The sequence below is a fragment of the Mumia quercus genome, assembly GCF_025506335.1.
GTDB lineage: Bacteria > Actinomycetota > Actinomycetes > Propionibacteriales > Nocardioidaceae > Mumia > Mumia quercus.
Genome location: NZ_JANZYO010000005.1, coordinates 170,124 through 225,530, shown reverse-complemented (window position 1 = coordinate 225,530; position 55,407 = coordinate 170,124). Strand labels below are relative to the sequence as shown.

The following is a 55,407-nucleotide window of genomic DNA, read 5'->3' as shown; positions in this document are numbered from 1 at the left end:
GTTGCGCAGGAAGAAGTCGTACACGTGCTCGCCCAGCGTCTCGGCGATCAGCTCGCTGCTCTCCATCTCGCGGATGGCTTCGTCGAGGTTGCGCGGGAGCGGCGAGATGCCGAGCGCACGACGCTCGGTCTCCGTCAGGGCCCAGACGTCGTCCTCGGCCTCGGGCGGAAGCTCGTACCCCTCCTCGATGCCCTTCAGGCCGGCGGCGAGGACGGCGGCGAAGGCCAGGTACGGGTTGCACCCGGAGTCGATCGCGCGGTGCTCGATGCGCGCCGACCCGCGCTTCTGCGGCTTGTACATCGGCACGCGCACGAGCGCGGAGCGGTTGTTGTGGCCCCAGCACACGTACGACGGCGCCTCGCCGCCGAAGATCAGCCGCTTGTACGAGTTGACCCACTGGTTCGTGATCGCGGTGATCTCCGGGGTGTGCTGGAGGATGCCGGCGATGAACGAGCGGCCGGTGCGCGACAGCTGGTACTCCGCGCCCGCCTCGTAGAAGGCGTTCTCGTCGCCCTCGAACAGGCTCATGTGGGTGTGCATGCCGGACCCGGGGTGGTCGGTGAACGGCTTCGGCATGAAGCTCGCCCACAGGCCCTGGCTCAGCGCGACCTCACGGACGACCGTACGGAACGTCATGATGTTGTCCGCCGTCGTCAGCGCGTCGGCGTAGCGCAGGTCGATCTCCTGCTGGCCCGGCGCGCCCTCGTGATGGCTGTACTCGACGGAGATGCCCATCGCCTCCAGCATCGTGATGACCTCGCGACGGAAGTCCTGGCCGCCGCCCTGCGCGGTGTGGTCGAAGTAGCCGGAGTCGTCGACCGGCACCGGCACGCCACCGGGCTCGGGCTTGCCCTTGAACAGGAAGAACTCGACCTCGGGGTGGGTGTAGAAGGTGAAGCCCATCTCCGCGGCCTTCGCGAGCGTCCGCTTCAGGACGAAGCGCGGGTCGGCGTACGAGGGGCTGCCGTCGGGGAGCTGGATGTCGCAGAACATGCGTGCGGTCGCGGGGGTCTCGCCGCGCCACGGCAGGATCTGGAACGTCGACGGGTCCGGCTTCGCGAGCATGTCGGCCTCGTGGACGCGGGCGAAGCCCTCGATCGCCGATCCGTCGAACCCGATGCCCTCGTCGAAGGCACCCTCGAGCTCCGCGGGCGCGACCGCCACGGACTTCAGATGCCCGAGGACGTCGGTGAACCACAGCCGTACGAAGCGGACGTCACGCTCCTCGAGCGCACGCAGCACGAAGTCTTCCTGCTTACCCATGGGGCCAGTGTGCCGGGGATTCATGACGCGCGGGTGAACTGGGTCCCGCGTCGACGAACGCTAGGCTCGCCACGTGCCTCAGCTTCGTGTCGCTCTCGCCCAGGTCAATGCCCGCGTCGGAGATCTCGACGGCAACGCCGAGCTCGTCCTGAGCCGCTGCCGAGAGGCGCACGAGGCGGGCGCGCACCTCGTCGTCTTCCCCGAGATGGTGCTCACCGGATACCCCCTCGAGGACCTCTCGATGCGCGCCTCGGTCGTCGCCGCCTCGCGTGCGAAGGCCGCCGAGCTCGCCCGTACGCTCGCCGCCGAGGGCCTCGGAGACCTGGTCGCGATCGTCGGTTTCCTCGACCAGGCCGAGGGCGTCGTCGAGGGTCCCGGCGTCCCCAAGAACGCCCCGCAGAACGCCCTCGCCGTGATGCACGGCGGCGAGATCGTGGCGCGGCAGGCCAAGGTGCACCTCTGGAACTACGGCGTCGGCGACGAGATCCGCAACTTCGTCCCTGGCGACGTCCTCCACGTCCTCGAGGTGCGGGGCACCGACGTCGCGATGGTGATCTGCGAGGACCTGTGGCGCGACGGCATCGCGTCGGCGGTGCGCGCCTCCGGGGCGGGCCTGCTCGTCGTGCCGAACGGCTCCCCGTACGAGGCCGCGAAGGACGACGTGCGCCTCGACCTCTGCCGCCGCCGTGCCGTCGAGGGCGACTGCGCGCTGGCGTACGTCAACCTCGTCGGCGGCCAGGACGAGCTCGTCTTCGACGGCGACTCGTTGGTCGTCGACGCCGACGGCACGCTGCTCGGTCGTACGGCGCAGTTCGTCGAGGAGCTCCTCGTCGTCGACCTCGAGCTCCCCGCGGCCCGTCGTCTGATGCCGCCGACCGACACCCGCTTCGCCGGGCTCCGTGTCGTCCGCACGGTCATCTCCACCGACCCGGTCGAGCCGTACGAGCCCGTCACTCCCCCTGTCCTGCCACGGCTCGACGACCTGGAGGAGATCTACCGCGCCCTCGTCACCGGGCTGCGCGACTACGTCGAGAAGAACGGCTTCCGCTCAGTGCTGCTGGGCCTGTCCGGAGGCATCGACTCCACGCTGTGCGGCGCGATCGCCGTCGACGCGCTCGGTGCCGACCGGGTGTTCGGCGTGTCCAACCCCAGCGCGTACTCGACCGAGCACTCGCGCTCCGACGCCGCCGAGCTGGCCCGCCGTACGGGGCTCGACCTGCGGACGGTCCCGATCGCGCCGATGGTCGACGCGTTCCAGGAGGCGCTCGGCCTGACGGGCCTGGCCGAGGAGAACCTCCAGGCACGCGTCCGCGCCGTCGTCTGGATGGGGCTGTCCAACCAGGAGGGGCACCTCGTGCTCGCCTGCGGCAACAAGTCCGAGGTCGCGACCGGCTACTCGACGATCTACGGGGACGCCGTCGGCGGCTACGCCCCGATCAAGGACGTCCGCAAGACGCTGGTCTGGGAGCTCGCCCGGTGGCGCAACGCGTACGCCGAGGCGCGCGGCGAGACCCCGCCGATCCCGGAGAACGCCATCAGCAAGCCCCCGTCCGCAGAGCTTCGCCCCGGCCAGCTCGACACCGACTCCCTCCCCCCGTACGAGATCCTCGACGGCATCCTCGACGCATACGTCGAGCGGGACCTGCCGGCGGCGGCCGTCGTCGCGGAGGGGTACGACCCGGCGCTCGTCGAACGCGTCGTGACGCTGGTCGACCGCGCCGAGTACAAGCGTCGCCAGTACCCGCCGGGCCCCAAGGTCACCCGCCGCAACTTCGGCCGCGACCGCCGCGTGCCGATGACCCACGGCTGGCGCGAGCACCTCGTCGAGGAGTGAGCGCGACGACCTCCGGCCCGCGCGGCGTCGCGCCCGCGGACCGGAGGTCGCCTCCGCACCTCAGCAGCTGGGCGGCAGCGCGGAGCGGTCGAGCGTCACCTCCTGCCCGCGGGTGACGCGGATCTGGCCGGCGTCCTTCCACGCACCGTTTCCGCGGCGGCACGCGAGGCTCCAGGTCTCCTTGACGTTCGCCGTCGCCGCCTGGCTCGGGCGGTCCGACGGGTTGACGTGCCACGAGAACCGTCCAGCGGACGGCACGGTCATGGTCGTCTCCACGCGGTCGTCGACGGGCAGCACCAGCGGCGTCGGCTCACCGGGCAGCGTGACCGGGGACGTGATCAGCGAGACGTCCTTGCTCAGCGACAGCTGGGTGCCCGGCTTGGCCGTGCCCGACACCACCGCGTGGTAGGTCGGGTCGCTCGCCTGCCCGAAGGCGGTAAGGAAGGCCTCGCGCGCGGTCGACCCCTCGTACTCGCCCGTGCCGAGGTACTGGTCGATCACCGACGGGTACGGCGGGTGGAAGCGGTCGTTGTTGCGGTGCCCCGGGGTGTTCTCGAACGTGAACGCGAAGGTGCCGCTGGTGTAGAAGGACGTCTGCTCCGCCGTCCCGCTCGCGTCGTAGTAGATCTCCGGCCACGGCCCGGCGGGCCAGCCCATGATCTGGCCGAGGATCTCGGCGAGCTGCTGGTAGATCGCCTCCTCGGCAGGCGTCGGCTCGTTGGGGGCGCTCGGCGCGCGCAGCACCCGCTCGTCGGGCGTGTGGTTGCTGATCGCGAGAGTCACCTGGTGCGCGTTGACGAGGTCGATCATGTTGGCGATCTCGGGCTCCGACGCCGGCGCAGCACCGCGGTAGTTGCTGTCGACCGTCCGCGCACCCGAACCCGGACCGCCCCAGAAGGCGGTGTAGTTGCGGTTCAGGTCGACGCCGACGTTCGCGGCCTCGGGGGCTGCGCACTGCGCCCGCGTCGGGACCTGGCCGTCGACCACGCGGCAGTTCTTGCGCTTCTGCTCGTGGATGAGCCCGCGCGACATCTCGTACCCGTCGGGGTTGACGACCGGGACCGCGACGAGACGTCCGCGCTCGAGCAGCGACGTGATGCGCGCGTCCGAGCGGTCGTTCTGGACGAGGTCCCAGAGGAACTCCATCGTCAGCTCGGTCGTGGGCCACTCGCGCGAGTGGGTGAGGCCGGTGAGCAGGAAGGCCGGCTTGCCGCTGTCCTTGTCGACGTCGTGGGTGACCTCGACTCCGTAGACCGGGGTGCCCAGCAGCGACGGACGCGGCAGCCGGAAGAGCTTCACCGTGTCGGGGTAGCGCTCTGCGAGCGTCTTCAGCTCGGCGTTGACCTCGGTGAGCGTCCGGTACGAGACGCGCCCTGTCGGCAGGTCCGAGCGTGCCGCCGGGTCGGCGGCAGCAGCGGCGGCGGCCGCCGCCTCCTGCGCGCGCGCCTTGCGGTTGACCGCGTCGACGTCCTCGACCACGACGTCCCACGAGAACCCCGCCTTGCGCAGCGTGCGCGCGTCCGACTCGTCGTGCAGCATCACCTCGACGTCGCCACCGTCGTGCGCGGCGCCGCCGTGGTGGCTGACCTCGTCCAGCCCGAGCGCCGTCAGCCGCTCGTAGTCCTTGCGCCCGTCCAGCGTCACCTCGACGACCGTCGTCAGCCCCGGCTCGTACGGGCTCGGCTGGTCCGCCACCGCCGATCCCGGTGCCAGCGCGGCGCACGCGAGAGCGAGAACGCCGAGCGGCGCCACCACCCGTCCGCGTCGCCTGCGGCGTCGGCTCCCCTGCGCCGTCTGTGGTTCGGTCATCGACTCCACCCTTCGCTCGATGCTCTTCACACGATGCTCTTCGCACGATGAAAATGCGTGCGGACCCAATCTGGCGGCGCCGCGTTACTTCCGCGCGGCGAGCGGTGGTCCGTCGTGTAACGCAAAACACACTCCAGGTGCTTCGCCGCGGGTACGACGACCCCCGGATCCCGTGGCAGTCTGAAGGCGTCCGTGGACTCCATCCGGGAGCTGCGAGAACGAAGGATCACGATGTCCGAGAACACGTCTGCCGCCACGGGCGGCACCCCGCAGGAAGAGCCCGCGCCGTACGGCACCGGCGCCGCTCCGTCTACCACGTCCGCTTCGTCCGCCTCGTCCGCGACCGCACCGCCGGCGCGCAAGCGGGTCCGGACGTTCACGCTCCAGCAGATGAAGGAGCGTGGCGAGAAGTGGACGATGCTCACCTCGTACGACCAGTACACCGCGCAGATCTTCGACGAGGCGGGCGTGCACGTCCTGCTCGTCGGCGACTCCGCGGCCAACAACGTCTACGGGTACGAGTCGTCGCTGCCCGTCAGCGTCGACGAGCTCGTCCCCCTCGTGCGCGCCGTGTCACGGTCGGCGAAGCACGCGTTCGTGCTCGCTGACCTGCCCTTCGGGTCGTACCAGGGCTCGCCGGAGCAGGCGTACGACACGGCGGTGCGGTTCATGAAGGAAGGGCACGCCCACGGCGTGAAGCTGGAGGGCGGTGCGGAGATGGCGCCGCAGATCCGGCGTCTCGTCGACGGGGGCGTCCCCGTGTGCGCGCACATCGGCTTCACGCCGCAGTCCGAGCACGCGCTCGGCGGCTACCGGGTCCAGGGTCGCGGCGGTGCCGCGCAGAAGACCATCGACGACGCGTTGGCCGTCCAGGAGGCCGGGGCGTTCGCGGTGGTCATGGAGATGGTGCCGGGCGACGTGGCGGCCGAGATCACCGCGAAGCTCCACATCCCCACCATCGGGATCGGCGCCGGTGCCGGCACGGACGCCCAGGTGCTGGTCTGGCAGGACATGATGGGCCTCAACGCCGGACGCCTGCCGCGGTTCGTGAAGAAGTACGCCGACCTGCGGACGACCATGCTCGACGCGGCGAAGGCGTACGTCGCCGACGTCGAAGGCGGAGCGTTCCCCAGCGAGGAGCACACCTTCTGACGGCCCGCCCCTAAGGGTTTGCCACGCCGGCGCGGGAACCCTCTGCGGCTTGCCACGCCGGCGCGGCAAACCGCGGTTGGCGCGGCAAGCATGCCGCGCCAACCAGAGGCTGCCACGCTGGCGTGGCAAACCACCACCGCCGCGGACTCAGCCGAGGCGGATCGCGGCGAGCTGCGTGGCCTGGGCGACCAGCCGGCCGGCGCTGTCCCAGACGAACGTGGCCTCGTCGACGCGCTGCGCCTCGACGACCTGCGCACGGTGCAGGATCGTGACCGGCCCGGGCACCGGCAGCGCCCGTACGTACGCGGTCAGCTCCAGCGTCGGCACCCACCCCGTCGGGGCCACCTCGAACGTGGCCGGCGGCAGTGCGTCGACCGCGAAGAGCAGCGAGAGCGGGTCGAACGGCGCGTCGTCGAGCAGCGCCAGCCAGCCGCGCAGCTCACCGGACCCGCTCGGCCTCCCCGCGCCGAAGCCCATCGTCGCCGGGTCGAGCCGCAGGTCGACCTGCTCCATGATCGGCACCGGCGTCCCGGTGGGGCTGATGCCCGGCACCCGGACGCCCTCTGCGCGATCGCCCGACGGGCGAGCAGGCGCTCCAGCGGCCCAGTACGGGGTGGTCCCCTCCTCCAGGGTGCCGACCATGAACGTCGCCTCGACGCACGCACGACCGTCCTGCAGCAGCGTCGCCCGGACGTGGTCGGCGCTACGGCCTTTGCGCAGCACCGTCGTCTCGATCTCCACCCGACCGGCGTCTGGTGAGTGGAGGAAGTGGACCGACGCGGCGACCACGTGCTCGTGACCCGCGCGGGTCACCGCCGCGCGGGCGAGCATCGCGAGCAGGTACCCGCCGTTCGGCTTGCCGCCGATCCCCCACTGCGGGTCGACGACGGCCTCGAAACCGTCGCCCACGGCGCGCACGGCGGTGACGTCGGCGAACGCACGCGTGCCCTCAGGCATCGAGAGACTCATGCCCTCCCCTTCACGCGGAGCGGTCGTCGTCGTTGTCGTTCCACGCCGGATCGTCGTCCCAGCGCTCGTTGCGCTCCTGCGCGATCTCGAGCGCGCGCTCGGCCTCCTCACGGGTGTCGTACGGGCCGAGGCGGTCGATCGCCCGACACCCGTCCGCACCCTCGACCGCGTGGTGCTTGATGCAGTAGTAGAACTTCTCGTCCGTCATCTCGACCTCCTTCCCACATCCTGCCCGACGTCCCCGACACGCGCGTCGGCACGTGGGGCTCGCATCTAAACTCGGGGGCGTGACCGTGCTGACCCCCCACGCCCAGTCCCCGCGCCGTACGGTGCCCGCCTCCATCGCCGTCCCGGAGTACGTCGGCAAGGCCCGGCCGGCCGCATACGACGGGCCCGAGGTGCGCTCGGCCGAGACCATCGACGCGATGCGGGTCGCCAGCCGGATCGCGGCGCAGGCGCTCGACGCCGTCGAGGCGGCGATCGCCCCCGGCGTGACGACCGACGAGCTCGACGCGATCGGCCACGAGTTCCTCGTGCGCCACGGCGCGTACCCCTCGACGCTGGGCTACCGCGGCTACCCCAAGTCGCTGTGCGCGAGCGTCAACGAGGTCATCTGTCACGGCATCCCTGACGCGCGTCCGCTCGAGGACGGCGACATCGTCAACATCGACATCACCGCCTACATCGGGGGCGTGCACGGCGACACCAACAAGACCTACCTCGTCGGCGACGTCGACGAGGAGTCGCGCCTGCTCGTCGAGCGCACCCACGAGGCGCTGATGCGCGCGATCCGCGCGGTCCGACCGGGGCGCCAGATCAATGTCATCGGCCGCGTCATCGAGTCGTACGCGAAGAGGTTCGGCTACGGCGTGGTGCGCGACTTCACCGGCCACGGGGTCGGTCCCGCGTTCCACGACGGGCTGATCATCCCGCACTACGACGATCCTGCGGCCGACACCGTGATCAAGCCGGGCATGACGTTCACGATCGAGCCGATGCTCACCCTCGGCACCACCGACTGGGACATGTGGGACGACGGCTGGACGGCGACCACCCGCGACAAGTCCCGCACGGCGCAGTTCGAGCACACGCTCCTCGTGACCGACTCGGGCGCGGAGATCCTCACGCTCCCGTGATCTACGACGCACTGTCGTAGCCGATGCCGGATCCCGCCGGTGCACCCGGTACGGTCGGTGCCGTGACCGCAACCGCCACGCCCCCGCAGACCCATGCCCGCACCCGCCTCGCGTTCCGTGTCGTGGCGTTCGCCGAAGCCGTCTCCTGGGCCGGCCTCCTGATCGGCATGTTCTTCAAGTGGGTCCTCGAGACGACCGAGCTCGGCGTCAAGATCTTCGGACCGATCCACGGTGGCATCTTCGTGGCCTACGTCGTGATGTGCCTCGTCGCCTGGCGCACGTTCGGCTGGTCGTTCAAGGTCGCGATCGCGGCACTCGCGTCGGCCGTGCCGCCGTTCCTCACCGTCGCCTTCGAGGTCTGGGCCGACCGCCGCGGGCTCCTCGGCGCCGCCGCGCGCCGCTGAGGCGCGCTGCTCTGAGTGGCGGATGAGCCGGCCTGTAGGCCGGATTCTGTCAGGACGTCTCCCCGCCCCGGCGACCATCTCTCTCGGCGCCGCGTCACCGCGACGCTCCAGCGACCTACCCGCAGGCTCGGCGAGCAGCGTCAGCGCCTGCGCGGGCCCGGAGGCCCTTCTTGGTCTTGCTCCCAGTGGGGTTTACCGAGCCGCCTCGGTCACCCGAAGCGCTGGTGGTCTCTTACACCACCGTTTCACCCTTACCCGCACCTCACGCACGAGGCGTGAGGCCGCTGGCGGTCTGTTTTCTGTGGCACTGTCCCGCACGTCACCGTGGGTGGGCGTTACCCACCACCGTTGCTCTGTGGAGTCCGGACCTTCCTCGGCGTCCTTGGTGCGCACCAAGGACGACGCGGCCGCCCGGCCGACTCATCCGCGCCTGTCAGAGTAGCCCACGTCACCTCCGGTTTGGTCGCCGCACCGGCCGGGCGTACGATGGAGGGAGCGAAAGGGAGTAGTCCCCAACATCCGTGTCGACACACTGACCCTCCGGGGTCCGGTACGGAAGGCGTCACCTCGGTGACGCGGACGAGACTTTCGGCCAGCGACACGACCCTATGGACGTGCCTGGTCGAAGGGGCCGTCCAGGCAGTCTCCTCGTCCAGGTGACGAGGAGATTTTTTCATGCTGTACGCCCTGCTCCTGAGCACCGCCGTGATCTTCGTGGCGGAGCTCGGTGACAAGAGCCAGCTCATCGCGATGACGTTCGCGACCCGTTACCGCCCGCGCGACGTGCTCGTCGGCATCACCGTCGCCACCGCGGTCGTGCACCTCGCCTCGGTGGGGATCGGCTTCTGGATCGGCGAGGCGTTCGCCGACGCCCAGCACTGGATCACGCTGGTGGCCGGCATCGCCTTCCTCGTCTTCGCCGCCTGGACGCTGCGCGGTGACCAGCTCACCGTCGAGGAGCGTCAGAAGGCGCAGCGCAGCAAGGGTGCGGCGATCTGGGCGGTCGGTGGCGCCTTCTTCCTCGCCGAGCTCGGCGACAAGACGATGCTCGCCACGATCACCCTGGCGACGCAGGAGAACTGGTTCGGAACGTGGATCGGGAGCACCATCGGCATGGTGCTCGCCGACGCGCTCGCAATCCTGGTCGGCGCCTGGCTCGGCAAGCAGCTGCCGGAGAAGGCGATCAAGTACGGCGCTGCGGCGCTCTTCGCGGTCTTCGGGATCTGGCTCCTGGTCGAGGGCGTCGTCGCGTTCTGACGCCGCCGGTCAACCGGCGAGGCGGAAGCGGACCGTGCGCGTGTCGACGTCCGCCTCGTCCAGCACCACCTGGACCGGTTCGCCCAGCGGCAGCGGCGCCGTGCCCACGACCCGCGCCTCGACCGCCGGCTCGTCGAGAAGGACGACTCCCTTGTTCGGGTCCTTGTCGTCGGCGTCGATGACGACCCCGTCGAACGTGCCGCCCACCGAGTCCGCGAGGACCACGGCCTCGACCAGGTCGAGCACCGCACGGTCGAACGCCGACGCGCGGCGCCCCGTGCCCGCCATCACCTTCGGCAGCTCCGGGAGGTCGCGGCGCACCCAGTCCGGCACGGGCTCGCCGGCGCTCAGCGCCAGGCACACCTCCCCCACGTACCGGTCGGCGAGCCGTCGCAGCGGTGCCGTCGCGTGGGCGTACGGCGCCGCGATCGCCGCGTGCTCGACGAGCTCGGGCAGAGCGCCGTCGAACGCCGCGTACCCTGCGCCGCGCAGCAGCCCGGTGCACGCCTCGAGCATCGCCACGTGGCGCGGCTGCGCCGGGTCGAGGGTGCGCACGAAGTCCGGGTACGGCATCTCGGCCGGCCACGCGATCGCGAGTCCGCGGGCCGCCCGGCGCAGGCGTCGCAGCCCGCGCTCGTCCGCGGGCGGGAGCGTCCGTACGAGGCCGACCCGCGCCTCGACCATCATCGCGGCGGCGGCCATGCCCGTCAGCAGCGAGATCTGCTCGTTCCAGCCCTCGGAGGGGACGGGACGGCGGTACGACAGCCGCCACGCGCCGTCCTCGGCCGGCTGGATCTCCTGGGACGGCAGCGGCAGGCTGACGCCGCCGCGCTCGGCCTCGAGGCGCTGGCGCAGCTCGCCGACCTCCTTCAGCAGCAGAAGGGTCTCGGGCGCCGTCCCCGCGTCGACCTGCTGCTGCACGCCCTCGTAGTCCAGCTGGGCCGTGCTGCGCACCTGCGCACGGACGACGGCCGCCCCGACCTGCGCCCCCTGCGCGTCGAGGTCGATGCTCCACAGCAGGGCCGGTCGTACGACTCCGGGCAGCAGGCTCGCCGCGTCCTCGGACAGCGTCGGCGGGTGGAGCGGGATGCGGCGCGTCGGGGCGTACAGGGTCTCCCCCCGCTCGCGCACCTCGCGGTCGATCGCGCCGCCCGGCACGACGAACGAGGCGACGTCGGCGATCGCGTAGTGGACCGTGTAGCCGTCGCCTCGCCGCTCGAGGAACATCGCCTGGTCGAGGTCGCGCGCGCCCGGCGGGTCGATGGTCACCATCGCCAGGTCCGTACGGTCGAGCGCGGGAAGGACGACGCCGCGCGCCGCGGCCTCGGCCTCGGCCGTCACCTCGTCGGGGAACGCCGCGTCGATCCCGAGCTCGTCGGCGAGCGCGTCGATGCGCCCTTCGAGTGCGGGCACAGCCTCGGGAGCGACCTCGTAGTACGCGTGAGCCATGGCCATACCCTAGGAGCGCCCGCTCGCCCCCGCGGGGCGAGGCCGGAGCAGCCCGTGCCGCTCCGTAGGATCTTCGGGTGCTCGTCCTGCTCCCTCCGTCCGAAGGCAAGTCCGTCCCACGCCGCGGACGCCCGCTCGACCTGGACGCGTTGTCGTTCCCGGAGCTGACCGACACCCGTCGCCGGATCGCCGACGTGCTCGTGACCTTGTGCGCCGAGGATCCTGTTCGGGCCGCCGAGGTGCTCGGCCTCGGACCGACGCAGGCCGATGCCGTCGCCCGCGACGCGGCGCTCTGGTCGCAGCCGACCGCGCGCGCCGACGCCGTGTACGACGGCGTGCTGTACGCCGCGCTCGACCTCGCCTCGCTGGACGCCGCTGCACGTCGCCGGGCGAGCCGGTCGCTGGCGTTCGCGAGCGCGTTGTTCGGCCTGCTGCGACCTGCCGACCGCATCCCCGCGTACCGGCTCTCGGGCAACGTGACGCTGCCAGGCCTCGGGACGATGGCGAGTCAGTGGCGCAACGCGCTGGGACCCGCCGTCGAGGAGGCGCTCGGCTCCGGGCTCCTCATCGACCTGCGCTCCTCGACCTACACCGCGCTCTGGAAGCCGTCACCCGACGTGCTCGCTCGGACCGCGACCGTACGAGTCCTCCACGAGTCGGGCGGCAAGCGGACGGTCGTGAGCCATTTCAACAAGGCCACGAAGGGCCGGCTGGTCCGTGAGCTCCTCGTCGAGGGCGCGGCTCCTCGTACGGTCGGTGCGCTCGCCGACGCGTGGCGCGACCTGGGGTGGACCGTCGAGGAGCACGGCCACCGCCTCGACGTCGTCGTCACCGAGATCTGACCCGGCGCGGACCGGGCGGGTCAGAGGGGGACGACGTCGTACGCGCGCAGGGTCGCGATTCCGTCGGGCCAGATGCGCACCGTGCTCACCGACGCGGGCTGCAGCTCGAGCCGGTGGATCACCGGCATCGGGGCGTCGAGGGCCAGCCGGACGAACATCTTGATCGGCGTCACGTGGCTCACGACCACGACGTGCCTGCCGGCGTACGAGGCGACGAGCTGCTCCTGCGCCTGCTGCACCCTCGCGAAGACGGCGTCGTACGACTCGCCTCCCGGCGGCGCGACGGCGGTCGACGACAGCCAGGCGTCGAGCGCGGCAGGGTCCTTCTCCCGGACCTCGGCGAAGGACATGCCGTCCCACGCGCCGAACGACGCCTCGACGACAGCCTGCTCCACGACGACCTCGACGCCGAGGTCGTTCGCGAGGATCTCGGCGGTCTCGCGGCAGCGGCGCAGCGGCGAGCTCACGACCACGTCGGCGCCGTCGCGCGCGACGTACGCGGCGGCGCGGTGAGCCTGCGCCCTGCCTTCGTCGTTCAGCCCGGGGTCGGCGCCGCCGTTCCCGCAGAACACCTTGGCGAGCGTGTTGTCGGTGGCCCCGTGCCGGACGAGGGTCAGTGTCGTCGGCGGCGCGGCCGACGGGTCGCGCCAGCCGACCATCGGGTTGCGTGGCTGCGGCGTCGCCGACGCACCGTCGAGCGCCTCGTTCAGGAGCGCGTCGGCCGCCTTGTTGCGCTCGCGCGGCACCCACGTCCACTGCACGCCTGACGGCGCGAGCTCTCGCGCGCGAGCCGCCAGCGGGACCATGTCGGGGTGCTTGACCTTCCAGCGGCCCGCCATCTGCTCGACGACGAGCTTGGAGTCCATCCGCACCTCGACCTGCGCGTCAGGCGCGTGCTCGGCGACGAGCTCGAGCCCGGCGATGAGCCCGGAGTACTCGGCGACGTTGTTGGTCGCGATCCCGATCGTCTCGGCGCGCTGCGCGACCACGTCGCCTGTGTCGGCGTCGCGCAGCACCGCCCCGTACGCGGCGGGTCCGGGGTTGCCCCGCGAACCCCCGTCCGCCTCGACGACGACCCGGCGTGGAGCGGTCACAGGCCCGCGTCGTGGGTCCGGACGAGGATGCGGTCGCACTCGGGGCACCGCAGCACCTCGTCGCTCGGCTTCCCGGCGATCTCACGCAGGTCGGCACCGTTGATCTCCAGCCGGCACCCCTCGCACCGCTTGTGGCGCAGCGCGGCGGCACCGACGCCGCCGTGGGTCTTGCGAACCTTCTCGTAGAGCGTGAGCAGCGCGTCGGCCACGCGCTCGGTGGCGCCGCCGCGCTCCGCGAGGAGCGCCTCGGCGCTCGCGTCGATCTCGCGGGTCGACTCCTCGAGAGCGGAGAACTCGTCGGCGATCCGCGCGTCGAGGGAGGCGAGCGCGTCGGTCGCGAGCGCCAGCTCGGACTGCGCGGCCTCCAGCTCCTCCATGACCTCCAGCTCGGCGTCCTCGAGAGAGCCGATCCTGCGGTCCAGCGCGACGATCTCGTTCTGGATGCTCTGGAGGTCCTTGGGATTGGTGATCTGCCCCGAGTCGAGCCGGGTCTGGTCCCGGTCGCGGCGGGCGCGTACGGCGGCGACCTCGGCGTCGGCCTTGGTCTGGTCGGCCGTCAGGTCGGAGACCTTGGTCTGAGCCTGCACGCTGCGCGCGTGGACGGTCTCGCGCTCGCGACGCAGCTCGTCCAGTGCCGCGACCTGCGGGAGGTTCTTGCGGCGGTGCGCGAGCTGCGCGAGCGACGAGTCGATGGTCTGCAGGTCGAGCAGGGCGAGCTGGTCGAACGGGTCAGCTTTCAGCGTGGGCTCCTCTGACGGGCACGGGAGAGGTCCGTGCCGCTGGACATGACCAAGAGCTCCACCGTATTACCTCGCTCAGACGCGGTCGACAGGGTCTGAGCGTCGCTGCGACCAGGCGAGGTGCGACGTCCACGGATCCGTGACGACGGTGGAGACCTGGACCTGCACCGTACTCCCCTGCTGCGCGAGCCACGCGCGCAGCCGCTCGGCGAGGGCCGGCAGCCAGGTCCACTCCGCCGCCCAGTGCGGCACGTCGACGATCGCCGGGGCGTGCTCCTGCTCGCGCAGCTCCGAGACCGGGTGGTGGCGGAGGTCGGAGGTGACGTAGACGTCCGCACCGGCCGCGCGGGCGCGCTCGAGGAGGAAGTCGCCCGAGCCTCCGCACACCGCGACCCGTCGGACGAGGGCGTCGGGATCGCCTGCGATCCGTGCGACGCCGTGGTTCGCCGGGAGCGCCTCCACGACCCGCGCGGCGAAGTCGGCGAGCGGCACGGGCTCCTCGAGCGTCCCGATCCGTCCGCTCCCCCGACCGGCGTCGGGCACGTCGGCGATCTCGCTGACGGTGTAGGCGACCTCCTCGTACGGGTGCGCGGAGCGCATCGCCGCCAGCACCGCCGTACGCAGCCGTCGAGCGGCGACGACCTCGACGCGGCGCTCGGCCACGTGCTCGACGTCACCGGGGGTGCCGATCGCCGGGTCGGCGTCGGGTCCCGGACGGAAGGAGCCGGTGCCGTCGCTGACGAACTGGCACCGGTCGTACGCCCCGACCGCGCCTGCGCCCGCGTCGTGCATCGCCGCGGCCACGGCGTCCGCGGCGTCGCGTGGGACGTAGACGATCCACGCGTCGAGCGGGTCGATCGGATCGGGGTCGAGCGGGGCGAGGTCGGTGACGCCGAGCGCGAGCGCGAGCGACTCCGAGACCCCGTACGCCGGGGAGTCGGCGTTCGTGTGGCAGGTGTGCAGGGTGATGCCGTGGCGGACGAGCGTGTGCACCACGCGCCCCTTGGGCGTCGTCGCCGCCACGCTGTGGACCCCCTTGAGGAGCAGCGGGTGGTGCGTGACGACGAGGTCGGCCTCGGTGGCGACCGCCTCGTCCACGACCGCCTGGACGGGGTCGACGGCGAGCAGCACCCGGCGCAGCGGGGTGTCAGGGTCGCCGACCGAGGTGCCGACGGCGTCCCACGAGTCGGCGTGGGACGGGGGGTACCACGAGTCGAGGAGGTCGATCAGGTCGCGCACGCGCAGCTCGTTCACGTCGGCCACCCTACGACGGAGACGTCGTCCGTCCGTACAGGTCAGGACACCAGGTCGCCGGTCCCAGGTCGCGTTCGACGCCCTTGCGCAGGTAGACGCGGTGCCCGCACACGTCGGCGACCTGCCGGTAGTGGCCGGCGACCGCGGCGTCGAACTCGTCGGTCGCGATGCCCCACCACGTGAACGACCCCATCTCGATGAGCCACTCGGGGCCGTCCGGGTCGTCGAGCAGCGCGGTCAGCTCGTCCAGGTCGGGGTCCCGGACGCGCAGCGGGAGGCTCCACGAGTACGGGTACAGAGCCTGCAGGCCCGCCACGCGCAGCACCTGCGGCGACCCGTACGCGACGAAGCCCGCGTCACCGGGCTCGGCGGCCGCCCCGACCCACTCCCCGACCGCGGTCCCGCTCGACGGGCGCTGGGCGACCGCAGCGGGTCCTTGCCAGAGCACGCTCACGAGGGTCGACGCGAGCGCGAGCGCGACGGCGACACGCACCGTCCGCAGCAGGCCGGCGCGGACGGCGAGGGCGGCACCCAGCGCCAGCGGCATCGCCAGCTGGAGGGCGTAGTGCCGCCACCACGAGCCGCCGCCGGCCATCCCGACGAACGAGTACGCGAGCGCCGCCGCGGTCGCGAGCGCGACGGGGCTGCGACGCCGTCTCCACACCGCCCAGACGGCGACCGCGATGAGCAGCGCGGCCCCGCTCACGACGAGCGCACCCGCGAACACCCGCATGCGCCGCTCCGGCGCCACGGTGCTCGACTCCAGGATCACGGCGACCGCCTCCTCGCGGAAGCCGTACAGCGCCTCCCAGAGCACCCCGATCCCGGGACCGTCCGTCGCCGCCCAAACGGCGGTGAGGAGGAACGGCCCTGCGGCGCCGAGGAGCAGCCAGCCCACCAGCCGCCACGCGCGACGACCGCCCAGCAGCCACAGGACGACCGCGAAGACGAAGCCGTCGACGTAGTTCTGCTTCATGAGCACGGCGCACGCGGCCGCGACCCCCGCTGCTGCGGCGACCGCTCCTGCCCGACGGCGCGTCGCGCGTCGCGCGACCAGCGTGGTCGCGACGAGGGCGAGCGCCGCACTGACCATCACGAAGGTCACGGCGGGGAACGCCGTCGCGAGCCGCGGGCCGCTGAACACCGGCGTCGAGGTGAGAGCCGCCATCACGGCCGCGGCGACGACGGCTCCACGCGCGCCCGACACGGCGCGCCCGGCGTACCAGGCGGCGGCGACCCCGACGAGGGCGAGAGCGAGGGCGACGAGGCGCAGGGCCACCCGGTCGCCGAGCACGCCGGACATCGCGTCGGCCAGCCGGAACACGAGGAGCAGCCCGGGAGGTCGGTCGACCCACTGGTTGCCGTACAGCTCGCCCGACGTGTCGCCCCACTGGTGGGCGACCAGGAGGAACCCGCCCTCGTCCGACGACAGCGGAGCCCACAGGAACGGCAGCCGCAGGGCGGTCGTCAGCGCCAGGACCGCCAGCAGGACCCGCGACGACCCCGACTCGCACCAGCGCACGACACGACGCACCGTCGACCACGTCGCCGGTGCGTCCGTCTGCAGGGCCTGGGAGGTCAGTACCGGATCACCATCCGGCCGTCGATCTGCCCATGCTCCGTGTCCGTGTGGCACACGCCGCCGGTCCGCAGGCGTACGAGGACCTCTCCCAGTCCCGGCTCAGGGATCTCCCACTCCGTGATCGAGAGCGGAGCGCTGAAGTCGGTGACGGTCGCGGCACGCATCGCATCGGCCATGAGTTCCCCCCGGAACAGCTGTCGTGGCTGTTCGTCGACTCTAACCTCGCGACCGGTCACCTGCAGTCAGACGAGGCGCAGGGTGGTGACGCAGGTGAGGTCGGCGGAGGTGGTCGACAACGGCGCGCTGGTCGTACGACCGTCGACCTCGACGGACAGCGTCGCGTCGACGTCGCGAGGAAGCCACAGGCCGACGAAGCCGTTGTCGTGCGTCGTCAGCGTCTCGTCGACGAGCGTGGTGCCGGCGGCACGGTCCTCGACCCGTACGCGCACCGCCGGTGTTGCGCATCTCGCCCTGGCACGTCGTGAGGCTGTGGAACGTGCAGTCGTGCGTCTGCGCGACGTACGGCGCGACATGCCGGTGAGCCTAGCCACCCGGGCCTAGGAGGTCTGGTGGGCGCAGAGGGGATCGAACCCCCGACCGCCTCGTTGTAAGCGAGGTGCTCTACCGCTGAGCTATGCGCCCGTCTCGCGCGCTTCTGGCCGCGCGGCGCCTCACCCTACCCGATCACCTCGCCCGGAGTGGGAGGCGGACACAGGCAGGTGGACAGAGGCGTGGCCGCTGGCGTCTCGGGTCACCAGCGGCCACGCGGATCAAGTCTTGCACAGAATGCGGTCTGTGCGGGAGGTCATGCAGAGATTTCCTCGAGGGCCCCGACGTAGCTCTTGAGGTCGCGCGCGTCGGGCAGACCGTTCTCGACCTTCCAGCGCACGACGCCCTCCTCGTCGACGAGGAAGCTGCCCCGCAGGGCGCATCCGCGCTCCTCGTCGAACACCCCGTACGCCGACGCGACCTGGCCGTGCGGCCAGAAGTCGCTGAGCAGCGAGAACGAGAGCCCGTCCTTCTCCGCGAAGGCCCGCAGCGCGAACATCGGGTCGCAGGAGATCGCGAGCACCTCGGCCCCGAGGTCGTTGAAGGCAGCCAGGTTGTCGCGAAGCTCGCACAGCTCACCCGTGCAGATGCCGCTGAAGGCGAACGGGTAGAACACGAGGAGCGCCTTCTTGCCTCGCAGGGCCGACAGCGACACCTCCTCGCCGTGCTGGTTCTTCAAGGTGAAGTCGGGGGCCTCGGTACCGATCTCGATCGTCATAGGCGGGTCACTCGCTCTCGTCAGTCGGTGTCAGGTGGCGCTTGAGCACCTTGCCGGTCGCGTTGCGCGGCAGCTCGTCAACGAAGCGTACTTCCCGTGGAACCTTGTACCGCGCGAGGTGCTCGCGCACGTGCGCCTTCAGCTCGCTCTCGCTCACCTGGACGTCCTGGTGCAGCGCCACCCATGCGACGAGGCGGTGCCCGAACTCGGCGTCCACCACCCCGACCGCGGCCGCCTCCAGCACCGCCGGATGGCGCGCCAGCGTGTCCTCGACCTCCTGCGGATAGACGTTCTCGCCGCCCGAGACGATCATGTCGTCGCCGCGCCCGTCGACGAACAGCAGGCCGTCGCGCACGGTCCCGACGTCTCCGGTCGCCATCGCGCCGTCGATGACCTCCTTCGTGTCACCGTTGGTGTAGCCCTCGAACGGCAGGCCGTTCTGGACGAAGACCCTGCCGCGCCCGGACGACGGACGGCCGTGCTCGTCGTACAGCGCCACCGTGGTGCCGATCGGCGGCGCCCCCGCCGTCCCCGGGTGGGCGCGCATCTCCGCAGGCGTCGCGATGGTGGCCCACGCGCACTCCGTGGAGCCGTACGTGTTGTAGAGCGTGTCGCCGTACTGGTCCATCCACGCGGTCGCCAGGTCGCCGGGCAGCGCCGACCCGCTGGCGGCGACGACGCGCAGCGCGCTCAGGTCGTGGGCGTCCAGCTCGGCCTTCGGGAGCGTGAGCGTGCGCTGCAGCATGACGGGGATGACGACGGCCGCGTCGCAGCGGTGCTCGGCGAGCGTACGGAGGAAGTCGCGTGGCTCGAAGCGCCGGCGCAGCACCAGCGTGGACCCGAGCAGCATGCCGAGGTTCAGGTGCCCCCAGCCCCACGTGTGGAACAGCGGGGCCGCGATGTGCACCGTCATTCCGGCCCGCAGCGGGATGCGCGAGAGCAGCGCGGCGCCGGCGGCCAGCGAGCCCGAGCCACGGTTCGCGCCCTTCGGCGTCCCGGTGGTCCCGGACGTGAGGATCACCGAGCGACCCTCGCGACCGGGCGGCTCGAGGTCCGCACGGTCGTGGGTGGCGGCGAGGGCGGCGACGGTGCCGGCGACCGGCTCGTCGGACCAGGCCAGCAGCCGGTGGACGTCGGACGGGGCTCCCGCCACGGCCTCGGCGAACTCGTCGTCGTGCACGACCGCGACCGGCTTCTCGCGCTCCAGCAGCTCGACGGTCTGGCGGCCGGAGAACGCGGTGTTGAGATAGAGGACGTCGGCGCCGAGCCGGCCCACGGCCACGGCCGTGATGAGGAACCACCGGTGGTTGCGCGCCATCAGGGCGACGGCGGAGCCCTCTCCGACGCCGAGCTCGGACAAACCGCGGGCCAGCGCGTTGGCCTGCCCGTGCAGCTCCCGGAAGGTGAGCGCGCCGAGCTCGTCGTGGACCGCGATGCCGTGCGGGTCGCGGGCTGCCAGCGTGGCGTAGCCCCCGGCGAGCCCGGTGCCCCAGCGTGTCAGCGCGAGCCCCAGCCGGGCGAGGGTCCGCGGGCCGTAGGGACGTACGACGCCCGTGCGCGCGAGGGTCGTGATGCTGCGGACGGCGACGTCGGCCCGGTTGCGGCCGGGCCCGCGGAGCACATGGGTCATGGGATACCTCACGGGGGTGGGCGACACGTGTGGCCGAAAGTGTAACCGCCAGTTACAGAATTCGGGAAACAGTCACCTTCAGAGCCCGTCCGCGCCGGGCCCTGCCCCCTGCACCGCTCAGCGGCGGTGGGTCGAGAGCTTGGTCGCTGCCCAGTCGGGACCTGCGGGGTTGGTCGTCGTCGTCGACAGACCCGCGATCGGCGCCGCCTCGGCGATGTCGGCGCCGTCGACGTAGCCCGGTCGTCCGACCTTGGGCGTGAGCAGCCACACCGTGCCACCCTCGGCCAGGTCCTGCAGCGAGTCCATCAAGGCGTCCGCCAGGTCACCGTCGTCGGCGCGCCACCACAGCACCACACCGTCGACGACCTCCCCGTAGTCACCGTCCACCATCTCGCTGCCGATGCGATCCTCGATCGACTCTCGGAGGGCGTCGTCGACGTCCTCGTCCCATCCGAGCTCCTGGACGACCATGTCCGGCTTGAAGCCGAGACGGTCTCCGTGCCCCGGACGATCCGCGTCCTGCGCGGTGGCGCTCACCCGTGCCTCCTTGTTGCGTGTCTCTCCAGGCCGACTCGTGCCTAGGCGCCACACACTAGCGGCTCAACCGCCTACGGGGGCAGGGAGCGGGCGCGGACGCCCTGGCACGGCCGCGGCGAGAGGGCTACTCGCGGGTACTGGAGTGCGGTGGAAGGATGGAGGTCGGACGGTCAGCGCCCTACCGGACGCGACCGAACGCCGCCGCTGCGCACACCCGTTGCAGCCGCGATCTGTGCGAGAGAAGGAAACGAAGTGGCCCCATCACCAGAGCGGCCCCCCGTCATCCACGAGGGCCTGCCGTCCCAGCTTCCCGACATCGACCCGGACGAGACCACCGAGTGGCTCGACTCGTTCGACGAGATGGTCGATGAACGCGGCCGCGGGCGGGCTCGATACGTGATGCTCCGCCTGCTCGAGCGCGCCCGCGAGAAGCAGGTCGGCGTGCCCGCGCTGACGAGCACCGACTACATCAACACGATCCCGCCCGAGCGCGAGCCGTGGTTCCCCGGTGACGAGGACGTCGAGCGTCGGATCCGCGCGTACATCCGGTGGAACGCCGCGGTCATGGTGTCGCGGGCGAACCGCCCCGGCCTCGGCGTCGGCGGCCACATCGCCACGTACCAGTCGGCGGCGAGCCTGTACGAAGTCGGCTTCAACCACTTCTTCCGCGGGAAGGACCACCCCGGCGGCGGCGACCAGGTCTTCATCCAGGGCCACGCCTCCCCCGGCATCTACGCCCGCGCCTACCTCGAGGGTCGGCTCTCCGCCGAGCAGCTCGACCACTTCCGCCAGGAAGTCAGCCACGGTCCGCACAAGGGTCTGTCGTCGTACCCGCACCCGCGGCTCATGCCGGACTTCTGGGAGTTCCCGACCGTCTCCATGGGGCTGGCCGCGCTCAACTCGATCTACCAGGCGCGCTTCAACCGCTACCTGGCGAACCGCGGGATCAAGGACACCAGCGAGCAGCGCGTGTGGGCCTTCCTCGGCGACGGCGAGATGGGCGAGCCCGAGTCGCTGGGCGCGATCGGCCTGGCCGCGCGCGAGGAGCTGGACAACCTCACCTTCGTCATCAACTGCAACCTGCAGCAGCTCGACGGCCCGGTGCGAGGCAACGGCAAGATCATCCAGGAGCTGGAGTCGACCTTCCGTGGCGCCGGCTGGAACGTGATCAAGGTGATCTGGGGCCGCGAGTGGGACGAGCTTCTCGCCCGCGACGTCGACGGCGTCCTCGTCAACCAGATGAACCGCACGCCCGACGGCCAGTTCCAGACGTACTCGATCGAGGACGGCTCGTACACCCGTGACCACTTCTTCGGGGCCGACCCGCGCCTGCTGAAGATGGTCGAGCACCTGTCGGACGAGCAGATCTCCAAGCTGCCCCGCGGTGGCCACGACTACCGGAAGGTGTACTCGGCGTTCGAGGCCGCGATGAACCACACCGGGCAGCCGACGGTGATCCTCGCCCAGACGATCAAGGGCTGGACGATCGACGCGCTGGAGGGCCGCAACGCGACCCACCAGATGAAGAAGCTCACCAAGGCCGACCTCAAGCGGTTCCGCGACCGGCTCTACCTCCCGATCTCCGACGCCGAGATCGACGAGTCCGAGATCGCGCCCTTCTACCACCCGGGCGAGGACTCCGACGAGATCCAGTACATGCGTGAGCGCCGCCGCCAGCTCGGCGGCTCGCTGCCCAAGCGCGTGGTGCGTGCGACGCCGCTGGAGCTGCCCGGGGACGACACGTACGCCGAGCTGCGCGGCGGCTCGGGCAACCAGCCGATCGCGACGACGATGGCGTTCGTCCGCCTCCTGCGCAACCTCATGCGTGACAAGAAGATCGGGTCGCGGATCGTCCCCATCGCGCCGGACGAGTTCCGGACGTTCGGCATGGACTCGATGTTCCCGACCGCGAAGGTCTACAACCCGCACGGCCAGTCGTACGAGTCGGTCGACCGCAAGATCCTCCTCGCCTACAAGGAGTCGACCGCCGGTCAGCTCCTCCACGAGGGAATCTCCGAGGCCGGCGCCGTCGCGTCGATGACCGCCGCGGGCTCGGCGTACGCCACGCACGGCGAGCCGATGATCCCGGTGTACATCTTCTACTCGATGTTCGGCTTCCAGCGCACCGGCGACTCGCTGTGGGCGATGGCCGACCAGCTGTCCAAGGGCTTCCTCGTGGGCGCGACCGCGGGTCGTACGACCCTGACCGGCGAGGGGCTCCAGCACGCCGACGGGCACTCGCCGCTGCTGGCGCGCACGAACCCGGCCGCCGTCCACTACGACCCTGCGTTCGGCTTCGAGATCAGCCACATCGTCCGCGACGGCATGCGGCGGATGTACGGGAGCACCGAGGAGCACCCGCACGGCGAGGACATCTTCTACTACCTCACCGTGTACAACGAGCCGGTCGTCCAGCCGGCCGAGCCCGAGGACCTCGACGTCGAGGCGCTGCTCAAGGGCATGTACCGCTACCGCGAGGCGCCGCAGCGCGAGGGCGACGGGCCACGGGCGCAGATCCTCGCCTCGGGCGTCGCCGTCCCGTGGGCGCTGGAGGCTCAGCAGATCCTCGCCGACGAGTACGACGTCAGGGCGGACGTCTGGTCGGTGACGTCCTGGAACGAGCTCGCGCGCGAGGCCGAGGCTGCGGAGCGCGCCGCGCTCAACGCGCCCGGCGAGGAGCCGCGCCAGCCCTTCGTCACCAAGACGCTGGGCGCGACCCACGGCCCGGTGCTGGCGGTGTCGGACTACATGCGGGCCGTGCCCGACCAGATCGCCCGGTGGGTCCCCCACGCCTGGACGTCGCTGGGCGCGGACGGGTTCGGATTCGCCGACACCCGGGCCGCGGCACGTCGCTTCTTCCAGATCGACAGCGCGTCGATCGTCGTGGGGATCCTGGAGGCGCTGGCCGCCCAGGGCGACGTGAAGCCCGAGACGGCAGCCGAGGCGTACGCCCGGTTCCGGCTCGACGACCCGACGGCCGTCGCCGGGGTGCCCCAGGAGGGCGCTGACGCCTGACCGTCGCACGGAGAGGGGTGAGCGCCCGGCCGCCGGAACGGTAGCCGGGGGCTCACCCCTCGTCTATTAGACTGACGTCATGGATCCCCGTGACGACGCGACGTACGATGCTGCCACGAGTGGGTCCGCAGGCACCCCGACGACCTCCTCGGCCACGGTCGAGCAGGCGCCGCGCACGGTCGCCCACCGCACACCGACGTGGCTGCGCATCCTGCGCTGGCCCTACACGTTCGTCGTGGTGTTCTCGCTCGTCGTCGGCCTCTTCACGATCTGGGCGTCGTACTACCTCGACCTCCCGCTGCGCGACCCCGAGGGCTTCCTCGGCCCCGCGTACGTCCGCCTCCCCGCGCTCGGCATCCTGTTCATCGGCGGCGGCCTCGTGGTGCAGGCGTTCGTCGAGAAGCGCACCTTCCGCGGCCTGTGGTCGCGTGTCGTCACGATCGTCCGCAACGAGTGGGGATGGTCGCGCCTCCTCCACGCGGCGCTCGGCCTCATCGCCTTCTACGTCTCGTACGTGAGCTACCGCAACCTCAAGAGCTTCCTGCCGATCGTGCGCGACGAGGTGCTCTACGACGCCGACCTGATGCAGCTCGACCGCTGGTTGTTCTTCGGGCACTACCCGGCGCTCGTCCTGCACTCCGTGCTCGGGACCGGCTTCATCGCGCTGATCCTGTCCACGATCTACGTCTCGTACCTCATGCTGACCCCGGTGTCGCTGGCGGCGGTGCTCGTCCTCAACAAGGACCTCTCGCTGGGCGCCTGGTACGCGACAGCGCTGAGCCTCAACTGGATCCTCGGCGTCGCGAGCTACTACATGATCCCGACGCTGGGGCCCATCTTCGCCAACCAGTCGCTGTTCTCCGACCTGCCGGGTGACTCCGGGGTGGCCGCGCTGCAGCAGTCGTTGGCGCACGCCCGCTACGACGTCCTGAGCGACCCGTGGGCGACCGAGAAGATCCACGGCATCGCCGGCTTCGCCTCCCTGCACGTGTCCGTCGTCCTCACGGCGTGCCTGTTCTTCCAGATCGTGGGCCTCAACAAGTGGCTCGTGCGGGCCCTGTGGGTGTACTTCACCGGCACGGTCCTCGCCACGGTCTACTTCGGCTGGCACTACGTCCTCGACGACATCGGCGGCGTGGTCATCGCGGTGCTCTCGATCGCGATCGGCGCCGCGGTGACCGGCAACTGGGGCTACCGCAAGAAGCGCAAGGCCGCCCTCGCGGCGCGGGCCGCCGAGGCCGAGGCGGCCTGAGCCCTCAGCCGGCGTCGGCGGTGATGTCGATGACGGCCGCAGCCGCTTCCACCGAGTCGGTCGCGCCCTCCACCCGGGCGCCGCTGCGCAGGATGGCGCGCCAGCGACGGGGGCGGTAGGTCGCGGCCGGACGCTTCTCCACGAAGTCCGTGAGCAGGTCGGCGAAGCGCTCCGGCTCGTCCTTGTGCGGGAAGTGGCCGCTCTCGGGGAAGAGGTGGACCGAGGTGCGGGCGGCGCGGCGCTGGGCGACGAACGCGTGCCGGACGGGGATCACGGCGTCGCGCTCGCCCCAGACGACGCACATCGGGATCAGCTCGGCCAGGTAGGCGCGGTCGGTCATCGTGATCCGCTGTCCCCGCCAGTCGACCACGTGACTCGTCACCGCCCGTACGGCCGCCCGGCCGCCGGGGTCGCACAGCGCGGTGTAGACGTCGACGACCTCGTCGAGGTCGCGCGTGAGCGGCAGCCGCGAGCGCGACAGGGCGTGCAGCCCCGCGCGTATCGGTCCACGAAGCGGCGGAAGGGCGAGGGCGCCGAGGCCGATCCCGGCGCCGGGGAGGGTCAGCAGGCGGATCAGCGGCGAGACCTCCGGCCCCAGGCCGCCGGGCGCGACCAGGCAGATCCGCTCCGTACGCTCTGGGTACTGGTAGGCGAACTGCATCGCGACGCCGCCCCCGAAGCTGTGACCGACGATGGTGACGCGCTCGACCTCGAGGTACGTGAGGAGGTCGCGCATCCCGTTGGCGTAGCCGCCGAGCGAGTAGTCGCCGCGCGGCTTGTCCGACTCCCCGTGGCCGAGCAGGTCCGGGGCGATCACGCGGAAGCGCTCGGTGAGCCGCTCCATGGCGGGCAGCCACGTCCTCGAGTCGCAGCCGAGGCCGTGCAGGAGGAGCAGCGTCGGGCCCCGCCCGGCCATCCGGTACGCACGCCGGTGGCCGTGGAGGGTCACGAACTGTGTCCGAAACCGGTCGGACTCACGGTGCTCGCCCATGCCGCGCGTCTCCTCGGTCGAAGAAATTCGGCTCAGGATATCGGCCCCAGGCCCATGCTGCACCTACCCTGTTGCCTGTGAGCGAGGCGACGCACGAGCGATACGCGCAGGTGCTGGACAAGGCCTCCGGTGACCTGACGACCGCGGCCATCGCCACCATGGAACGCGATCTCGACTGGTTCCACGACCTCGACGCCGAGCACCGGTCGTGGATCTCCCTCATCGCGCACGCCGGGATCGCCCAGTGTGCGGAGTGGATGCGGACGGGCTCGGCGCCGGTGGACGTGACGGGCACGGTGTTCGGGGCGGCGCCTCGCGGGCTCACGCGCCACGTGACCCTGCACCAGACCGTGGCCATGGTGCGGACGACGATCGAGGTCATCGAGCAGCACGCGGCCCGGCTCTTCGGTCCCGAGGACGTGGAGGACGTACGCCGCGAGCTCGCCTCGTACGCCCGCGAGGTGGCGTTCGCGACGGCCGACGTCTACGCCCGGGCGGCGGAGTCGCGGGGGCAGTGGGACGCCCGGATGGAGGCGCTGGTCGTCGACGCGGTCGTACGCGGCGAGCCGGAGGAGGTCATCCGGTCGCGTGCCGCGGCTCTGGGCTGGGAGGCCGACGGCGACGTCGTGGTGCTCGTGGGGGCGGCGCCCGTGGGCCCCACCGCGGGTGACGGGAGCGTCGTCGACGACGTACGCCGGCGGGCGCGGGCGGCCGAGCTGTCCACGCTGACGTCGGTCCAGCTCGAGCGCCTCGTCGTGCTGCTCGGCGGCGTCCACGACCTCCACGAGGCCGGCGAGGCGGTCGTCGACGCCTTCGGGCCCGGCGCCGTCGTGATCGGGCCCGGCGTCGACCACATCGCCCACGCCCACCGGTCCGCCCGCGCCGCGCTGGCGGGTCTTCGTGCCGCGGTGGGGTGGGCGGCAGCACCGCGACCTGTTCTCGCCGACGACCTGCTGGTCGAGCGGTCGCTCGCCGGCGACGGGCACGCACGGCGGGCACTGGTCGAGGGCGTGCACACCCGACTGAGCGAGTCCGACCCGACGCTCCACGCGACCCTCACGACGTTCCTGGAGACGGGGGCTTCGGTGGAAGCCGCTGCCCGACGACTGTTCGTCCACCCGAACACGGTGCGCTACCGGTTGCGGAAGGTCCGCGAGGTCACCGGACTCGAGCCGCTCGACCCCCGAGGGGCGTACACGCTGCGTGTGGGACTGACGCTGGGCGGCCTTCTCTCCTCCTCCAGTGACCAGCGTCGGACCCCGTTGTAGGAACCCCACAACCGCTCGCCCGGTTTTTTTGCCAAGTCCCCTTCGTGATCCGGTGAGGTTCCCAGGCAGGCTAGGTGACGTGCTCGCGATTCGTCGTCGACACCACGGTTGAGGACTACTCCCCCCGCCACCAGGCCGGGGTTCCGACCTACGCGGTTCGGAGCGGACTCAATCCGCGGTCGTCGAAGACGGAGCGCGGTGGTCGCACAGCGGCCTCAACGGGGGTCGTCATCGCTCCGGCGATGACGGACCGCGCAGCGGGCACGGCCTCGCAGGGGCGTTCGGGGGTCGCCCTTGCGACGTCGCCGGGGGGCGGGCCGTGTTAACCACCCGCCCCGCCCGCCCACCCCCCCCCCTGGCCGGCGCCGGGGGGGGGGGGGGCGCCCCCGGGCCGCGCCCCGGGGCCGTTTACCCCCCCCCCCCCCCGGCGACGCAGCCCCAGCCGTCTCGTGGCCGTCCGAGGACTTACCCCCATGCACCCACCATCGTCGTCCGTCGTCGACGAGCTCACCGCGATCGTCGACCAGCTCGCACCCGACCGTGAGCCCGGCGTCCTCAGCCTTTCGTCGTCGCTCGTCGACGATCTCGGGATGGATGCGGTCACGCTCAACGAGCTCGCCCTCGGGATCGAGGAGCGCTTCCAGGTCCGCGTCCCGGTGGCGACGTTGTCGGGTGCGGTGGGGGATGTGGTGGCGCACGTCGAGCGAGAGCTCGCGTCAGGCTGAGAGCGAGAGCTCGCGTCAGGCTGAGCGCGAGAGCTCGCGTCAGGCTGAGCGCGAGAGCTCGCGTCAGGCTGAGAGCGAGAGCTCGCGTCAGGCTGAGAGCGCCCCTCCCGGTGTCCGGCGCTTCGGTGCTTTGTCATGATGGAGGCCGAGCACCGGAGGAGGGCCCCTCTTGATCGACCTGAGCAACGAGACCGCAGACGGAGCGCGCAACCGTCTTGTCCTCAAGATCGTGCTCGGCCTGGTGGGAGTCGGAGTCGCTGTGGGTCTGATCTTCGGGTTCGCGGGCGCCTCGGCGATCCGCGCACTCGGGTTCAAGTCTGAGCCGGTGCCGGAGGCACCCGCTGCGAGCGAGCCCACCAAGGAGCCGGACGAGCCGGAGGAGACGTCACCCGCGCCGACGACGCCCCCGACGACCACTCCCCCTTCGACGCCCAAGGCGCCCGTGTTCACGGCGTCGAGCGAGTCCGTGAGCCCGGGTGAGCGGATCGAGTTCACCGGCCGCGCGCCGGAGCTGGGTGCCGGCGCCACGCTGCAGGTTCAGCGTCGCGAGGGTGAGGACGGCGAGTGGGGCGACTTCCCCGTGACGGCGACGACCCGCAAGGGCGGGAAGTTCTCCACGTGGATCGTCACCAGCCGAACAGGCTCGTGGGAGTTCCGGGTGGTGGGCGACGGCTTCGAGTCGCCGAGCGCCCGCGTCGAGATCGGTTGATCGGAGCGCTGGTCAGCCGACCTGGTGGAGCCACCGGACGGGTGCGCCGTCACCGGCGTGACGGAAGGCTTCGAGCTCGTCGTCCCAGGGGCGTCCGAGCAGCGTCTGGAGCTCGTCGTCGAGATCGGTGCCGTGAGCGGCTGCGCGGGCCATCGCTGCCCGGAGCCGGTCCTCGTGCACCATCACGTCGCCGTGGGTGCCGATGACGGCGTGGAAGACCCCCAGCGAGGGCGTCGAGGAGTAGCGGGCGCCCTCGGTGTGAGCAGTCGGCTCCTCGGTCGACTCGAAGCGCAGGCGCTCCCACCCGCGCAGGGCGGACGTCAGAGCCGCGGCGGTGCCGGCGGGCCCCTGCCAGGAGAGCTCGCAGCGGTACGTCCCCGGCTCGGCGGGCTGCGGGGTCCACTGCAGAGCTGCGGGCGCGCCAAGGACGCCAGCGACCGCCCACTCCACGTGCGGGCACAGCGCCGACGGTGCTGAGTGGACGTACAGGACGCCCAGGGTGGCGTTGCTCATCAGTGCCTCCTGGTTCGAGATCCGCCTTCCCCAACGTCCTCGGACCGAAGCACTTCACCCTATTGTGCCGTATCCGCAGGGTCGGCACCACGTCCACCTTCGGACCCGGCGTCGTGAGAGCGACGTGGAAGGATGGACGCGACCGACGAGACACCCTGTCGTACGACTCGGAGGGCGACGACGGGTGGCCCGCTCAACGACGAGAGGAACGCGGATGAAGGTCGCCATCGCGGGAGGACACGGCAAGATCGCGCTGCTGCTGGCGCGCCGGCTCGCCGACGCCGGTCACGAGGCAGTCGGACTGATCAGGAACCCCGATCACGCCGACGACGTCGTCGCCGCCGGAGCCACGCCCGTCGTCATCGACCTCGAGGCCGCGAGCGCGACACAGGTCGCCGAGGCGATCGGTGACGCCGACGCCGCGGTCTTCGCGGCAGGCGCCGGGCCCGGCTCGGGGATCGACCGCAAGTGGACGGTCGACCGCGACGGAGCGGTTCTGCTGGCCGCGGCCGCGCAGCTGGTCGGCGCGTACCGGTTCGTCGTGGTCTCGTCGATGGGCGCGGGCCAGGGCGACCCCGAGTCGGATGACGTGTTCCAGGTCTACCTCGCCGCCAAGGGCGAAGCCGACGACGCGGTGCGCGCGAGCGCGCTCGACTGGACGATCGTGCGCCCGGGTGGGCTCACCGACGATCCGGGGACGGGCAAGGTCACGCTGGGTGAGTCCGTCGGCCGCGGGTCGATCCCGCGAGCCGACGTCGCCGAGGTCATCGCGGTCGCGCTCGAGACGCCCAGCACCGTACGTACGACGTTCGAGGTGATCGGCGGGGACGTGCCGATCAGCGAGGCGCTCTCGACGCTGACGCCGGGGCCGCTCGCGGGCTGAGCCGGGCGCTCGGTCAGGTCCGGATGGTGGCGAGCGCCGAGACCACGTACTCCCGCGCTCGCGCCTTGCCGGTGAACGCGGCCTTGACGCCACCCTCGTCGTCGCCCGAGCTGACGACGGTGACCTCGTGGCTCACCGACAGGATCTCGGTGGCCGACTCCTGGGCCGCCAGCTCCTGGATCCGCTGGGCGACCTCGGCCATGCCCGTCGCGATGCTCGCGGCCGGTGCGGAGACGGCGTAGAGCAGCGAGGTCCCGGGAAGGTCGTACGGCTCGTGCGGCGTCGTCATCGTTGCCCTCGCTGTCGATCGGGTCCCTGTGCCCCTCGTGGGGCGGGTGGGGCTCGAACCCACGACCTGACGGATTATGAGTCCGCTGCTCTGACCAGCTGAGCTACCGCCCCTCGCGGTGCACAGCCTAGTGGCGCCGGCACGGGCGTAGGCAGCCCGCCTGCATCCGTCCTACGATCGCAGGATGACCGACGCGCAGACCGGCAGTCCCGACGTCCTCAAGCCGCTCGACGAGGACTGGGAGACCGCCCTCGCCGTCGTGGCCCACCCCGACGACATGGAGTTCGGAGCCGCCGCAGCCGTCGCCCGCTGGACCTCGCAGGGCAAGCGTGTCGTCTACTGCATGGTGACCAGCGGCGAGGCCGGCATCGACGGGATGGAGCCCGAGGTCACGCGCAAGGTCCGGACGGCGGAGCAGATCGAGTCGGCACGCATCGTCGGGGTGGACACGGTCGAGTTCCTCGGGTTCCCCGACGGCATCGTCGAGTACGGGGTCCCGCTGCGGCGGGTGATCGCCCGGATGGTCCGTGTGCACCAGCCGGAGATCGTGATCACCGGCAACTTCCACCCCACCTTCCCGAACGGGTTCCTCAACCAGGCCGACCACATCGCCGTCGGACGGGCGACCGTCGACGCCGTCAGGGACGCAGGCAACCGGTGGGTCTTCCACGAGGCCGGTGTCGAGCCCTGGGGCGGCGTGCGCGCGGTGTGGGTGGCCGGCTCCCCCGAGGCCAAGCACGGCGTCGACATCTCCGACACGTTCGAGGCCGGAGTCGCGTCCCTGCGGGCCCACCAGGCCTACCTCGACGGTCTCGGGTGGGCAGACTTCGACCCCGCCGCGTTCCTCGGGTCGATGTCGGAGCCGACGGGCGCACGCATGGGGGTCGCGCACGCGACCGCGTTCGAGGTCCTGTCCTTGACCTTCCCCGAGGAGTGACACGCCGGTGTCGGCGGCACCCGAGAACGAAGAACGGCCCGGCCTGCAGATCTCTCCGCGGACCGGACCGTTCGTGTTGCTCCCCCGACTGGACTCGAACCAGTAACCTGCCGGTTAACAGCCGGCTGCTCTGCCAATTGAGCTACAGGGGAATGCCCTCGAGCGACCGCTAGCCTAGCAAGCGCCGCTGAGGGACCCCAAACCGGGGTCCCACGACGATCAGCCGGTCTCGTCGGCACCCGCGGCGCCCGGGTCGGCGCGCACTCCCAGGTCGTCCTGGACCGAGGCGAGCGCCCGCGCGGTCGCGTCCCTGACCTGCGGGTCGTCGGACGAGAGCCCCTTGTCGAGCAGGTACGAGTAGGTGATCGGGCCCTGTCGGGTAGGCGATCGCCGTGCGACGACCGTCGCCGTCTCGCGCCCGTCACCGACCCTCTCGCTGGCGCGTGCGACGATGCTGGCGTCCACCCGCTCACGGGCCAGCTCGACGAGGCGGCCTGCACCGTCGAAGGCGACGACCTCACGGTGCAGGGCGTCCGCCGCGCCCCAGTGCACGGTCACGGTCGAGGCCTCGGCGTCCCACGACAGCGACTCGACCTGCTCCCACGGGACACGGAGGTCGTCGGAGTCTGCGGCGAGGTGGAGCGCCGCGTCGGTGCCGACGTGCCAACGCCCGGAGACGTCCTGCTGCGCCGCGAGCACCCGCTCGGAGTGCGCGGACTCGATGGCCCGCCGGATCGTCCTCGGGATCTTGCGTACGGTCACCATGCCGCCATCCTCCCCGATCACGGGGCGACCGTGGCCACCGCCGGGTGGTCCTTGAGGATCTGCAGGGCTCGGCGCTCGCGTGCGCGGACGGCATCGGGCGCGCACGCGAGCTCGCGCGCGACCGTACGCACCGAGCGCGCTCCCCCGCCGTCGATCCCGAAGCGTCGCTCCACCACCTCGCGCTCGAGCCGGGGCAGCACGGCCAGAGCCTCGCGTACGGCCCAGCCGATCCGCGGATCGACCTCCGGGTCCCGCGCGGCCACAGCGTCGCTCTCGAGCGCGTCGAGCGAGACCGGCACGGCGTCGGCCGCGAGCAGCCGCTCGACCGTGACCTCGGGGAGCGCGAGGCGTCGCGCAACGTCCTTCGGCGAGGGCGCCCGACCCGAGCGACGGCGCAGCTCCTCGGCGGCGTCACGGCACGCGAGCGCCTGCATCTCCGCCTTCGGCGGGAGCCGTACCGCGCGTCGCGTGCCCGCCGCGTCGGCCAGGTGCCGCTTCACCCAGGCCGTGGCGTACGTCGAGAACCGGAAGCCCAGCTCGGGATCGAACCCGTCGACGGCCCGCATCAGCCCGATCACGCCTTCCTGGACCAGGTCGGCCACGGGGACTCCGCACCCGTCCAGGCGACGCGCGAACGACACGACGAGGCGCATGTTGGCGAGCATGAGGTGACGGCGCGCCCGCGCGCCCTGGGCGACCAGCCGTGCCAGGTCCGCGCGCTCGCGCGCCACCACCTCGTCCGCGCGGAGCCGCTCCACGGCCGCGCGAGCCTTGACGCACTGCTCGGCGAGCGCCACCTCCTCCTCCGCGCTCAGCAACGGCACAGACGTCAGGACCCGCGCGTACGCGCGGGCCGAGGACGCCGAGGAAGGGAACGTGGGGCTCTCGTCGAGTGAGGTCATGGGCCCCAGTCTGGAAAGGGCGCCGGCTCCTCCGGGGCCCTGTCGTGAGCGACCTGTGGACGTGGTGAGGCAGAGGAGAACGAGGACGGGCCACCGCGGCCCGCGACCGAGATCTCAGATCAGCGAGCCGCCGATGGCCTTCTCGCGCAGCTGCCGCCGCTGCTGCTCGAGCGCCACGAGGTCGCCGAACATCCGGTTGTACTCGGTGGTGGACTCGAGCGGGTTCGTCCGCTGGAGCTTCGACTTCACCGCCGCGATGTGGCGCAGCACCGTGAGCTCCTGGACGCGTGCGACGAGGGCGTCGACCAGGGCGCCTCCGGGGGCCCCGGTGGCGCGGAGGGGGTCCAGCGCCAGGTGCGCGAGGACCCGCTGCACGTCCGGGTCGTCGACGTGGCCGCGTACGCGGGCCGCCCAGCCCTCGTCCGGCTTCGCCGGCAGGCCTTCGGCGGCCGCGGCGACCCACACGGCCACGGCGTGCGGATGGGTGAAGTCGTCGGAGTCGAGCTCCTCGGCGTACGGGGCCAGGAGGTGCGGGTGCTGGACGAGGACCTTGAGGAGCTCGCGCTCGTCGGCGAAGCGCGGCTCGCCGAAGCTCGGCGCCGGGGGGCGGGCGGGACGACCGGCCGGTGCGCCGTCCTCGGCCGCCGGCTCCGGCGCGGAAGGAGAACGTGCGGGGCCGCGCCCGTTCGTGCGCGCCGCGGGCCGTCGACCGACGTGCGCGAGCTCACGGCGCACCTCGTCGATCTCGACGCCCACGGTGGTCGCGATCTCACGCACGAACTGCTCGACCTTGCCGCGGTCGCGCACCGACGAGACGAGCGCGACCGCTGCCCTCAGCGCGTCGACGCGCTGGTCGGCGTGGTCGAGGTCGTAGCGGTCGACGACGTTGCGCAGCACGAACCGGTAGAGCGGGATCCGGGACGCGACGAGCTCGCGGACAGCCGCGTCGCCCTGCTGGAGACGCAGGTCGCAGGGGTCGAGCCCGTCTGCCTGCACCGCGACGTACGTCTGGGCGACGAACTGCTCGTCGCCCTCGAACGCACGCATCGCGGCCTTCTGTCCGGCCTCGTCGCCGTCGAAGGTGAAGATGACCTCGCCGCGCATCGCCTCGTGGTCGAGGAGCAGGCGGCGCAGGATCCGGCCGTGCTCGTCGCCGAAGGCCGTGCCGCACGTCGCGACCGCGGTGCCGACGCCTGCCTCGTGGCACGCCATCACGTCGGTGTAGCCCTCGACGATGACCGCCTGGCTCGACTGGGAGATGGCCTTGCGGGCCAGGTCGACGCCGTAGAGGACCTGGCTCTTCTTGTAGAGCGGAGTCTCGGGGGTGTTGAGGTACTTCGCCTCGATGCGGTCGTCGTCGAACAGGCGTCGGGCTCCGAAGCCCACCACGTCGCCGGACGCGTCGCGGATCGGCCAGATCAACCGCCCGCGGAACCGGTCGTACGCGCCGCGGCTGTTCTGCGCGACCAGGCCGGCGGTGACGAGGTCCTCCTCGTCGAATCCGCGGCCCAACAGGTGCCTCAAGAGCGCCTCGCCGTCGCGCGGCGCGAAGCCGACACCGAAGCGCTCCGCCGACTCGCGGCTGAACCCGCGCTCGGCGAGGAACTGCCGCCCGGTGAGCGATCCCTTGCCGCCCGCGAGCTGCTCGGCGAAGAACTCCGCCGCCGCCGCGTTGGCCTTGACCAGGCGTCCACGCTGCGCGAAGTCGCGCTGCGGCCCCGCAGGGCCGTCGACGTACGTCAGCGTGATGCCGTACTTCGCCGCGAGGCGCTCGACGGCCTCGGTGAAGCCGATCTGGTCGATCTTCTGGAGGAAGGTGAAGACGTCGCCGCCCTCGCCGCAGCCGAAGCAGTAGTACATCCCGCGCGCCGGCGTGACGTTGAACGACGGCGACTTCTCGTCGTGGAACGGGCAGAGACCCTTGCGGGAGCCGCCGCCGGCGTTGCGCAGCGTGACGTACTGCTCGACGACCTCGTCGATCCGCGCGCGCTCGCGCACTGCTGCGATGTCGTCCTCGCGGATCCGGCCTGCCACGGGGGTGAGTCTACGGGGCCGCGCGAAGGGCGCTCTCCCCGTCCACCAGCACCGTCAGAGGAGCCGGTGCCCCCAGGCCCGCGCGGAGTCGTCGGTGAGCGAGGCGACCTGGTCCACGACCACCCGGAGACGGGCGGCGTCTGAGCCCGCCTCGGCGAAGTCGGCGGCGAACGGCGCCTCGAGCACCTCCGACCCCTTGCCCGCGACGACCTCGACGAGGCCGCGCACCAGCTCGCGCTGGTCGGCGAGAAGAGTGGCCCGTCCGTCGGCGCGCATCACGTAGTGGGCGGCGACCGCCTTCAGGACCGCGATCTCCGTCCGGGTGTCGTCGGGGACCACGAGGTCGGCGGCGTAGCGGGCGAACGGGCGTGCGCCGAACGCCTCCCGCGTGGCGTCGCGCGCGGCGGCGACGAAGCGGCCCACCAGCGCGCTCGTGAGCCCCTTGAGCGCCCCCAGCGAGCGTCGACTGCCGTCGTACGGCCCCTGGGGCCACCACGGCATCGCGGTGAGTCGCCCGTACGCCGCGTCGAGGGCGTCGTCGGACGCGTCGGCGGCGTACCACTCGCGCACGGTCGCCCAGATCACGGCACGGTCCTCGGGGATGCGGTCGAGCGCGATCCCGCCGGAGACGACCCCGTCCTCGACGTCGTGCACGCAGTACGCGATGTCGTCGGCGAGGTCCATCACCTGCGCCTCGACGCACTGCCGGCGCGGCGGCGCGCCCTCGCGCACCCACGTGAACACGGGCAGGTCGTCGTCGTACACGCCGAACTTGCGGACCACCCGCGGCGAGCCGTCACCGTGCGCGCCCGCAGGGACGGGCGCCTCGTCGCGCGTCCACGGGTACTTCGTGCACGCGTCGAGCGTGGCGCGCGTGAGGTTGAGGCCGACGCTGCGTCCCTCGCGGTCGAAGGTCTTGGCCTCCAGGCGGGTGAGGAGGCGCAGCGTCTGCGCGTTGCCCTCGAAACCTCCGCACGACGCGGCCGCCTCGTCGAGGGCGATCTCCCCGTTGTGCCCGAACGGAGGGTGCCCGAGGTCGTGGGCCAGCGCCGCCGAGTCGACCACGTCGGGGTCGCACCCCAGCGAACGGCCGAGCTCGCGCGCGACCTGCGCGACCTCGAGCGAGTGCGTGAGCCGGTTGCGGACGAAGTCGTCGGTGCCTGGACCGACGACCTGCGTCTTGGCCGCGAGCCGACGCAGCGCCGCCGAGTGGACGATCCGGGCGCGGTCACGCTCGAACGCCGTGCGCTCGGCACGCTTGGGCGGCTCGACGACGACGCGCTCACGCGCCGCGGCGTCGTACGGCTGGTCTGCGGGGTCGGGTCGGCTCACGACGGCGAGCCTAGTCTCCGCCTCTCACATGTTGCGGCCGCTGCACCGAGGTCCTAGTCTGCGAAACGCCGTTCCAAACGTCTTCTCGGGAACGTCGGTCCGGTGACGTGAACCATCCACCCACGCACCAGGAGAAGCCTCTTGCACCTCTCGCCACGCCGTCGCGCCACGCGTCTGCTCGCCGCCCTGACCGCCTCCGCCGGAGCTGTCGCCGCACTCCTCGTCGGGGCAGCGCCCCCGGCGTCCGCCGCCGCGTGCTCGGGCTACTCGTCCAGCTCCACGACCTGCGTCAGCGCGCCGATCACGATCAACGGCACCTCGTACGACGCCGACTGGTACCTGCCGAACGGCACCGCCAGCGCCCTCATGCTGGTCGAGCACGGCTTCAGCCGCAGCTGCAAGCACCTGCGCGGCACCAGCAAGGCCATCGCCGAGAAGGGCCTCATGGTCGTCTGCCTCGACGAGGACATGACCGCCGGCAACCCCGCGCTCGCCACGACCTTCGGCAACGCCCTCGCCGACCGTACGGTCGTGCCGCCGAACGGCAAGCCGCTTCCGGTCAAGTACCTCGTGGGTGGCCACTCCGCCGGCGGGCACTTCGCCGCCCTCGTCGGACAGCAGCTGGCCACCCGCGGCTACCCGAACCTCAAGGGCGCCATCATGTTCGACCCGGTCGCGGCCGACGGCTTCTCCGCCGCGGTCTCGACGATCTCGGCCAACGGGACCCGCCCGGTGCTGAGCATCGCCGCGCGGCCGAGCGTCATCAACCTCTTCAACAACTCCTTCGGCGCCCTCACCGGCCTCGCCAACGAGTTCGTCGGCATCCAGCTCGTCTGGACGCGCATCACGCTCGGCGTGCCGACCGGCGGGAGCTGCCACATCGACAGCGAGGGCGACGACACCGACGCGATCGGTGTCGCGGGCGCCCTGTGCAGCCCCAACGCGACGCAGACGGCCCGTCTGCGCGACTTCGCCTCCACGTGGGCGAAGGACCTCGCCACCGGCACCCACACCGCGTCGCACTACTGCGCGGACGCGGACGTGATCTCCACCTGCGGCTCGACCGTCAAGGACCTCGTCGACCGCTCGCTGCCGCTGGCCGCGCCGATCCGCTGACGTGACACCGGCCCGCTGCCGGCCTCACCACCGCCCGTTGCGGGGTCGAGGCTGGCAGCGGGGACACGTGAAGGACGAACGGTTCATGAAGGAGTCGCGCCGGATCGGCGTCCCGCACCGCGAGCACGGCTCGCCCTCCTGCCCGTACACCTCCAGCGAGCGCGAGAAGTAGCCGGACTCACCGTTCACCGCGACGTAGAGCGCGTCGAAGGACGTCCCACCCTGGGCGAGCGCCGCGGCCATCACCTCGCGGACGCCGTCGAGCAGACGGCTGACCTCGGGCCGCCGCATCGTGTCGGTCGCCCGCGCGTAGTGCAGCCGCGCCCGCCACAGCGCCTCGTCGGCATAGATGTTGCCGACACCCGAGATGAGCGTCTGGTCGAGCAGCGCACGCTTGATACCCGTACGACGGCGGCGCAGGCGCTCGATGAAGCCGAGGTCGTCGAAGGCGGGGTCGAGCGGGTCGCGGGCGATGTGCGCGATCTCCGGCGGCAGCGTCGCACCTCCGTCACTGATCGACAGCCCGCCGAACATCCGCTGGTCGACGAAGCGTAGCTGCATGCCGTCGTCGAGGGAGAAGACGACACGGAGGTGCCGTTCGGTGGCGGCGCTGGGGGGCTGGACCAGGAACTGGCCGCTCATCCCCAGGTGCGCGAGGACGGCGTCGCCGGAGTCCAGCGGCAGCCAGAGGTACTTGCCCCGACGTGATGCTCCCGTGAAGCGCTCACCGGTCAGGCGCAGCGCGAAGTCCTCGGGCCCTGGGAGGTGACGCCTGACGGGCCGCGGGTGGAGCACCTCGACGCGGTCGATCCGACGTCCGGAGACGTGGTCGGCGAGACCACGGCGGACGACCTCGACCTCGGGAAGCTCGGGCACGGAAGGCGCGGCGCCGAGTCAGGAACCAGAACGGCGCGCCGACTCGGCAGCCTCGACGACCTCGGCCGCGGGGGCCACCGACCCGGCCTCGTGGTCGACGACGTCGACGGTGGCCTTGATCGCGCGCCACGCCGTCTCGGCGACCTGCTGCTCGGCCTCCTTCTTGGAGTGGCCGACACCCTCGCCGTAGACCTGACCACCAACCCGCACGTGCGCGGTGAAGGTCTTGTCGTGGTCGGGGCCCTCCTCGGACAGACGGTACTCGGGGACGCCGAGACCGTGGTCGGAGGAGAGCTCCTGGAGGCTCGTCTTCCAGTCGAGGCCGGCGCCGAGCTCAGCGGCGCGCGCCATCACCGGATCGAAGAGGCGGTGGACGACGACGCCCGCGCCCTCGAACCCCTCCTGAAGATAGATCGCGCCGATCAGCGCTTCGACCGTGTCGGAGAGGATCGACGACTTGTCGCGGCCGCCGGTCGCCTCCTCGCCGCGTCCGAGCCTCAGGTAGGCACCCAGACCGAGGGTCCGCGCCACGTCCGCAAGAGCGCGCGCGTTCACGACCGCAGCGCGCAACTTCGCGAGGCGGCCTTCAGGGAGGTCGGGGTGCGCCTTGTAGAGCGTGTCGGTGACGACCAGCCCCAGCACGGCGTCACCGAGGAACTCGAGGCGCTCGTTGTTGGGGATGCCGCCGTTCTCGTACGCGTACGAGCGGTGGGTCAGGGCCTGGGTCAGCAGGCCCGGCTCGAGGCCGGGCACGCCGAGCTGCGTGAGCAGCTCGGCGTTCGAGACCGCATCAGCGCCGTCAACGACGTCGGGCACGGGCTGCCTGCTCAGAGAACCTGACGCAGCTCGCCGCGGGGGCCGTACTGGCCGCACTCGGGGCAGGCGCGGTGCGGCAGGTGCTTGGCGCGGCACGCGGGGTTGGCGCAGATCACGAGCTGCGGCGCGGCAGCCTTCCACTGCGAACGGCGGTGGCGGGTGTTGCTGCGCGACATCTTGCGCTTCGGGACTGCCACTTCTACTTCTCCTCGTCTGGACCGGACACGGGCCCGGTCGCCTCCGAACCGCCCGCGGGGCGGTCGTTGCCTTCGATCAGCTGGCTGAGCGCCGACCAGCGGGGGTCGACGGCTTCGCCGTGTGTGTGTTCTGGGTCGTCCGCGAGCCGCACCCCACACTCGGGGCACAGTCCCGGGCAGTCCGGAACACACAACGGGTTGTGCGGAAGCGCAAGCACCACCGCGTCCCGCAGGACAGGCTCAAGATCGAGCAGGTCTCCCTCGAGCCGGGAGATGTCGTCATCCTCGTCGCCTTCGTAGACGTACAGCTCCTGAAGGTCGACGGTCATCTCACCGTCGATCTCCCGAAGGCAGCGTACGCACTCACCTGACGTGTGCACCGAGGCGGTCCCCGTGACGAGGATTCCTTCCATGACCGACTCGAGCCGGAGTTCGAGATCGATGTCACTTCCCTCGGGCACACCGAGCATATCGACACCCATCCTCGCCGGCGCCTTCTCGGAGAGCGTCAGCTCACGCTGCGTTCCGGGTCGGCGCGCGATCTCGTGGGTGTCGAGAACGAACGGCGCCCGGGAGTCGAGCGTGGTCACACGTACTCCTTAGAGGCATGGCGAGGTGCGGCCCAGTTGCAGGCCACGGACCAGGATAGCGAACGTCCCCACGTCGACGCGAACCGCGCCGTCCGCCTAGCCGGCGAGCTTCTCCTTCAGCGCCGCGAGGACGACGGGGGGAACGTGCTCGGAGACGTCCCCACCGTGGCGCGCGACCTCCTTGACGAGGCTCGAGGCGAGGTAGGAGTACGCCGGGCTCGTCGGCATGAAGAGCGTGTCGACGCGCGCCAGCGTGGAGTTCATCTGGGCCATCTGCAGCTCGTAGTCGAAGTCCGAGACCGCCCGCAGTCCTTTCACGACCGCGGAGATGTCGTGCTCCGTGCAGAAGTCGACGAGCAGGCCCGAGAACGTCATCACGCGCACGTTCGGGAGGTCGGCGAGGACCTCCTCGAGCAGCCCCACACGCTCGTCGGTGTTGAACATCACACGCTTGGAGTCGTTGACCCCCACGGCGACGACGACCTCGTCGAAGAGCCGCGACGTGCGGGCGATGATGTCGACGTGCCCGAGGGTCACAGGGTCGAACGAACCCGGACAGGCAGCCCTAGTCATGCGGCCGACCGTACCAAAGCGTCGTCTCGCCGTAGCGGCGGTCGACGAGCGGCTCGACGGCCTCCGGCCACGCGAACGCGCCGTCACGGGAGGAGCGCTCCACGACGACGACGCCGTCGCTCGTCCACCACCCCGACGACGTCACCACCTCGAGCACGGCGCTGACCTCGTCGTTCGGCACGTCGTACGGAGGGTCGAGGACGAGGAGGTCGTACGGCGCCGGCGGCGGCGTACGGACGAACGAGCGCACCTTCTCCGCCACGACCGCGACCGAGTCCGAGACCCCCAGCTCGCGCACGTTGCGGCGGATCACCTGTGCCGTACGCCGGTCGGCCTCGACGAGCGTCGCGTGGACCGCCCCACGCGAGACCGCCTCGAGACCCAGAGCGCCCGACCCGGCGTACAGGTCGAGCACGCGCACGTCGTCGAACCCGCCGAGTCGCGTCTCCAGCGCCGAGAACATCGCCTCGCGCACGCGGTCGGAGGTCGGCCGCGTCGCGGAACCGGGCGGGGTCGCCAGCCGACGGCCGCCGAGCGCACCCGCGATGATCCGTGTCACGAACGCCGCCGCTCGTCGGTCTCGAGGTCGCGCAGCGCGAACCTCAGGTGCTCCCACTCCTCGTTGAGGACGACGTGCAGGCACTGCAGCACGCTCACGCTGGCCTGCGGCCGCCAGGGGTCGGTACGGGGCTCAGCGAGGATCTCGGGAGTCACGTGGTCGAGGGACTCCCTGACCAGCGCCTGGTGCTCGCCACGGACCGCGAGCACCTCGTCGTACGAGGTCGGCTCACGGAAGATCGTGAGGTCGCCTCCGGTGTCGGCGAACTCGGTGAACGGCTGGCCGATCGGGTGGTACGGCTGCTGCTCCCCGAAGATCGCGCCCTTCAGCCACACGTCCGTGGCCAGCACGAGGTGGCGGAGGGTCTGAGCGAAGGTCCACTCACCGTCGACAGAGACGTCCTCGCGCCCGCGCGCCGTGACGAGCGCGTCGGCCCACGCGGCCTCGACGGCCGACCACGCCTCGCGCAGGCCCTCGGGGTCGGTCGCGACCTTGAGCTCACGGCCGGGGAAGCGCTTGGCGAGCTCGCCCTCGACGTACGGTGCGACGTCGATCCCGTTGACGAAGAGCGGACCGTCGGCGAGGTCCGGCGTGTCGAGATCCATGCCCGCGACGTAGACCCCGCGCATGACGACACCGGCCAGCACGGACCGGACGACCCTCGCGCCCGACAGGTCTTCGTCGACGAACTCCCTGCGCTCACCCGTCATGTCTTCTCCAGGTAGTCGGCCTGCGTGCTGTCCTCGAGCTCGCGCACCGCTGCGGCCAGCGCTGGGTGGGCCACGAGCGACGGGTCGGCGGCGACGACGGCAGCCGCGTCGTCACGTGCGGTCGCGATCACGTCCTCGTCACGCACCACCGACAGCAGGCGCAGGCTGGAGCGTACGCCGGACTGTCGGACACCCAGCACGTCGCCCTCGCGGCGCATCTCGACGTCGAGCCGCGACAGCGCGAAGCCGTCCGCCGTCGCCGCCACCGCGTCGAGGCGCTCCCGGGCGAGACTCCCCACCGGAGCACCGGTGACGAGCAGGCACAGACCCGCGTGCGCTCCACGGCCGACCCGGCCCCGCAGCTGGTGGAGCTGGGAGACGCCGAACCGGTCGGCGTCCATGATCACCATCGCCGTCGCGTTCGGGACGTCGACCCCGACCTCGATGACGGTCGTGGCCACGAGCACGTCGACCTCCCCCGCGGCGAACGCACGCATGCCGGTGTCCTTCTCCTCCGCCGGCAGCCGACCGTGCAGGAGACCGAGCCGCAACCCGGCCAGCGGCCCGTCGCGCAGCAGGTCGTGCAGCGCGACCACAGACGTGAGGGGACGCGTCTCGGCCTCGTCGTCGAGGGGCGGCGCCTCGTCGGCCTCCTCCGCGTCGTCTCCGATCCGCGGGCAGACCACGTACGCCTGCCGGCCCTGCTCGACCTCCTCGCGGATCCGCTCCCAGGTCCGGTCGAGCCACGCGGGCTTCTCCGCGGCGGGTACGACCGTCGACTGGATGGGTTGGCGGCCACGCGGCAGCTCGCGCAGCGTCGACGTGTCGAGGTCGCCGAAGACGGTCATGGCGACGGTGCGCGGGATCGGTGTGGCGGTCATGACGAGCAGGTGCGGCGCATCGTCGGCCTTGGCGGTCAGCGCGGCGCGCTGCTCGACCCCGAAGCGGTGCTGCTCGTCGACGACGACCAGCCCGAGCTCGGCGAACCCGACCCGGTCCTCGAGCAGCGCGTGCGTCCCGACGACGATGCCGGCCTCCCCCGTCTGTGCGTCCAGGAGCGCCTCCTGACGCGCCTTCTTGCCGAGCGACCCGGTGAGGAGTCGGACGCGCGTGGCAGCCTCCGCGCTCCCGAGCATGCCTGCCTCGGCCATCGGGCCGAGCATCGCGACCATGGAGCGGTAGTGCTGTTGGGCGAGCACCTCGGTCGGCGCCAGCATGACCGCCTGTCCCCCGTCGTCGACGACCTGCAGCATCGCGAGCAGTGCGACCACCGTCTTGCCGGACCCGACCTCGCCCTGCAGGAGCCGCTGCATCGGCTTGTCGCGGTCGAGGTCGGCGGCGATCTGCGCCACCACCTCCCGCTGGCCGTCCGTCAGCGCGAACGGCAGCTGCGCCTCGAACCGGTCGCGCAGACCGCCCGGCACGTACGGGCGTCGTGTCGCCGCCGCCTGGGCCAGCACACGGCGACGCACCGCCAACGTGGCCTGGAGGACGAACGCCTCCTCGTACCGCAGCCGACGGCGCGCCTCCTCGTAGTCGCGGTCCTCGTGGGGACGGTGGATGCCGTGCAGGGCCGTCGCGAGGTCGACGAAGCCGTGCTCGCGGCGGACCGGCTCCGGCAACGGGTCGTCTGCGACGTCGAGAGAGTCGAGGACGAGCCCCACCGTGCGTTCGACGGTCCACGACGACACCGCCTGCGTCGCCGGGTAGATCGGCAGGATCTGGCTGGCGAACTCCTCCGCCCGGTCGCGTGCCTCGTCCTCGGAGTCGGCCTGCCTCACCTCGGGGTGCAGCAGCTGCTTGCGGCCACGGAACGCGTTCACCTTGCCGGCGAACATCCCCACGGTGCCCGGGCTCAGCCGCTTGGCGATCCAGGGCTGCCGGAAGAACGTGAGCACCAGCTCCCCCGTGCCGTCGGTCACCACGACCTCCGTACGGACGTTGGTCCCTCCCGGCCGGCCTCCGCCCTTCGGACGGAACGGGTACTCCTTGACGTGGTCGACCCGCGCGACGACGGTGACGTGCTCGTCCACCGTCAAAGCGGAGAGGTCGGTGAGGTCTCCTCGCGCGGCGTAGCGACGCGGGTAGTGGCGCAGCAGGTCGCCGACGGTCACGATCCCGAAGCTGCGCTCGAACGCCTTCGCCGTCTTGTCGCCGACGACGTTCGCGAGCTTGGTCTGCGGGGTCACCGCCACGCCGGTCCTCCTGCCCTCGTCACTCGACCGCCAGCAGCAGCGGGTAGCGGGCCTGGCCACCGTCGTACGCGACGAGCTCGACGTCGGGACGGCGCGTGCGCAGCCAGCGCTGGAGGCTGGGCACGACGTCGTCGTCGAGGCCGTCGCCGGTCACCAGGGTGACCAGCTCGGCGCTCCCGGACATCAGACGGTCGAGCACCAGGCGCGCCACCTCGGCTTGCTCGTGCCCGATCACGGAGAACTCCGCGTCGACCACACCGAGCACGTCGCCGACCAGGCACGGCCCCGCCATCGTCATCCCGGACTCGGTGGCCACCGTGATCGCCCCGTGCTGGGTGCCCCGTGACGCGCTGGTCATCGCGACCACGTCGTCGTCGAACGGACGGGTCGCGTCATGGACGGCCACGGCCGCGAGTCCCTGCACCTGCGTCCACGACGGGATGACGGTCGCGTGGACGCCCGCCTCGCGCGCCTGGGCGGCCGCGGCGTCGCAGACGACGCGGAAGTCGCGGCTGTTGGGCAGGACGACCACGTCGTCCGCCCCGCAGTCGAGGATCGTGTCGAGAACGGCGCTGACGGCCAGCGGCTCTCCGACCGATGTCGGAACGACGACGGCGCCCGCCTCACTGAACAGCGACGCGAGCCCGGGCCCGGCGGCGACCGCGACGACCGCTCGCGTCCCGTCGGTGCTCGCCTGCGCCCGTGTCATCTCCGCGAAGTGGGTGACGGAGATCCGGTACGGCCGACCGGCGGCGATGCCTGCCTCGATCGCCGCACCGACGTCGTCGACGTGGACGTGGACGTTCCAGAGCCGGTCGCCGCCGACGACGACGAGCGAGTCACCGAGGGCGTCCAGGGCACGCCGCAGGTCGGGGATCGCGGCGTCGTCGGCGTCGAGGAGGTACATCACCTCGTACGAGGGCCCGTCGGGGTCGAGCGCGTGCGCGTCGTCGGCGCGTTCGCTCGGAACGATCACGACCGGCTCCGGCGCGGGGACGAACCGTCCGGTGATGAGCCGCTCGGTCGTGTCGAGGATCACGACGAGCGCGCGGCCGCCAGCGTCCACCACACCCGCGCGGGCCAGGCGGTCGAGCTGCTCCGGCGTGCGTACCAGCGCCTCCCGCGCGGCCGCCGCCACCGCGCTCACCAGTCCGGCGAGGTCGGCCCCCGCGGCGACCGCCTCCTGCGCGGCCTCCGCGGCACGGCACGCGACGGTGAGAATCGTGCCCTCGACGGGATGACCGACAGCGGCGTACGCCGCGGTGGCGGCCGTGCTCATCGCGTCCGCGACCCGCGCGACGTCCACCTCCTCGCCGTCCGCCTCGGCCACGAGCGGGAGAGAAGCCCGGAGGAACTGCGCCATGATGACGCCGGAGTTGCCCCGCGCGCCGAGCAGGACCGCGTCGACGTACCGCTTGACGAGCGCGGCGAGGGGCTCGTCGGAAGAAGGCGTGATCGCCTGCAGGGCCGACTCGAACGTCACGTACACATTCGTGCCCGTGTCGCCGTCGGGAACAGGGAAGACGTTGAGTGCGTCGATCTCTGCGCGAGCGGTGCCGAGGGCTTCGGTGCAGGCCCGTGCCCATGCGGCGAAGGACTCCGGAGAGACGCGGGTCTTCATGACCTGAGAGACTATCCCCGGGCACCCTCGTTCGGGAGCGACGAGGCCGATTGGCTTCGCCCTTGGGCGATCGGATAGCCTTGTCCTTTGGTAAATCCCCTCAATCTCAACCGGGAGTGTTCGCTGTGGCTGCAGTCTGCGACGTGTGCGGCAAGAAGCCGGGTTTCGGCAACAACAAGCCGTGGTCGCGCAAGCGCACGCGCCGTCGTTTCGACCCCAACATCCAGCGGGTCCGCGCGGTCGTCGGTTCGACCCCGAAGCGCATGAACGTGTGCACCTCGTGCCTCAAGGCCGGCAAGGTCAGCCGCTGAGCTGACGTCGGTCGGTCACCTTCGCGGTGACCTCCGCCGCACGATATGCGTGTCCGAGGCGGGCAGCACCTCCGGGTGCGGCCCGCCTCTTTGGCGTGTCTCTCCCGGTGGCCGCCGTCAGGACGGTGGCACGTTCTGGTTGAGACGGAAGAGGTTGTCCGGGTCGTAGCGCCGCTTGACCTCGACGAGACGCTCGTAGTTCCCCCGGTAGGCAGCGCGGACGCGTGCGTTCCCCTCGTCCATCATCATGTTGACGTACGCCCCGCCGGCCGAGGTCGGATGGAGCTCCTCCCAGTAGTCCCGCGCCCATGCCGAGACCTCGTCCAGCTTCGCCGGGTCGGGATCGATGCCGGCGATGACGCCGTTCCAGCCGCCCTGCCGGTACGCGAACGCGGTGGCGTCCTCCGGCACGCGGGCCGCCGCGCCGCTGATCGGGTACAGGTGCATCGTGGACAACGGCGTCGGGATGCTCTCGCCGTACCGACGGTGGACGGCGATCGCCTCGTCGGGGATCTTCTCGTAGAAGTCGGCCTTCCAGTACCACTGCAGGCCCGCGGGCAGCAGGGCGTCGAACGCGGTCTGGAGGACGGCGTACGGCATCGGCTGGAGCCCGCTCAGCAGCGGCCTCCCGAACTCGACGACCGGTGCCAGCACCTCGTCCGCCCGCTCGTGCGGCCCTGAGTAGCACCACACGATCCCGCAGACCTTGCGCGCCCAGAGCTCTTCGGGGAACGGCGCCGCGGAGGGAACCTCGAGGACGCCGAGCCAGCCGTTCAGCTCGTCGGGAAGGCCGGGCAGGAGGTCGCGGTACCACCGGAAGACCTCCTCGGCGTCCGCGAGGTCGTACAGCACGGGGCCGCCGATGATCTGCCCCGCCTCGCCCACGGGATGACACGTGAAGGTGAACGAGGTCACGACACCGAAGTTCCCGCCACCACCGCGCAGCGCCCAGAACAGGTCTCGGTGGCTCGTCTCGCTGGCCGTGACGAACGTGCCGTCGGCCAGCACCACGTCGGCGGAGACGAGGTTGTCCACCGTGAGCCCGAACTGTCGCGTGAGGTAGCCGGTCCCGCCTCCGAGGGTGAGGCCGGCGACACCGGTCGTGGACACGAAGCCCGACGGCGTCGCCAGCCCGAACGCTCCCGTGGCGTGGTCCACGTCGCCCCAGGTGCAGCCCGCGTCGACGCGTACCGTCCCTGCCGCCGGGTCGACCGTGGTCGAGCGCTGGTCGCGGAAGTCGATCACCAGGGCGCCGTCGCCGACGCTGAAGCCCGCACCGTGGTGGCCACCACCACGCACGGCGAGGGGCATGCGATGGCGCCGGGCGACGTCGACGCAGCTGAGGACGTCGCCCACGTCGGCGACGCGGACGACGGCCGCGGGATGCCGGTCGACGGCTCCGTTGAAGACCTTGCGCACCTCGTCGTAGTCCGGGTCTGAAGGCTCGATGAGCGGGCCCCGCACGACCTGGCGGAGCTCGTCGACGACGGCGCGGGGTGTGGTTTCGACTGTGGACATGATGGGCTCCTCCTGCGAGGCGGTAGGTGGGAGAATGTGTCTTCGACGCTAGGGAGCAGCCCTGTCGGCCAGGAATGCCCAGGACGCCGGCCGTCTTGGCCGTTCATCCGGCTGACGGCGCGATCGTCGCCGTACGTCCAGGACCTCTGCCCGAGCGTCCGGGAGGTGAGCGCGGTGGACGTCCTCTCCGACGTGCTGCTCGCGGTCCGTCTGACCGGAGCGGTGTACTTCGACATCGACGCGCGCGCCCCCTTCGTCGCCCAGAGCCCGCCGACGGACGTGATCGCGGCCAAGGTCGCCGCCGACGCCGACCACCTGATCGCGTTCCACGTCCTCACCTCCGGCGCCTGCTGGGTCGAGGCCGTCGACGAGCCCGAGCCCGCGGAGCTGATGCGGGCCGGCGAGATCGTGATCTTCTCCTCCGGCGAGGCGAACATCTTGGCGTCCGAGCCAGGGATGCGTGGGCAGGCCGACCTCTCGCGCTACTACCGCCCGTTGAGCGAGGCCCTGCCGTTCGTCATCGACATCAACAGCGATGCCCGCGCCGAACGCTGCCGGATCGTCTGCGGCTACCTCGCCTGCGACAGGGGGCCCTTCAACCCCTTGCTGGAGTCGTTGCCGCGGATGGTCCGCGCGCCCGTGTCCGGCCGCAGCTGGGAGTGGATGACGAGTCTGCTGGACGCGGCGATCGCGACCAGCGACGAACGCGACGCCGGTCAGGAGGCGATGCTCGCCAAGCTGTCCGAGCTGATGTTCCTGGAGGCCCTCCGGAGCCACATCGACGGGCTGCCCCCGCAGACGCGCAGCTGGGTGGCCGGCCTGCGCGACCGCGACGTCGGTGCCGCGCTGCGGCTGATGCACGGACGGTTCGCCGAGCCGTGGACGTTGGAGCAGCTCGCCCGCGAGGTCGGCCTCTCGCGCTCGGCCCTCGCCGAACGCTTCACCTCGTACGTGGGCATCCCTCCGATGACCTACCTGGCGCGCTGGCGGCTCCAGCTCGCCGCGCGCCTGCTCCAGAGCCGTTCGCTCAGCGTCGCGCAGGCCGCTGCCGCCGTCGGCTACCAGTCGGAGTCGGCGTTCAACCGCGCGTTCAAACGACAGGTCGGCGAGGCGCCGGGCGTCTGGCGTCGACGAGGGACGACGACCTAGCCCGCTCCGACCGCCTGCGTGCGCCGGCTCAGCGGAAGTGCTCGTGGCCTGCCGGGCCCTCCCACTCCCGTCCGTCGACGGTGACTCCCTCCCCCTCGACGACGCGCCCGACGACCGTCCAGCCGTCCGGGGCTCCGCGGTCGGCCGGGAAGGTCGCCGCGAGGGTGTGGTCGTCGCCGCCGGTCAGGAGGAAGCCCAGCGGTTCGGCGTTCGTGGCGGCGGCGACGTCGGCGATCGGCTCGGCGACGACCAGGGCGCTCGTGTCGAGCGCGATCCCCACGCCGCTCGCCGCGGCGACGTGCCCCAGGTCGGCCAGCAGGCCGTCGCTGACGTCGATCATCGCGGTCGCGCCCTCCCGCGCCCCGCGCGGACCCTCGAGGTACGGGGGCTCGGGACGTCTGTACGCGTCGACGAGCACACGCGGCGACCGGAAGCCACGGCCGAGGACGTGCAGCCCGGCGCCGGCCCACCCGAGCCGGCCCACCACGGCCACCACGTCACCGACCTGGGCACCTGAGCGGAGCACCGGCTCCTGGTCGGCCTCGCCGACGACGGTGATCGCGACGACCACGCCGTCCGCGGCGGTGACGTCGCCGCCGACCACCTCGGCGCCCACGAGCGCCGCCTCGTCCACGATGCCGCGCGTGAGGTCCTCGGCCCACCGCGACGGCAGGTCGGGAGGCGCCGCGAACCCGACGGTCAACGCCGTCGCCACGCCGCCCATCGCCATGACGTCGGCGAGGTTGGCGGCCGCGGCGCGCCGGCCGATGTCGTACCCCTCGGCCCAGTCACGGCGGAAGTGCCGGCCTTCGACGAGCACGTCCGTCGAGAGGAGCGCCCGCCCCGACGCCACGCGCAACGACGCGCAGTCGTCACCGGGACCCACGAGCACCCGCGCGGAGTGCTCGGCAGGAGCGACGCGGTCGATCAGCCCGAACTCGCCCACGTCTCCCACCGTGAGGTCGGGGTCGTCCTGTCCTGGTGTGCGCGGTGCGGAGGTCATGTCCCCATCCTGCGCCATGGCGAACGTACGGCCGTGGCGCCCCGGTGGTGCGTCGCGCGGGACGAGCCGTCACGCGGACGTCATCATCCTGTAGCGTGTCCAGGCGGTGACCGTTCGACGAGCACGGAGGATCCCCACATGGTGGTTCAGGCCTACATCCTGGTCCAGACCGAGGTCGGCAAGGCCGCCGAGGTCGCCGCGGCCATCGCCGAGGTGAAGGGCGTGACCCTCGCCGAGGACGTGACCGGGCCCTACGACGTGATCGTGCGCGCCGAGGCCAAGCACGTGGACGAGCTCGGCGAGATGGTCGTCGCGCAGATCCAGCGCATCGACGGCATCACCCGGACGCTGACGTGTCCCGTCGTCCACCTCTGAGCCTTCTTCCCCGCGCGGCCTGCCTCGTCGCGCTCGCGGTGCTCGCGACCGGGTGCGCCGACACCGTCGCGGTCGACCCTCCCGAGCCCACGCCCGAGGACGTCGCGTCGCTGTGCGCCGACCTGCTCGACGACGCGCCGGGGTCGGTCGCCGGCCAGGAGGCGGTGCGCGTCGCCCCCGCCGGCTCCGGCCGTGCCTGGGGAAGCCCGGCGATCGTCCTGCGGTGCGGGGTCGACAAGCCGGCCGGCCTCGAGCCGACCTCGCGGTGCGACGTCGTCGACGACGTCGGCTGGTTCACTCAGGAGAACGCCGACTCGTACGTCTTCACGACGATCGGCCGGCGGGCGTACGTCGAGGTCACGGTGCCGCGCGAGCACGAGCCGCCCTCGGAGGCGCTGAGCGACCTCTCGGCGCTCGTCACCGAGCACGACCCCGTCGTGACTCCCTGCGTGTGAGCTGAGACTCAGCGAAGGCCGGTCGGGCGGGCCAGCGCGTGGTCGAGGAGTCGCTCGATCAGCTCCGCGTAATCGACGCCGGCGGCCTGCCACACCTGTGGGAACATCGAGAACGGGGTGAACCCCGGCATCGTGTTGACCTCGTTGATGTAGAAGACGTCGTCGACGAGGAAGAAGTCGACGCGCGCCAGCCCTTCGCAGCCGAGCGCGTCGAACGCGCGGGCCGCCTTCTCGCGGACGCGCTCGATGTCGGCGTCGTCGAGACGGGCGGGGACGAGGTTCTTGGAGGTCCCGTCGACGTACTTGGCCGAGAAGTCGTAGAACGCGTGACCGGCCCCGTGGTCGACCGCGATCTCGCCCGGGGTGCTGACCCAGACGGAGCCGTCGGGCTTCTGGAGGACGCCGCACTCGATCTCGCGGGCGTCGACCGCCGACTCCACCACGACCTTCGGGTCGTGCTCCTGCGCGAACGCGATGGCGTCGGCGAGCCCGTGCTCGTCCTCGACGAGCGTGCCGCCCATGCTCGAGCCGGCGCGCGCGGGCTTGACGAAGACCGGGTAGTGCAGGGAGGCCACCGACTCCTTCACGGCGGACGGGTCGTCCGCCCACTCGTCCGCGTGGACGACCGTGTAGGGCAGCTGGGGCAGCCCGGCGGTCGCGAAGACGACCTTGGCGAAGGCCTTGTCCATCGCGACGGCGCTGGCGAGCACGCCCGACCCGACATACCGCAGCCCGGCCATTTCGAACATGCCCTGGATGGTCCCGTCCTCGCCCCACGGGCCGTGGAGCAGCGGGAAGGCGACATCGACCTCCGCGACCAGCTCGGTCGCTCCGTCGGCGGTCTCGGCGAGGAGCCGAGAGGCCGACAGCGCGACGGGCGTCCCGGACTCGTCGACGACGGGCAGCGAGCCCGGCGGGCTCTGCGGGCCGTGGTCCTGGAGGACCCACCGCCCGTCCCGGGTGATGCCGACGGCGATGACGTCGTAGCGGTCGCGGTCGATCACCGCGAGCACCTCTCGTGCCGTCATGCAGGAGACCTCGTGCTCGCTGGAGCGCCCCCCGAAGACGAGCAGGACGCACGGGCGTCGGTCTCGCGAGGCGGAGCCGGCCGGTGCGGGATCGTGCAGCGTGGGATCACTCATCGGGGTGACCCTATCGTGACGGGCGACAATGGTCGGCATGGCTCGCTCTGACCACCCACAGCACCTCTCGTCCAGTCTCACCCCTGAGACGCTCGCCGTCGCCGCAGGGCGCCCCGACCGGACGCCCGACTCACCGCTGAACGTGCCTATCACGCCCGCCAGCACGTACGTGGCCGGCGGGTCGCTGGAGTACGGCCGGTACGGCAACCCGACCTGGGAAGCCTTCGAGGACGTCGTCGGTGCGCTCGAGGGCGGGCGCGCGGTGATGTACGCCTCCGGCCTGGCGGCAGCAGCAGCCGTGCTCTCGCTCGTCCCCTCGGGCCGCGCCGTCGTGGTGCCGCGGCACGCGTACAACGGGACGGTGGCGCTGCTGCGCGACGCGGCGAGGCGCGGGCACCTCGAGGTCCGCGAGGTCGACGTCACGCAGCCTCGCGCGCTGGTCGACGCGGCGGACGACGCAGCGATGGTCTGGATCGAGTCGCCGACGAACCCGGCGCTCGAGGTGGTCGACGTCGCCGAGACGGCGGCGGCCGCGCGCACCCGAGGCGCGCTCGTCGTCGTCGACAACACCTTCGCGACGCCGCTGGTCCAGCAACCTCTCGCACTCGGCGCCGACGTCGTCGTCCACTCCGCCACGAAGCTGCTCGCCGGGCACAGCGACGCGCTCGCCGGGGTGGCCGTGGCCGCCGACGACGCGACGTACGAGCTGCTCGAGACCTATCGGCGCCTCCACGGCGCGACCCCCGGGGCGCTGGAGGCCTATCTCGCCACGCGAGGGCTCCGCACCCTGGCCGTCCGCTTCGAGCGCGCGCAGGACAACGCCCGGAGGCTCGTCGAGCGGCTGGCGGCCCACCCGGAGGTCGCGGACGTGCGCTACCCCGGTTTCGGGACGGTCCTGACGTTCGAGCCGGTGGGAGGTGGCGTCGCGGCGCACCGCGTCACCACCGCGAGCAGGCTCGTGGTGTGCGCCACGTCGCTCGGCGGTGTGGAGACGACGTGGGAACGGCGCAGGCGCTGGGAGGGCGAGCCGCACACCATCCCCGAGGGGCTCGTCCGCGTCTCGGTCGGGATCGAGGGCTTCGCGGACCTCTGGGCCGACGTCGAGCAGGCGCTGGCCCACGCGTAGGCGCCTAGGTCAGCGCACCTCGGGCTTCGGCGTACGCGACACCAGGGCCGCGACGAGCTCCTTCGGCGTCGTCTCGCCCCGGATGAGCGCCGCCACCTGCTCCACGATCGGCATGTCCACGCCGTGGACGCGCGCCAGCTCCGAGACCGAGTCGCTGGACTTCACGCCCTCGGCCACCTGGCGGGTGGAGGCGACGATCTCCTCGACGCTCAGGCCGCGGCCCAGCTTCTCGCCGAACGTCCGGTTGCGCGAGAGCGGCGAGCTGCACGTGGCCACGAGGTCACCGAGGCCCGCCAGGCCCATCATCGTCATCGGGTCGGCGCCCATCGCGGTGCCGAGCCGCGCGGTCTCGGCCAGACCGCGCGTGATGACCGAGGCCTTCGCGTTGTCGCCGTAGCCGAGGCCGTCGGCGACACCGACGGCGAGCGCGATGACGTTCTTCGTGGTGCCGGCGAGCTCGCAGCCGACCACGTCGGTGTTGGTGTACGGGCGGAAGGCCTGGGTGTGGCACCACTTCTGGAGGCGCCTGGCGACGCTCTCGTCGGCGCACGCCACGACCGCTGCAGCAGGCTCGCGCTGCGCGATCTCGCGCGCCAGGTTCGGCCCGGTGACGACGGCGATCCGCTCGGGCCCTGCACCGGTCAGCTCGGCGATGACCTCGCTCATCCGCAGGTGGGTCCCGAGCTCGACACCCTTCATGAGGCTCACGACGACCGCGTCCGGCGGGATGTGGCGCGACCACTCCTGGAGGTTGGCGCGCAGCTGCTGCGACGGGACGGCGAGCACCACGACCTCGGCACCGGACAGGACGACGGCAGGGTCGTGGCTGGCCTTGATCGTCTCCGGGAGCAGGATGCCCGGGAGGTAGTCCGGGTTCTCACGAGTCTGGTTGATCGCCTCGCAGACCTCGGTCCGTCGGCCCCACAGGTGCACGTCGTTGCCGGCGTCGGCCAGGACCAACGAGAAGGCGGTCCCCCAGGAACCGGCACCGAGCACTGCGGTCTTGGCCATGGATCACTTCTCCTTCTCGGGTGCCGCGTGGCGGCGTGGTCGCGGGCGCTGCCGCACACGGGGGTCGTCGAGGGACATCCGCCCGGTGGGGGCAGCGACGCCTCTGATCTTGGCCAGCTCTTCCGTCACCGCATCCATGATGCGTTCGGTGGCCTCGGCGAGGATAGCGGCACTCACGCCCTCTTCGCGAAGATCGGTGAGATCGACGGGTGGTCCCGCCGAGATCACCATCGTCCGCCTCGGAAGCACGTGCGGCACCGCCGTGTACGGCTCGAGGAACATGTTGGGTCCCCACTGGGCCACCGGGATCACCGGGCATCCCGTCTCCAGCGCCACGCGCGCCGCACCGCTCTTGCCCGACATCGGCCACTCGTCGGGATCTCGGGTGATCGTGCCCTCGGGATAGAAGATGACGCAGTCGCCGTCGAGCACCGCCTGCTTCGCCGCCGCGTAGGCGTCGGAGGCGTGAGACGTCCCGCGGTACACCGGGATCTGACCGGTCGCGCGGAGGATCCTACCCGCCACCGGGAGGTCGAGGAGCGCGGCCTTCGCGAGGTAGCGCGGCGGCACGCCGTTGTCGTACAGGAAGTGGGCGAGCATGACCGGGTCGGAGTGAGAGACGTGGTTGGCCGCGACCACGAAACCTTCGGTCGGAGGAAGGTGCTCGGCCCCCCGCCAGTCCCGCTTGACCATCGCGGTCACGGGAGCGCGCAACGTCGCGACGATCGCCCGCAGGATCAGCCCCGGTCGGCGCGGCTCGGGGTCGGGGACAGGACTCTCCATCCGAGTGAGCCTAGTTCATGGCACTGCGGCACCCAGGGCTGACGAGGACGGATGGGGCAAGATCGACCCGTGACGCGAACGTGGTCGGTGGTCGTCCCCGTCAAGGACGCGACGGTGGGCAAGTCGCGCCTCGCGGCGTACGCGGAGGCACGCCCGGCGCTGGCTCGCGCGCTCGCGCTCGACACCCTCGACGCCGTGGCCGCCTGCGCCGCCGTAGGTCGCGTCGTGGTCGTCACCTCGGACGCCACCGTCGCGAGCTTCGCCTCCCGGACGGACGGGTACGAGGTCGTGGTCGACCCCGGCCGAGGACTGGATGCCGCCCTCGACGCCGGCGTGACGACGGCAGCCACCACGGGACCCCCGGTTGCGATCCTCACGGCCGACCTTCCCGCCCTCACGCCCGGCGAGCTCGAGGCAGCGCTCCGGCTCGCCGAGGAGCACCCCTTGTCGGTGGTCGCCGACGCGGACGAGACCGGGACGACCTTGCTGGCCGCGACCGCGCTGGACGCGCTCGCGCCCCGCTTCGGGACCGGCTCACTCGCGGCTCACCTGTCGCAGGGCGCCGTGCTCCTGCCCGCCGCCAGGGGCCTGCGTCGCGACACCGACCTCCCCGAGCACCTCGCCGCACTGGGTTCTGCCCTCGGGCCTCGTACGTCCCAGGTCCTGGCGGGCGTCACGGTACGGTGACGTCCATGCAGGGGACCATCGCCACCTTCGACCCCGAGCACGGCGGCACTCTCGTGCTCGACGACGGCGTCACCGTCTCGTACGACCGCGAGGTCCTCGCGGCCTCGCCCGTCCGCCACCTGCGACCCGGACAGCGGGTCATCGTCGAGACCAGCGGCTCACCCGCCCGGGTCGTGGCGCTGCGCATCCACTGACCGCACGCGCGGATGCGGCCCCAGGGAGTCCCGGGGCCGCATCCGTCATCGGTGTCAGACGCGCGCAGGGGACCTGCGTGCCGTCGCCTTCTTCGCGGTCGTCTTCTTGGCCGTGGCCTTCTTGGCGACGGTCTTCTTCGCCGGCGCCTTCTTCGCGGTCGACTTCTTGGCCGTCGCCTTCTTGGCCGCCGTCGTCTTCTTCGCCGCCGACTTCTTCGCGGTGGCCTTCTTCGCGGTCGTCTTCTTGGCCGTCGCCTTCTTGGCCGTCGCCTTCTTGGCCGCGGTCGTCTTCTTGGCCGTTGCCTTCTTGGCCGCGGTCGTCTTCTTCGCGGCGGTCTTCTTCGCCGGGGACTTCTTCGCCGTCGTCTTCTTCGCGGCGCTCTTCTTGGCGGCGGACTTCTTGGCGGTCGCCTTCTTGGCCGCTGCCGTCTTCTTCGCCGCGGTCTTCTTCGCCGTCGCCTTCTTGGCCGCGGACTTCTTCGCGGTCGTCGTCTTCTTGGCGGTCGCCTTCTTGGCTGCCGTCCTCACACCTGCCACCACGTTCTTCAGCTCCCCTCCGGGTATGA

General features: G+C 71.7%; 57 protein-coding genes, 3 tRNA genes, 1 other RNA gene and 1 pseudogene (2 of these 62 running past the window's edge). 21 read left to right on the top strand and 41 right to left on the bottom strand.

The features are described from left to right. Positions 1 to 1,263 carry the 5' portion of a glutamine synthetase family protein gene (locus NYZ95_RS13285; protein WP_262851793.1) on the bottom strand. 75 nt of this gene lie to the left of the window's left edge, so only the first 1,263 of its 1,338 coding nucleotides appear in the window; it begins with the start codon at positions 1,261 to 1,263; its stop codon lies off the left edge, out of view. Between the two features lie 73 nt (positions 1,264 to 1,336). Here NYZ95_RS13285 and NYZ95_RS13280 point away from each other — a divergent pair, with 73 nt between their 5' ends. Further along, positions 1,337 to 3,097: an NAD+ synthase gene (locus tag NYZ95_RS13280; RefSeq protein ID WP_262851792.1), complete on the top strand. Its 1,761-nt coding sequence runs from the start codon at positions 1,337 to 1,339 to the stop codon at positions 3,095 to 3,097. Positions 3,098 to 3,157: 60 nt separating this feature from the next. Here the strand turns inward: NYZ95_RS13280 and NYZ95_RS13275 are convergent, their stop codons facing one another. Beyond that, complete coding sequence (locus NYZ95_RS13275; protein WP_262851791.1) at positions 3,158 to 4,906, bottom strand: M14 family zinc carboxypeptidase; 1,749 nt, start codon at positions 4,904 to 4,906, stop codon at positions 3,158 to 3,160. Positions 4,907 to 5,137: 231 nt separating this feature from the next. Here NYZ95_RS13275 and panB point away from each other — a divergent pair, with 231 nt between their 5' ends. Further along, complete coding sequence (gene panB, locus NYZ95_RS13270) at positions 5,138 to 6,058, top strand: 3-methyl-2-oxobutanoate hydroxymethyltransferase (protein WP_262851790.1); 921 nt, start codon at positions 5,138 to 5,140, stop codon at positions 6,056 to 6,058. Positions 6,059 to 6,205: 147 nt separating this feature from the next. Here panB and NYZ95_RS13265 read toward each other — a convergent pair whose 3' ends face one another. Together NYZ95_RS13265 and NYZ95_RS13260 are read right to left on the bottom strand one after the other, a co-directional pair. After that, entirely contained in the window at positions 6,206 to 7,027 is an 822-nt protein-coding gene (locus NYZ95_RS13265; protein ID WP_262851789.1) for a thioesterase family protein, read from the bottom strand. 10 nt (positions 7,028 to 7,037) lie between these two features. Further along, positions 7,038 to 7,235 (bottom strand): hypothetical protein, encoded by a 198-nt coding sequence (locus NYZ95_RS13260; RefSeq protein ID WP_262851788.1) that lies wholly within the window; start codon positions 7,233 to 7,235, stop codon positions 7,038 to 7,040. 79 nt (positions 7,236 to 7,314) lie between these two features. Here NYZ95_RS13260 and map point away from each other — a divergent pair, with 79 nt between their 5' ends. Continuing rightward, positions 7,315 to 8,163 carry a type I methionyl aminopeptidase gene (gene map / locus NYZ95_RS13255; protein ID WP_262851787.1) on the top strand — a complete coding sequence of 283 codons (849 nt, stop codon included), beginning with the start codon at positions 7,315 to 7,317 and terminating at the stop codon, positions 8,161 to 8,163. Positions 8,164 to 8,225: 62 nt separating this feature from the next. Then, positions 8,226 to 8,567 carry a DUF3817 domain-containing protein gene (locus NYZ95_RS13250; protein WP_262851786.1) on the top strand — a complete coding sequence of 114 codons (342 nt, stop codon included), beginning with the start codon at positions 8,226 to 8,228 and terminating at the stop codon, positions 8,565 to 8,567. 19 nt (positions 8,568 to 8,586) lie between these two features. Here the strand turns inward: NYZ95_RS13250 and rnpB are convergent. Further along, positions 8,587 to 8,990, bottom strand: an RNA gene (gene rnpB / locus NYZ95_RS13245) — RNase P RNA component class A. A 252-nt stretch (positions 8,991 to 9,242) separates the two neighbouring features. Here rnpB and NYZ95_RS13240 point away from each other — a divergent pair. Continuing rightward, positions 9,243 to 9,824, top strand: coding sequence for a TMEM165/GDT1 family protein (locus NYZ95_RS13240; RefSeq protein ID WP_262851785.1), 582 nt, complete (start codon positions 9,243 to 9,245; stop codon positions 9,822 to 9,824). Positions 9,825 to 9,833: 9 nt separating this feature from the next. On the opposite strand, the gene NYZ95_RS13235 is transcribed toward NYZ95_RS13240, so the two are convergent. After that, positions 9,834 to 11,273: an RNB domain-containing ribonuclease gene (locus tag NYZ95_RS13235; protein WP_262851784.1), complete on the bottom strand. Its 1,440-nt coding sequence runs from the start codon at positions 11,271 to 11,273 to the stop codon at positions 9,834 to 9,836. Between the two features lie 77 nt (positions 11,274 to 11,350). On the opposite strand from NYZ95_RS13235, the gene yaaA reads away from it, so the two are divergent. Beyond that, positions 11,351 to 12,115, top strand: a complete 765-nt coding sequence (yaaA, locus tag NYZ95_RS13230) for a peroxide stress protein YaaA (protein ID WP_262851783.1) — start codon at positions 11,351 to 11,353, stop codon at positions 12,113 to 12,115. A 20-nt stretch (positions 12,116 to 12,135) separates the two neighbouring features. On the opposite strand, the gene NYZ95_RS20450 is transcribed toward yaaA, so the two are convergent. The 11 genes and pseudogenes from NYZ95_RS20450 to NYZ95_RS13175 all read right to left on the bottom strand — a co-directional run bounded on the left by NYZ95_RS20450 (position 12,136) and on the right by NYZ95_RS13175 (position 20,219). Then, positions 12,136 to 13,209, bottom strand: coding sequence for a histidine phosphatase family protein (locus NYZ95_RS20450; RefSeq protein WP_262851782.1), 1,074 nt, complete (start codon positions 13,207 to 13,209; stop codon positions 12,136 to 12,138). Next, positions 13,206 to 13,901, bottom strand: coding sequence for a zinc ribbon domain-containing protein (locus NYZ95_RS20445; protein WP_443677482.1), 696 nt, complete (start codon positions 13,899 to 13,901; stop codon positions 13,206 to 13,208). The genes NYZ95_RS20450 and NYZ95_RS20445 overlap by 4 nt, the downstream gene beginning before the upstream one ends. A gap of 123 nt (positions 13,902 to 14,024) precedes the next feature. Continuing rightward, positions 14,025 to 15,203, bottom strand: a complete 1,179-nt coding sequence (locus NYZ95_RS13210) for a Nif3-like dinuclear metal center hexameric protein (protein ID WP_262851779.1) — start codon at positions 15,201 to 15,203, stop codon at positions 14,025 to 14,027. Between the two features lie 10 nt (positions 15,204 to 15,213). Continuing rightward, a complete protein-coding gene (locus NYZ95_RS13205) occupies positions 15,214 to 16,737 on the bottom strand; it encodes a hypothetical protein (RefSeq protein WP_262851778.1) in 1,524 nt (507 codons plus the stop codon). A 44-nt stretch (positions 16,738 to 16,781) separates the two neighbouring features. Further along, positions 16,782 to 16,961: a hypothetical protein gene (locus NYZ95_RS13200; RefSeq protein ID WP_262851777.1), complete on the bottom strand. Its 180-nt coding sequence runs from the start codon at positions 16,959 to 16,961 to the stop codon at positions 16,782 to 16,784. A gap of 66 nt (positions 16,962 to 17,027) precedes the next feature. Continuing rightward, the gene (locus tag NYZ95_RS13195; protein WP_262851776.1) at positions 17,028 to 17,234 is read right to left on the bottom strand and encodes a CueP family metal-binding protein; all 207 of its coding nucleotides are present in this window, start codon (positions 17,232 to 17,234) and stop codon (positions 17,028 to 17,030) included. Positions 17,235 to 17,250: 16 nt separating this feature from the next. After that, positions 17,251 to 17,307 (bottom strand): annotated as a pseudogene (locus NYZ95_RS20570) (hypothetical protein); the annotation flags it as partial. 45 nt (positions 17,308 to 17,352) lie between these two features. Further along, positions 17,353 to 17,427: transfer RNA gene (locus NYZ95_RS13190), tRNA-Val, on the bottom strand. Positions 17,428 to 17,590: 163 nt separating this feature from the next. Next, on the bottom strand, positions 17,591 to 18,052 hold the full coding sequence (locus NYZ95_RS13185) for a peroxiredoxin (RefSeq protein ID WP_262851775.1): 462 nt from the start codon (positions 18,050 to 18,052) through the stop codon (positions 17,591 to 17,593). Positions 18,053 to 18,059: 7 nt separating this feature from the next. Continuing rightward, positions 18,060 to 19,682 (bottom strand): AMP-binding protein, encoded by a 1,623-nt coding sequence (locus NYZ95_RS13180; RefSeq protein ID WP_262851774.1) that lies wholly within the window; start codon positions 19,680 to 19,682, stop codon positions 18,060 to 18,062. 117 nt (positions 19,683 to 19,799) lie between these two features. Then, a complete protein-coding gene (locus NYZ95_RS13175) occupies positions 19,800 to 20,219 on the bottom strand; it encodes a DUF3052 domain-containing protein (protein WP_262851773.1) in 420 nt (139 codons plus the stop codon). 252 nt (positions 20,220 to 20,471) lie between these two features. Between NYZ95_RS13175 and aceE the strand changes: the two genes are divergently transcribed. Together aceE and NYZ95_RS13165 are read left to right on the top strand one after the other, a co-directional pair. Continuing rightward, positions 20,472 to 23,234, top strand: a complete 2,763-nt coding sequence (gene aceE / locus NYZ95_RS13170; RefSeq protein ID WP_262851772.1) for a pyruvate dehydrogenase (acetyl-transferring), homodimeric type — start codon at positions 20,472 to 20,474, stop codon at positions 23,232 to 23,234. 79 nt (positions 23,235 to 23,313) lie between these two features. Next, positions 23,314 to 24,486, top strand: coding sequence for a phosphatase PAP2 family protein (locus NYZ95_RS13165; protein ID WP_262851771.1), 1,173 nt, complete (start codon positions 23,314 to 23,316; stop codon positions 24,484 to 24,486). Between the two features lie 4 nt (positions 24,487 to 24,490). On the opposite strand, the gene NYZ95_RS13160 is transcribed toward NYZ95_RS13165, so the two are convergent. Beyond that, positions 24,491 to 25,477, bottom strand: a complete 987-nt coding sequence (locus tag NYZ95_RS13160; protein WP_262851770.1) for an alpha/beta fold hydrolase — start codon at positions 25,475 to 25,477, stop codon at positions 24,491 to 24,493. A 77-nt stretch (positions 25,478 to 25,554) separates the two neighbouring features. Between NYZ95_RS13160 and NYZ95_RS13155 the strand changes: the two genes are divergently transcribed. The 3 genes from NYZ95_RS13155 to NYZ95_RS13145 all read left to right on the top strand — a co-directional run bounded on the left by NYZ95_RS13155 (position 25,555) and on the right by NYZ95_RS13145 (position 28,179). Further along, positions 25,555 to 26,745, top strand: a complete 1,191-nt coding sequence (locus NYZ95_RS13155; protein WP_262851769.1) for a PucR family transcriptional regulator — start codon at positions 25,555 to 25,557, stop codon at positions 26,743 to 26,745. A 473-nt stretch (positions 26,746 to 27,218) separates the two neighbouring features. Then, entirely contained in the window at positions 27,219 to 27,470 is a 252-nt protein-coding gene (locus NYZ95_RS13150) for an acyl carrier protein (RefSeq protein ID WP_262851768.1), read from the top strand. 169 nt (positions 27,471 to 27,639) lie between these two features. After that, positions 27,640 to 28,179 (top strand): hypothetical protein, encoded by a 540-nt coding sequence (locus NYZ95_RS13145; protein WP_262851767.1) that lies wholly within the window; start codon positions 27,640 to 27,642, stop codon positions 28,177 to 28,179. Positions 28,180 to 28,191: 12 nt separating this feature from the next. Here NYZ95_RS13145 and NYZ95_RS13140 read toward each other — a convergent pair whose 3' ends face one another. After that, entirely contained in the window at positions 28,192 to 28,692 is a 501-nt protein-coding gene (locus NYZ95_RS13140) for a DUF3145 domain-containing protein (protein WP_262851766.1), read from the bottom strand. 214 nt (positions 28,693 to 28,906) lie between these two features. On the opposite strand from NYZ95_RS13140, the gene NYZ95_RS13135 reads away from it, so the two are divergent. Beyond that, positions 28,907 to 29,575 (top strand): NAD(P)H-binding protein, encoded by a 669-nt coding sequence (locus tag NYZ95_RS13135; protein ID WP_262851765.1) that lies wholly within the window; start codon positions 28,907 to 28,909, stop codon positions 29,573 to 29,575. Between the two features lie 13 nt (positions 29,576 to 29,588). Here the strand turns inward: NYZ95_RS13135 and NYZ95_RS13130 are convergent, their stop codons facing one another. Next, the gene (locus NYZ95_RS13130) at positions 29,589 to 29,864 is read right to left on the bottom strand and encodes a hypothetical protein (RefSeq protein WP_262851764.1); all 276 of its coding nucleotides are present in this window, start codon (positions 29,862 to 29,864) and stop codon (positions 29,589 to 29,591) included. Between the two features lie 38 nt (positions 29,865 to 29,902). Beyond that, positions 29,903 to 29,977 (bottom strand) — tRNA-Ile (locus NYZ95_RS13125). 71 nt (positions 29,978 to 30,048) lie between these two features. Between NYZ95_RS13125 and NYZ95_RS13120 the strand changes: the two genes are divergently transcribed. Beyond that, positions 30,049 to 30,801, top strand: coding sequence for a PIG-L deacetylase family protein (locus NYZ95_RS13120; protein ID WP_262851763.1), 753 nt, complete (start codon positions 30,049 to 30,051; stop codon positions 30,799 to 30,801). Between the two features lie 79 nt (positions 30,802 to 30,880). On the opposite strand, the gene NYZ95_RS13115 is transcribed toward NYZ95_RS13120, so the two are convergent. The 5 genes from NYZ95_RS13115 to NYZ95_RS13095 all read right to left on the bottom strand — a co-directional run bounded on the left by NYZ95_RS13115 (position 30,881) and on the right by NYZ95_RS13095 (position 35,834). Beyond that, positions 30,881 to 30,953: transfer RNA gene (locus NYZ95_RS13115), tRNA-Asn, on the bottom strand. Positions 30,954 to 31,020: 67 nt separating this feature from the next. Beyond that, positions 31,021 to 31,587 (bottom strand): hypothetical protein, encoded by a 567-nt coding sequence (locus NYZ95_RS13110; protein WP_262851762.1) that lies wholly within the window; start codon positions 31,585 to 31,587, stop codon positions 31,021 to 31,023. Beyond that, positions 31,584 to 32,468, bottom strand: a complete 885-nt coding sequence (locus tag NYZ95_RS13105; protein ID WP_262851761.1) for a sigma-70 family RNA polymerase sigma factor — start codon at positions 32,466 to 32,468, stop codon at positions 31,584 to 31,586. Before NYZ95_RS13105 ends, NYZ95_RS13110 begins: the two co-directional genes overlap by 4 nt. Positions 32,469 to 32,582: 114 nt before the next feature. After that, a complete protein-coding gene (gene dnaG, locus NYZ95_RS13100) occupies positions 32,583 to 34,502 on the bottom strand; it encodes a DNA primase (RefSeq protein ID WP_262851760.1) in 1,920 nt (639 codons plus the stop codon). Between the two features lie 54 nt (positions 34,503 to 34,556). Beyond that, positions 34,557 to 35,834 (bottom strand): deoxyguanosinetriphosphate triphosphohydrolase, encoded by a 1,278-nt coding sequence (locus tag NYZ95_RS13095; protein ID WP_262851759.1) that lies wholly within the window; start codon positions 35,832 to 35,834, stop codon positions 34,557 to 34,559. 141 nt (positions 35,835 to 35,975) lie between these two features. Here NYZ95_RS13095 and NYZ95_RS13090 point away from each other — a divergent pair, with 141 nt between their 5' ends. Beyond that, positions 35,976 to 36,950 carry an alpha/beta hydrolase family protein gene (locus NYZ95_RS13090; protein WP_262851758.1) on the top strand — a complete coding sequence of 325 codons (975 nt, stop codon included), beginning with the start codon at positions 35,976 to 35,978 and terminating at the stop codon, positions 36,948 to 36,950. A 24-nt stretch (positions 36,951 to 36,974) separates the two neighbouring features. On the opposite strand, the gene mutM is transcribed toward NYZ95_RS13090, so the two are convergent. The 9 genes from mutM to NYZ95_RS13045 form a co-directional block, all read right to left on the bottom strand. After that, a complete protein-coding gene (mutM, locus tag NYZ95_RS13085) occupies positions 36,975 to 37,826 on the bottom strand; it encodes a bifunctional DNA-formamidopyrimidine glycosylase/DNA-(apurinic or apyrimidinic site) lyase (RefSeq protein ID WP_262851757.1) in 852 nt (283 codons plus the stop codon). An 18-nt stretch (positions 37,827 to 37,844) separates the two neighbouring features. Further along, positions 37,845 to 38,642, bottom strand: coding sequence for a ribonuclease III (rnc, locus tag NYZ95_RS13080; RefSeq protein ID WP_262851756.1), 798 nt, complete (start codon positions 38,640 to 38,642; stop codon positions 37,845 to 37,847). Positions 38,643 to 38,653: 11 nt separating this feature from the next. Continuing rightward, entirely contained in the window at positions 38,654 to 38,839 is a 186-nt protein-coding gene (gene rpmF, locus NYZ95_RS13075; RefSeq protein ID WP_262851755.1) for a 50S ribosomal protein L32, read from the bottom strand. Between the two features lie 2 nt (positions 38,840 to 38,841). Beyond that, on the bottom strand, positions 38,842 to 39,429 hold the full coding sequence (locus tag NYZ95_RS13070; protein ID WP_262851754.1) for a YceD family protein: 588 nt from the start codon (positions 39,427 to 39,429) through the stop codon (positions 38,842 to 38,844). Between the two features lie 96 nt (positions 39,430 to 39,525). Continuing rightward, complete coding sequence (gene coaD / locus NYZ95_RS13065) at positions 39,526 to 40,002, bottom strand: pantetheine-phosphate adenylyltransferase (RefSeq protein ID WP_262851753.1); 477 nt, start codon at positions 40,000 to 40,002, stop codon at positions 39,526 to 39,528. Continuing rightward, on the bottom strand, positions 39,995 to 40,561 hold the full coding sequence (rsmD, locus tag NYZ95_RS13060) for a 16S rRNA (guanine(966)-N(2))-methyltransferase RsmD (RefSeq protein WP_262851752.1): 567 nt from the start codon (positions 40,559 to 40,561) through the stop codon (positions 39,995 to 39,997). The genes coaD and rsmD overlap by 8 nt, the downstream gene beginning before the upstream one ends. After that, on the bottom strand, positions 40,558 to 41,271 hold the full coding sequence (locus NYZ95_RS13055; protein ID WP_262851751.1) for a DinB family protein: 714 nt from the start codon (positions 41,269 to 41,271) through the stop codon (positions 40,558 to 40,560). Before NYZ95_RS13055 ends, rsmD begins: the two co-directional genes overlap by 4 nt. Next, positions 41,268 to 43,466 (bottom strand): ATP-dependent DNA helicase RecG, encoded by a 2,199-nt coding sequence (recG, locus tag NYZ95_RS13050; protein WP_262851750.1) that lies wholly within the window; start codon positions 43,464 to 43,466, stop codon positions 41,268 to 41,270. Before recG ends, NYZ95_RS13055 begins: the two co-directional genes overlap by 4 nt. Positions 43,467 to 43,485: 19 nt before the next feature. Next, positions 43,486 to 45,087, bottom strand: a complete 1,602-nt coding sequence (locus tag NYZ95_RS13045) for a DAK2 domain-containing protein (RefSeq protein WP_262851749.1) — start codon at positions 45,085 to 45,087, stop codon at positions 43,486 to 43,488. 125 nt (positions 45,088 to 45,212) lie between these two features. Between NYZ95_RS13045 and rpmB the strand changes: the two genes are divergently transcribed. Continuing rightward, positions 45,213 to 45,398 (top strand): 50S ribosomal protein L28, encoded by a 186-nt coding sequence (gene rpmB / locus NYZ95_RS13040; protein WP_262851748.1) that lies wholly within the window; start codon positions 45,213 to 45,215, stop codon positions 45,396 to 45,398. A 117-nt stretch (positions 45,399 to 45,515) separates the two neighbouring features. On the opposite strand, the gene NYZ95_RS13035 is transcribed toward rpmB, so the two are convergent. Then, a complete protein-coding gene (locus tag NYZ95_RS13035; RefSeq protein WP_262851747.1) occupies positions 45,516 to 46,916 on the bottom strand; it encodes an FAD-binding oxidoreductase in 1,401 nt (466 codons plus the stop codon). A 165-nt stretch (positions 46,917 to 47,081) separates the two neighbouring features. On the opposite strand from NYZ95_RS13035, the gene NYZ95_RS13030 reads away from it, so the two are divergent. After that, entirely contained in the window at positions 47,082 to 48,065 is a 984-nt protein-coding gene (locus NYZ95_RS13030) for an AraC family transcriptional regulator (protein WP_262851746.1), read from the top strand. Between the two features lie 28 nt (positions 48,066 to 48,093). On the opposite strand, the gene NYZ95_RS13025 is transcribed toward NYZ95_RS13030, so the two are convergent. Next, positions 48,094 to 49,068: a thiamine-phosphate kinase gene (locus NYZ95_RS13025; RefSeq protein ID WP_262851745.1), complete on the bottom strand. Its 975-nt coding sequence runs from the start codon at positions 49,066 to 49,068 to the stop codon at positions 48,094 to 48,096. 138 nt (positions 49,069 to 49,206) lie between these two features. Here NYZ95_RS13025 and NYZ95_RS13020 point away from each other — a divergent pair, with 138 nt between their 5' ends. Together NYZ95_RS13020 and NYZ95_RS13015 are read left to right on the top strand one after the other, a co-directional pair. Next, a complete protein-coding gene (locus NYZ95_RS13020) occupies positions 49,207 to 49,443 on the top strand; it encodes an Lrp/AsnC ligand binding domain-containing protein (protein WP_262851744.1) in 237 nt (78 codons plus the stop codon). Next, positions 49,422 to 49,898 carry a DUF3515 domain-containing protein gene (locus tag NYZ95_RS13015; protein WP_262851743.1) on the top strand — a complete coding sequence of 159 codons (477 nt, stop codon included), beginning with the start codon at positions 49,422 to 49,424 and terminating at the stop codon, positions 49,896 to 49,898. The genes NYZ95_RS13020 and NYZ95_RS13015 overlap by 22 nt, the downstream gene beginning before the upstream one ends. A gap of 8 nt (positions 49,899 to 49,906) precedes the next feature. On the opposite strand, the gene NYZ95_RS13010 is transcribed toward NYZ95_RS13015, so the two are convergent. Continuing rightward, entirely contained in the window at positions 49,907 to 51,040 is a 1,134-nt protein-coding gene (locus NYZ95_RS13010; RefSeq protein WP_262851742.1) for a D-alanine--D-alanine ligase family protein, read from the bottom strand. Between the two features lie 37 nt (positions 51,041 to 51,077). On the opposite strand from NYZ95_RS13010, the gene NYZ95_RS13005 reads away from it, so the two are divergent. Next, positions 51,078 to 52,166, top strand: coding sequence for a trans-sulfuration enzyme family protein (locus NYZ95_RS13005; protein ID WP_262851741.1), 1,089 nt, complete (start codon positions 51,078 to 51,080; stop codon positions 52,164 to 52,166). Between the two features lie 9 nt (positions 52,167 to 52,175). Here the strand turns inward: NYZ95_RS13005 and NYZ95_RS13000 are convergent, their stop codons facing one another. Continuing rightward, on the bottom strand, positions 52,176 to 53,177 hold the full coding sequence (locus NYZ95_RS13000; RefSeq protein WP_262851740.1) for an NAD(P)H-dependent glycerol-3-phosphate dehydrogenase: 1,002 nt from the start codon (positions 53,175 to 53,177) through the stop codon (positions 52,176 to 52,178). Between the two features lie 3 nt (positions 53,178 to 53,180). Beyond that, positions 53,181 to 53,960 carry a lysophospholipid acyltransferase family protein gene (locus NYZ95_RS12995; protein WP_262851739.1) on the bottom strand — a complete coding sequence of 260 codons (780 nt, stop codon included), beginning with the start codon at positions 53,958 to 53,960 and terminating at the stop codon, positions 53,181 to 53,183. A gap of 69 nt (positions 53,961 to 54,029) precedes the next feature. On the opposite strand from NYZ95_RS12995, the gene cofC reads away from it, so the two are divergent. After that, positions 54,030 to 54,647, top strand: coding sequence for a 2-phospho-L-lactate guanylyltransferase (cofC, locus tag NYZ95_RS12990; protein ID WP_262851738.1), 618 nt, complete (start codon positions 54,030 to 54,032; stop codon positions 54,645 to 54,647). A gap of 5 nt (positions 54,648 to 54,652) precedes the next feature. After that, positions 54,653 to 54,841 carry a hypothetical protein gene (locus NYZ95_RS12985; protein WP_262851737.1) on the top strand — a complete coding sequence of 63 codons (189 nt, stop codon included), beginning with the start codon at positions 54,653 to 54,655 and terminating at the stop codon, positions 54,839 to 54,841. A gap of 54 nt (positions 54,842 to 54,895) precedes the next feature. Here the strand turns inward: NYZ95_RS12985 and NYZ95_RS12980 are convergent, their stop codons facing one another. Next, positions 54,896 to 55,407, bottom strand: the 3' portion of a protein-coding gene (locus NYZ95_RS12980) for an HU family DNA-binding protein (RefSeq protein WP_262851736.1). The gene runs 235 nt beyond the window's last position; 512 of the gene's 747 nt are visible here — the last part of the coding sequence; its start codon lies beyond the right edge, outside the window; its stop codon occupies positions 54,896 to 54,898.

Excerpts from the sequence above, each read along its gene's own strand:
- NYZ95_RS13235 (WP_262851784.1), bottom strand. The coding sequence starts at position 11,273 with ATGGCTCACGCGTACTACGAGGTCGCTCCCGAGGCTGTGCCCGCACTC.
- NYZ95_RS13045 (WP_262851749.1), bottom strand. The coding sequence starts at position 45,087 with ATGAAGACCCGCGTCTCTCCGGAGTCCTTCGCCGCATGGGCACGGGCC.
- NYZ95_RS13200 (WP_262851777.1), bottom strand. The coding sequence starts at position 16,961 with ATGGCCGATGCGATGCGTGCCGCGACCGTCACCGACTTCAGCGCTCCG.
- NYZ95_RS13025 (WP_262851745.1), bottom strand. The coding sequence starts at position 49,068 with ATGACCTCCGCACCGCGCACACCAGGACAGGACGACCCCGACCTCACG.
- NYZ95_RS13005 (WP_262851741.1), top strand. The coding sequence starts at position 51,078 with ATGGCTCGCTCTGACCACCCACAGCACCTCTCGTCCAGTCTCACCCCT.
- NYZ95_RS13260 (WP_262851788.1), bottom strand. The coding sequence starts at position 7,235 with ATGACGGACGAGAAGTTCTACTACTGCATCAAGCACCACGCGGTCGAG.
- coaD (WP_262851753.1), bottom strand. The coding sequence starts at position 40,002 with ATGACTAGGGCTGCCTGTCCGGGTTCGTTCGACCCTGTGACCCTCGGG.
- NYZ95_RS13035 (WP_262851747.1), bottom strand. The coding sequence starts at position 46,916 with ATGTCCACAGTCGAAACCACACCCCGCGCCGTCGTCGACGAGCTCCGC.
- NYZ95_RS13180 (WP_262851774.1), bottom strand. The coding sequence starts at position 19,682 with ATGACCCATGTGCTCCGCGGGCCCGGCCGCAACCGGGCCGACGTCGCC.
- NYZ95_RS13105 (WP_262851761.1), bottom strand. The coding sequence starts at position 32,468 with ATGACCTCACTCGACGAGAGCCCCACGTTCCCTTCCTCGGCGTCCTCG.
- NYZ95_RS13020 (WP_262851744.1), top strand. The coding sequence starts at position 49,207 with ATGGTGGTTCAGGCCTACATCCTGGTCCAGACCGAGGTCGGCAAGGCC.
- NYZ95_RS13275 (WP_262851791.1), bottom strand. The coding sequence starts at position 4,906 with ATGACCGAACCACAGACGGCGCAGGGGAGCCGACGCCGCAGGCGACGC.
- NYZ95_RS13185 (WP_262851775.1), bottom strand. The coding sequence starts at position 18,052 with ATGACGATCGAGATCGGTACCGAGGCCCCCGACTTCACCTTGAAGAAC.
- NYZ95_RS13240 (WP_262851785.1), top strand. The coding sequence starts at position 9,243 with ATGCTGTACGCCCTGCTCCTGAGCACCGCCGTGATCTTCGTGGCGGAG.
- NYZ95_RS13265 (WP_262851789.1), bottom strand. The coding sequence starts at position 7,027 with ATGAGTCTCTCGATGCCTGAGGGCACGCGTGCGTTCGCCGACGTCACC.
- NYZ95_RS13120 (WP_262851763.1), top strand. The coding sequence starts at position 30,049 with ATGACCGACGCGCAGACCGGCAGTCCCGACGTCCTCAAGCCGCTCGAC.
- NYZ95_RS13135 (WP_262851765.1), top strand. The coding sequence starts at position 28,907 with ATGAAGGTCGCCATCGCGGGAGGACACGGCAAGATCGCGCTGCTGCTG.
- NYZ95_RS13160 (WP_262851770.1), bottom strand. The coding sequence starts at position 25,477 with ATGGGCGAGCACCGTGAGTCCGACCGGTTTCGGACACAGTTCGTGACC.
- panB (WP_262851790.1), top strand. The coding sequence starts at position 5,138 with ATGTCCGAGAACACGTCTGCCGCCACGGGCGGCACCCCGCAGGAAGAG.
- NYZ95_RS13010 (WP_262851742.1), bottom strand. The coding sequence starts at position 51,040 with ATGAGTGATCCCACGCTGCACGATCCCGCACCGGCCGGCTCCGCCTCG.
- NYZ95_RS13150 (WP_262851768.1), top strand. The coding sequence starts at position 27,219 with ATGCACCCACCATCGTCGTCCGTCGTCGACGAGCTCACCGCGATCGTC.
- NYZ95_RS12995 (WP_262851739.1), bottom strand. The coding sequence starts at position 53,960 with ATGGAGAGTCCTGTCCCCGACCCCGAGCCGCGCCGACCGGGGCTGATC.
- NYZ95_RS13000 (WP_262851740.1), bottom strand. The coding sequence starts at position 53,177 with ATGGCCAAGACCGCAGTGCTCGGTGCCGGTTCCTGGGGGACCGCCTTC.
- NYZ95_RS13055 (WP_262851751.1), bottom strand. The coding sequence starts at position 41,271 with ATGACGGGTGAGCGCAGGGAGTTCGTCGACGAAGACCTGTCGGGCGCG.
- NYZ95_RS13140 (WP_262851766.1), bottom strand. The coding sequence starts at position 28,692 with ATGAGCAACGCCACCCTGGGCGTCCTGTACGTCCACTCAGCACCGTCG.
- NYZ95_RS12985 (WP_262851737.1), top strand. The coding sequence starts at position 54,653 with ATGCAGGGGACCATCGCCACCTTCGACCCCGAGCACGGCGGCACTCTC.
- NYZ95_RS13165 (WP_262851771.1), top strand. The coding sequence starts at position 23,314 with ATGGATCCCCGTGACGACGCGACGTACGATGCTGCCACGAGTGGGTCC.
- NYZ95_RS13130 (WP_262851764.1), bottom strand. The coding sequence starts at position 29,864 with ATGACGACGCCGCACGAGCCGTACGACCTTCCCGGGACCTCGCTGCTC.